At 65.4% G+C, this 44,970-nt stretch carries 39 protein-coding genes and 1 tRNA gene; 23 read left to right on the forward strand and 17 right to left on the reverse strand.

What is annotated here, in order from left to right:
- Window positions 1-141: 141 nt before the first annotated feature.
- The 3 genes from mscL to ACVOLJ_RS15955 all read right to left on the reverse strand — a co-directional run bounded on the left by mscL (window position 142) and on the right by ACVOLJ_RS15955 (window position 1,666).
- Window positions 142-546 carry a large-conductance mechanosensitive channel protein MscL gene (gene mscL, locus ACVOLJ_RS15945; RefSeq protein WP_481564573.1) on the reverse strand — a complete coding sequence of 135 codons (405 nt, stop codon included), beginning with the start codon at window positions 544-546 and terminating at the stop codon, window positions 142-144.
- A gap of 54 nt (window positions 547-600) precedes the next feature.
- Window positions 601-1,317, reverse strand: coding sequence for a fumarylacetoacetate hydrolase family protein (locus tag ACVOLJ_RS15950; protein WP_475280146.1), 717 nt, complete (start codon window positions 1,315-1,317; stop codon window positions 601-603).
- A gap of 70 nt (window positions 1,318-1,387) precedes the next feature.
- On the reverse strand, window positions 1,388-1,666 hold the full coding sequence (locus tag ACVOLJ_RS15955; protein ID WP_475280144.1) for a hypothetical protein: 279 nt from the start codon (window positions 1,664-1,666) through the stop codon (window positions 1,388-1,390).
- A 178-nt stretch (window positions 1,667-1,844) separates the two neighbouring features.
- Between ACVOLJ_RS15955 and ACVOLJ_RS15960 the strand changes: the two genes are divergently transcribed.
- A complete protein-coding gene (locus ACVOLJ_RS15960) occupies window positions 1,845-2,180 on the forward strand; it encodes a Rieske (2Fe-2S) protein (RefSeq protein WP_475280143.1) in 336 nt (111 codons plus the stop codon).
- A gap of 307 nt (window positions 2,181-2,487) precedes the next feature.
- On the opposite strand, the gene ACVOLJ_RS15965 is transcribed toward ACVOLJ_RS15960, so the two are convergent.
- The 4 genes from ACVOLJ_RS15965 to thiS form a co-directional block, all read right to left on the reverse strand.
- Window positions 2,488-4,335 carry an SLC13 family permease gene (locus ACVOLJ_RS15965; protein WP_475280142.1) on the reverse strand — a complete coding sequence of 616 codons (1,848 nt, stop codon included), beginning with the start codon at window positions 4,333-4,335 and terminating at the stop codon, window positions 2,488-2,490.
- Between the two features lie 27 nt (window positions 4,336-4,362).
- Window positions 4,363-5,097, reverse strand: a complete 735-nt coding sequence (gene trmB / locus ACVOLJ_RS15970; RefSeq protein ID WP_475280141.1) for a tRNA (guanosine(46)-N7)-methyltransferase TrmB — start codon at window positions 5,095-5,097, stop codon at window positions 4,363-4,365.
- The gene (locus ACVOLJ_RS15975) at window positions 5,097-5,891 is read right to left on the reverse strand and encodes a thiazole synthase (protein WP_439449865.1); all 795 of its coding nucleotides are present in this window, start codon (window positions 5,889-5,891) and stop codon (window positions 5,097-5,099) included. Before ACVOLJ_RS15975 ends, trmB begins: the two co-directional genes overlap by 1 nt.
- Window positions 5,892-5,994: 103 nt before the next feature.
- Entirely contained in the window at window positions 5,995-6,195 is a 201-nt protein-coding gene (gene thiS / locus ACVOLJ_RS15980; RefSeq protein ID WP_164073625.1) for a sulfur carrier protein ThiS, read from the reverse strand.
- Window positions 6,196-6,402: 207 nt separating this feature from the next.
- On the opposite strand from thiS, the gene ACVOLJ_RS15985 reads away from it, so the two are divergent.
- The 9 genes from ACVOLJ_RS15985 to ACVOLJ_RS16025 all read left to right on the forward strand — a co-directional run bounded on the left by ACVOLJ_RS15985 (window position 6,403) and on the right by ACVOLJ_RS16025 (window position 14,207).
- Window positions 6,403-8,247, forward strand: coding sequence for an autotransporter outer membrane beta-barrel domain-containing protein (locus tag ACVOLJ_RS15985; protein WP_475280140.1), 1,845 nt, complete (start codon window positions 6,403-6,405; stop codon window positions 8,245-8,247).
- A gap of 132 nt (window positions 8,248-8,379) precedes the next feature.
- Window positions 8,380-8,453 (forward strand) — tRNA-Gly (locus ACVOLJ_RS15990).
- 137 nt (window positions 8,454-8,590) lie between these two features.
- Window positions 8,591-8,821, forward strand: a complete 231-nt coding sequence (locus ACVOLJ_RS15995) for a hypothetical protein (protein WP_475280139.1) — start codon at window positions 8,591-8,593, stop codon at window positions 8,819-8,821.
- Window positions 8,822-8,917: 96 nt separating this feature from the next.
- A complete protein-coding gene (gene rimK / locus ACVOLJ_RS16000) occupies window positions 8,918-9,796 on the forward strand; it encodes a 30S ribosomal protein S6--L-glutamate ligase (RefSeq protein WP_475280137.1) in 879 nt (292 codons plus the stop codon).
- A 255-nt stretch (window positions 9,797-10,051) separates the two neighbouring features.
- Window positions 10,052-10,528, forward strand: a complete 477-nt coding sequence (locus tag ACVOLJ_RS16005; protein WP_481564574.1) for a hypothetical protein — start codon at window positions 10,052-10,054, stop codon at window positions 10,526-10,528.
- Between the two features lie 87 nt (window positions 10,529-10,615).
- Window positions 10,616-11,089 (forward strand): hypothetical protein, encoded by a 474-nt coding sequence (locus tag ACVOLJ_RS16010; protein WP_481564575.1) that lies wholly within the window; start codon window positions 10,616-10,618, stop codon window positions 11,087-11,089.
- Between the two features lie 8 nt (window positions 11,090-11,097).
- Window positions 11,098-11,775, forward strand: a complete 678-nt coding sequence (locus ACVOLJ_RS16015; protein WP_025874286.1) for a response regulator transcription factor — start codon at window positions 11,098-11,100, stop codon at window positions 11,773-11,775.
- Entirely contained in the window at window positions 11,738-13,108 is a 1,371-nt protein-coding gene (locus ACVOLJ_RS16020) for a sensor histidine kinase (RefSeq protein ID WP_475280132.1), read from the forward strand. Before ACVOLJ_RS16015 ends, ACVOLJ_RS16020 begins: the two co-directional genes overlap by 38 nt.
- A 712-nt stretch (window positions 13,109-13,820) precedes the next feature.
- Window positions 13,821-14,207, forward strand: a complete 387-nt coding sequence (locus ACVOLJ_RS16025; protein WP_481564576.1) for a hypothetical protein — start codon at window positions 13,821-13,823, stop codon at window positions 14,205-14,207.
- Window positions 14,208-14,284: 77 nt separating this feature from the next.
- Here the strand turns inward: ACVOLJ_RS16025 and coaE are convergent, their stop codons facing one another.
- From coaE to ACVOLJ_RS16040, 3 genes are read right to left on the reverse strand one after another with little or no spacing between them, the layout of a single operon-like run.
- Window positions 14,285-14,896 carry a dephospho-CoA kinase gene (gene coaE / locus ACVOLJ_RS16030; protein ID WP_475280128.1) on the reverse strand — a complete coding sequence of 204 codons (612 nt, stop codon included), beginning with the start codon at window positions 14,894-14,896 and terminating at the stop codon, window positions 14,285-14,287.
- Between the two features lie 11 nt (window positions 14,897-14,907).
- Window positions 14,908-15,771: a prepilin peptidase gene (locus ACVOLJ_RS16035; protein WP_475280126.1), complete on the reverse strand. Its 864-nt coding sequence runs from the start codon at window positions 15,769-15,771 to the stop codon at window positions 14,908-14,910.
- A gap of 8 nt (window positions 15,772-15,779) precedes the next feature.
- Window positions 15,780-17,039, reverse strand: a complete 1,260-nt coding sequence (locus ACVOLJ_RS16040) for a type II secretion system F family protein (protein WP_475280125.1) — start codon at window positions 17,037-17,039, stop codon at window positions 15,780-15,782.
- A gap of 346 nt (window positions 17,040-17,385) precedes the next feature.
- Here ACVOLJ_RS16040 and ACVOLJ_RS16045 point away from each other — a divergent pair, with 346 nt between their 5' ends.
- The 3 genes from ACVOLJ_RS16045 (at window position 17,386) to pilB (ending at window position 21,807) form a co-directional block, all read left to right on the forward strand.
- The gene (locus tag ACVOLJ_RS16045) at window positions 17,386-17,802 is read left to right on the forward strand and encodes a pilin (RefSeq protein ID WP_475280124.1); all 417 of its coding nucleotides are present in this window, start codon (window positions 17,386-17,388) and stop codon (window positions 17,800-17,802) included.
- A 96-nt stretch (window positions 17,803-17,898) separates the two neighbouring features.
- Window positions 17,899-19,986, forward strand: a complete 2,088-nt coding sequence (locus ACVOLJ_RS16050; RefSeq protein ID WP_481564578.1) for a sulfatase-like hydrolase/transferase — start codon at window positions 17,899-17,901, stop codon at window positions 19,984-19,986.
- 93 nt (window positions 19,987-20,079) lie between these two features.
- Entirely contained in the window at window positions 20,080-21,807 is a 1,728-nt protein-coding gene (pilB, locus tag ACVOLJ_RS16055; protein WP_475280121.1) for a type IV-A pilus assembly ATPase PilB, read from the forward strand.
- A gap of 65 nt (window positions 21,808-21,872) precedes the next feature.
- Here the strand turns inward: pilB and ACVOLJ_RS16060 are convergent, their stop codons facing one another.
- The gene (locus ACVOLJ_RS16060; RefSeq protein WP_475280120.1) at window positions 21,873-23,246 is read right to left on the reverse strand and encodes a sigma-54-dependent transcriptional regulator; all 1,374 of its coding nucleotides are present in this window, start codon (window positions 23,244-23,246) and stop codon (window positions 21,873-21,875) included.
- A 54-nt stretch (window positions 23,247-23,300) separates the two neighbouring features.
- Entirely contained in the window at window positions 23,301-24,914 is a 1,614-nt protein-coding gene (locus tag ACVOLJ_RS16065) for a sensor histidine kinase (protein WP_475280119.1), read from the reverse strand.
- A 396-nt stretch (window positions 24,915-25,310) separates the two neighbouring features.
- Between ACVOLJ_RS16065 and sucC the strand changes: the two genes are divergently transcribed.
- From sucC to ACVOLJ_RS16080, 3 genes are all read left to right on the forward strand, one after another.
- A complete protein-coding gene (gene sucC, locus ACVOLJ_RS16070; RefSeq protein ID WP_093818751.1) occupies window positions 25,311-26,480 on the forward strand; it encodes an ADP-forming succinate--CoA ligase subunit beta in 1,170 nt (389 codons plus the stop codon).
- Between the two features lie 21 nt (window positions 26,481-26,501).
- Window positions 26,502-27,377: a succinate--CoA ligase subunit alpha gene (gene sucD, locus ACVOLJ_RS16075; RefSeq protein ID WP_017356169.1), complete on the forward strand. Its 876-nt coding sequence runs from the start codon at window positions 26,502-26,504 to the stop codon at window positions 27,375-27,377.
- Between the two features lie 232 nt (window positions 27,378-27,609).
- Window positions 27,610-29,244: an NAD+ synthase gene (locus tag ACVOLJ_RS16080; protein ID WP_475280118.1), complete on the forward strand. Its 1,635-nt coding sequence runs from the start codon at window positions 27,610-27,612 to the stop codon at window positions 29,242-29,244.
- A gap of 102 nt (window positions 29,245-29,346) precedes the next feature.
- Here ACVOLJ_RS16080 and ACVOLJ_RS16085 read toward each other — a convergent pair whose 3' ends face one another.
- Window positions 29,347-30,231, reverse strand: a complete 885-nt coding sequence (locus ACVOLJ_RS16085) for an outer membrane protein assembly factor BamD (RefSeq protein ID WP_475280117.1) — start codon at window positions 30,229-30,231, stop codon at window positions 29,347-29,349.
- Window positions 30,232-30,344: 113 nt separating this feature from the next.
- On the opposite strand from ACVOLJ_RS16085, the gene rluD reads away from it, so the two are divergent.
- The 3 genes from rluD to ACVOLJ_RS16100 are packed head-to-tail and all read left to right on the forward strand — an operon-like array spanning window position 30,345 to window position 32,526.
- Complete coding sequence (rluD, locus tag ACVOLJ_RS16090) at window positions 30,345-31,334, forward strand: 23S rRNA pseudouridine(1911/1915/1917) synthase RluD (protein ID WP_475280116.1); 990 nt, start codon at window positions 30,345-30,347, stop codon at window positions 31,332-31,334.
- Window positions 31,334-32,101: a peptidoglycan editing factor PgeF gene (gene pgeF / locus ACVOLJ_RS16095; RefSeq protein ID WP_481564579.1), complete on the forward strand. Its 768-nt coding sequence runs from the start codon at window positions 31,334-31,336 to the stop codon at window positions 32,099-32,101. Before rluD ends, pgeF begins: the two co-directional genes overlap by 1 nt.
- Window positions 32,101-32,526, forward strand: coding sequence for a thiol-disulfide oxidoreductase DCC family protein (locus ACVOLJ_RS16100; protein WP_481564580.1), 426 nt, complete (start codon window positions 32,101-32,103; stop codon window positions 32,524-32,526). Before pgeF ends, ACVOLJ_RS16100 begins: the two co-directional genes overlap by 1 nt.
- A 102-nt stretch (window positions 32,527-32,628) precedes the next feature.
- Here ACVOLJ_RS16100 and otsA read toward each other — a convergent pair whose 3' ends face one another.
- The 4 genes from otsA to ACVOLJ_RS16120 form a co-directional block, all read right to left on the reverse strand.
- Complete coding sequence (otsA, locus tag ACVOLJ_RS16105) at window positions 32,629-33,993, reverse strand: alpha,alpha-trehalose-phosphate synthase (UDP-forming) (RefSeq protein WP_475280113.1); 1,365 nt, start codon at window positions 33,991-33,993, stop codon at window positions 32,629-32,631.
- Window positions 33,990-35,771 (reverse strand): glycoside hydrolase family 15 protein, encoded by a 1,782-nt coding sequence (locus tag ACVOLJ_RS16110; protein ID WP_481564585.1) that lies wholly within the window; start codon window positions 35,769-35,771, stop codon window positions 33,990-33,992. The genes otsA and ACVOLJ_RS16110 overlap by 4 nt, the downstream gene beginning before the upstream one ends.
- Before the next feature lie 41 nt (window positions 35,772-35,812).
- On the reverse strand, window positions 35,813-36,571 hold the full coding sequence (gene otsB, locus ACVOLJ_RS16115) for a trehalose-phosphatase (RefSeq protein WP_475280112.1): 759 nt from the start codon (window positions 36,569-36,571) through the stop codon (window positions 35,813-35,815).
- Window positions 36,572-36,741: 170 nt separating this feature from the next.
- Window positions 36,742-39,174, reverse strand: a complete 2,433-nt coding sequence (locus ACVOLJ_RS16120; RefSeq protein ID WP_481564581.1) for a TonB-dependent receptor plug domain-containing protein — start codon at window positions 39,172-39,174, stop codon at window positions 36,742-36,744.
- Window positions 39,175-39,414: 240 nt separating this feature from the next.
- On the opposite strand from ACVOLJ_RS16120, the gene ACVOLJ_RS16125 reads away from it, so the two are divergent.
- The 4 genes from ACVOLJ_RS16125 (at window position 39,415) to ACVOLJ_RS16140 (ending at window position 44,859) form a co-directional block, all read left to right on the forward strand.
- A complete protein-coding gene (locus ACVOLJ_RS16125; protein ID WP_475280110.1) occupies window positions 39,415-39,891 on the forward strand; it encodes a DUF3574 domain-containing protein in 477 nt (158 codons plus the stop codon).
- Window positions 39,892-39,927: 36 nt separating this feature from the next.
- Window positions 39,928-40,785 (forward strand): XAC2610-related protein, encoded by an 858-nt coding sequence (locus ACVOLJ_RS16130; protein ID WP_481564582.1) that lies wholly within the window; start codon window positions 39,928-39,930, stop codon window positions 40,783-40,785.
- 109 nt (window positions 40,786-40,894) lie between these two features.
- Window positions 40,895-42,613, forward strand: a complete 1,719-nt coding sequence (locus ACVOLJ_RS16135; protein ID WP_481564583.1) for a thiamine pyrophosphate-dependent enzyme — start codon at window positions 40,895-40,897, stop codon at window positions 42,611-42,613.
- A 638-nt stretch (window positions 42,614-43,251) separates the two neighbouring features.
- Entirely contained in the window at window positions 43,252-44,859 is a 1,608-nt protein-coding gene (locus ACVOLJ_RS16140) for a SulP family inorganic anion transporter (RefSeq protein ID WP_481564584.1), read from the forward strand.
- The last annotated feature ends 111 nt before the right edge of the window (window positions 44,860-44,970 follow it).

Here is a 44,970-nt window from a genome sequence, read left to right on the forward strand (position 1 = left end):
CGGGGTGACGGGTTTTTCTGGCCTCTGCCGCCATACGGTGGGCCGCGGCGCGGCCGGGGGGGGCCCCCCCCTCGGCGCCCCCCCCCGCGGTCCCGCCCGGGCGCTACCAGGCAGGGGGGGCGCCCGCAGGCGCCCAACCCCTTACTTCTTCAGGCTGTCGCGGATCTCACGCAGCAGTACCACTTCCTCGGCCGGAGCGGCCGGTGCGGCTTCCTTCTTGCGCGACAGGCGGTTGATCATCTTGATGACCAGGAAGATGGCGAAGGCCACGATCACGAACTGGATCAGCGTATTGATGAAATCGCCGTAGCCGATCACCACGGCCGGAATCTCCTTGCCATCCGGGCCGAGGCTGGCAGGCGACAGCGTCCACGCCAGTTGCGAGAAATCCACCTTGCCGATCAGCATGCCCAGCGGAGGCATGATGATCTTCTCCACCAGGGCGGTGACGATCTTGCCGAAGGCCGCGCCAATCACCACGCCGACGGCGAGGTCGATGACGTTGCCGCGCATCGCGAATTCCTTGAACTCGGTGAGCATTCCCATTGTTGTTTTTCTCCTGAGGGCGAGGGGACAGCGCGCAGCGTAGCGCAGGTGATGTCAGCCGGCGATCACGCCGTGGCGCTCGGCCACGTTTTCCAGGCGGGCACTGAAGCGATCACCCGGCTTCAGCGCGGCCACGCCGGACGGGGTACCCATGAACACCAGATCGCCAGCACGCAGCTGCCACAGCCTGGACAGCTCATGCAGGATTTCCGGCACGTTCCAGATCATCTGGTCAAGCAGGGATTGCTGGCGTACCTCGCCATTGATTTCCAATGACAGGTTCAGCGCGGCCAGATCTCCCACCTCGCCGGCATGCACGATCTCGCTGATCGGCGCCGAGGCATCAAAGCCCTTGGCCGAATCCCACGGGTGGCCCTTTTCCTTGGCAGCGGCCTGCAGGTCACGACGGGTCAGGTCCAGGCCCACGGCATAGCCGTAGACCAGTGCCTCGGCATCAGCCACCGCCAGTTCGCCGGCCGGTGCATCACGGCCGATGGCCACCACCAGCTCCACCTCGTGGTGCAGGTTGGATGTCGCAGACGGATAGGGGACCACATCGTCGTGGCCGACCACGATGGCATCAGCCGGCTTGGTGAAGAACATCGGGCGACCCCGGTCGTCGGCCGCAGGCACGGCAGCGCCCATCTCGCGCGCATGGTCGGCGAAGTTGCGGCCAACGCAGTAAATGCGGTGCACAGGAAAACTGCCGCCGCCAACGACCGGCACACGCGGCGTAGCTGCAGCAGGGATCACATCGGAGACATCGGACATGCGGGCATCCAGGAAGGGAGTGCCCGCAGTCTAGAACGCAGCAAGGCCCGCCGTCAGCGGGCAGCGTGCATCAGCGCGCCGGCAGCACCGGCTTGCGCACCACGTGGTACTCGCCCTCGACCACGTTCGGGTCTGCAGGACGGCTCTGGCCCGGCTTGCGCGAAGCCAGCAGCTTCCACGCCAGGCCGACCAGGATCATGGCCGCACCCACGAACACGCCAATGAAGATCATCGCGGCCAGGATCGCCAGGCCGAGCAGGCCCACGGCAACGCGCACCAGCGGGTGGCGTGGCTTGCGCGGTGCAAACAGGGTGCGGAACTGGTTGAAGGCGAAATCGCGATTGAACATGGCGGCTCGATAGGCTGGAAATCAGCGAACCCAGAGTATCGGCAGGCGCCACTGTCATTGAGTGAAAAACTCGTTAAATATAGCCTTGGCTTATTACGGATCAATGACTTGTGTTCATCTCGCAGCTAGCCACCTGACCAGGCGTGCGACAATGCGCGATTCCGTCCGAGCCTTCGCCATGACTGCCGCTGTTGCCCTGATCGCCGTTGATGCCATTGCCGATGGCGCATTTGCCGAGGTGGAGGCGCAGGTCGATGGCGATGCCGAGTCGTTGGTGCTGTATCGCGACGGCGCGCAGGTGCGCGCATTCCTGAACATCTGTCCGCACGCCGGCCGTCGCCTGGACTGGGCCCCGGGGCAGTTCCTGAAAAGCCGGGAAGGGCATCTGGTCTGCGCCGCGCACGGTGCCTCGTTCGCGCTGGACAGCGGCGACTGCATCGCCGGCCCCTGCAAGGGCGACCGCCTGCGCGCGGTGCCGGTGGACGTGCGCGACGGGCAGGTCTACCTGGCCTGATGCATCGGTGTGCGGACCAACGGTCCGCACCTACCAGATCAAAAGGTACCCAGGCATCCATCCACGCGTGGCATGGATGTGCCGTTCCGATAGCTCGCAGAAATCTGTCGAAGGCGGGGTGGGTCCGGTTGCGGGGGCGTGAGCGCCATGGATGGCGCGACCGAGCCTACAGGGACGTATTCACGGCGTCCCCCGCAACCGGACCCACCCCGGCATCCCTCAGGAAGCCCGCTTTTGATGTTGCTTCTGCTTCGGCTTCGGCTTCGGCCTCTGCAGGTGCAGGGCGCAGCCCTGCAAAGAAAACCCCTCAGAACATCAGGTTGATCATCACCACCACCACGCAGGTGTAGATCAGCGACAGGGGTCCGCCGACCCGCCACATTTCGCGCGGGGTGTAGTTGGCCGGGCCGGTGATCATCGAAATCACCGGGTTGGACGCCGTCATCAGATTGTTGGACGCCGACAGTGCCACGATCAGCGCGAATGCCGTCGGGTTGCCGCCTGCCGCCAGCGCCAGGTTCACCGCGATCGGCACCATCACGATGGTTGCCCCCACGTGGCTGATCACCAGCGAGAACACCGTGGTCAGCAGCGCCAGCGCCAGTTCCAGCACCCAGATCGGGATGCCGGTGGGAAGCTTGTCGATGGTGTGTCCGGCAACCCAGGCCGCCGCACCGCTGGAGTCCATCGCCCAGCCGAGCGGGATCAGCCCGGCCATCATGAACACCGTTTTCCAGTTGATCGAGGCGTAGGCCTCGTCCATGCGCAGCACGCCGGTCAGCAGCATGCCGGCCACGCCGGTCATCAGGGTCAGCGCCACCGGCAGCTTGCTGGTCAGCGCGATCAGGATGGTCAGGGCGAAGATCGCCATCGCGATCTTGAACTTGTGCGGTCGCTGTTCGCCGGTCGGGTAGTCGGTCACCACCACGAAGTCGCGGCTCTTGGCGGCCTGTGCCAGATCGGTCCAGATGCTGTGGAAGACCAGCATGTCACCGGCGCGCAGCTGCACATCGCGCACGTCCTCGCGGATCACCTGCTTGTCGCGGTTGATCGCCAGCAGGCTCATGCCGCGCTCCTTGCGCAGGCGCAGGTCACCGGCGGTCTTGCCGATCACCCCGGAGGTCGGCGGCACCACCGCTTCGGAAATGCCGGCGCGGCTGGGGTTGAACAGGTCACCCAGGTGCTTCAGCCGCGAGGACATGCGCAGGAACTGGTTCTGCGCGAAATCGTTGACCTGCTCGCGCGGGCCCATCGCGCCCAGCACGCTGCCCACCCAGATGCGCATTTCCGCCGGTGGCGCCAGGCGGGTGTCGTTGCCGGTCTTCAATGCCAGCAGCAGCGGGGCATCGTGCAGGTTCTCGGCCTCGCCCAGGGTCATGCCGACCAGCGGACTCTCGGCGGTAACCACCAGTTCGAACACATCGCCTTCGATGCCATAGGTCTTGGCGAAGTAGCTTTCGGTGCGCGCAGGGGTGGCCCCGTCGTTCACCAGGTTCTCTTCCTCCACCAGCTTGCGGTCGCCGTAGTAGCGGAAGTACAGCAGCGAGGCGACCAGCAGGGCCACGCCGATCGGCAGCGGCGCGAACATGCGCAGCGGTTCGATGGTGGCCAGGCCCGAGGGCAGGTTGTTGTTGGCCGAGGCCAGCAGATCGTTCAGCAGGATCAGCGGCGAGTTGCCGACCATGGTCAGCGCGCCACCCATCACGATCGCCGCCGAGATCGGCAGCAGCAGGCGCTGCATGGTCAGCCCGGTGCGTGCGGCCAGTCGCGAGGCCACCGGCAGGTACAGCGCCATCACCGAGGGGTTCTGCATGAAGGACGAATTCAGGCCGGCGATGGCCGTGGTCATCATCAGCAGCCGCTGCTCCACGCCGTGGCCGCGCCGCAGCAGCCAGGCGGCCAGCCGGTTCAACGCACCGGTGCGGTCCAGGCCGGCGCCGAGGATGGTGGTGGCGATGATGCTCATCACCGCGTTACCGGAAAAACCGCCGAAGATCTCCTCCGGCGCGATCAGTCCGGTAACGCCCAGCACCACCAGCACTACCAGCGCCACCACATCGGCGCGGATGCGCTCGAACAGGAACATCGCCATGGTGAAGCCGACCAGCCCGAGCACGAGCTTCATGTCAGTGGTCAGCGTCAGCGCGGTATCCATGTGGGGCGCAGTTTCCTCAGGCGGTCATCAGGTGCGGTCGTACAACAGGTCCCAGACGCCATGGCCAAGCTTCTGGCCGCGGGTCTCAAAGTGTGTCTGCGGTCGCCAGTCCGGGCGTGGCACGCTGCCACGCGGGCCGGCGCGGTTGACCAGCCCTGCAGTGGCATCGAGCACGTCCCACATCTGCTCGGCGTAGTCTGCCCAGTCGGTGGCGCAGTGCAGGCGGCCACCCGGGCGCAGCTTGCGCACGATCAGTTCGGCGAACGCCGGCTGCAGCAGGCGCCGCTTGTTGTGGCGCTTCTTGTGCCACGGGTCGGGGAAGTAGATGCGCACTTCATCGAGCGCGCCATCGGCGATCTCGTTCTGCAGCACTTCCACCGCATCGTGGTGGTACAGGCGCACGTGGTCGGCTTCGTCCTCGGCCAGTGCATTCAGCAGGCGGCCCACGCCGGGGGCGTGCACCTCGATGCCGATGTAGTCGCGCGACGGGTCGTGCTGGGCGGCAAAGCGCAGCGCGGCCCCGTTGCCGAAGCCGATCTCCAGCACCTTGTGCGCGGGGCGACCGAAGGTGGCATCCAGGTCACGCGGCTGGCCGCTGTAGTCCAGGCCGAAACGCGGCCAGCGCTCGTCGAACGCGCGCTGCTGGGCGGGGGTGAAGCGGCCCTGGCGCAGCACGAAGCTGCGTACCTCACGGCGGCCTTCGTTGACGGTGAACGGCTTGGGCGGGGCCTTGGACCCGGCGCTGTCGAATGGATTGGTCATCAGCCGATCAACCCATCGATCGGGGACGAAGCACTGGCGTAGCGCTTGCGCGGAATGCGCCCGGCCAGGAACGCCTCGCGCCCGGCCTCGACCGCCTTGCGCATGGCGCTGGCCATCAGCACCGGGTGGCGCGCACCGGCAATGGCGGTGTTCATCAGCACGCCATCACAGCCCAGCTCCATCGCGATCGCTGCATCCGAAGCGGTGCCGACGCCGGCATCGACGATGATCGGCACCTTGGCGTCTTCGATGATCTGCAGCAGGTTGTACTTGTTCTGGATGCCCAGGCCCGAACCGATCGGTGCAGCCAGCGGCATCACCGCAGCGCAGCCGATCTCTTCCAGGCGCTTGGCCAGGATCGGGTCGTCGGAGGTATAGACCATCACCTCGAAACCGTCCTTGACCAGCTGTTCGGCGGCCTTGAGGGTCTGCACCACGTCCGGGTACAGCGACTTCTGGTCGCCCAGCACTTCCAGCTTGGTCAGGTTGTGGCCATCCAGCAGCTCACGGGCCAGGCGGCAGGTGCGCACCGCGTCCTCGGCGGTGTAGCAGCCGGCAGTGTTGGGCAGGATGGTGTAGCGATCCGGCGGCAGCACGTCCAGCAGGTTCGGCTCGCCCGGGTTCTGCCCGATGTTGGTACGGCGGATGGCCACGGTGACGATCCGGGCGCCTGCAGCCTCGGTGGCCAGGCGGGTTTCTTCCAGATCCTTGAACTTGCCGGTGCCGGTAAGCAGCCGCGAGCCGTAGGTCTTGCCGGCAATCACCAGCGAATCGGGGGAGACTTGAACGTTCATGGCGGGATTATCGCTTATCCGCCTGAAGATGGGGTCGTCGTGTCGACCCCGTCGAGGACGTGAGCGCGGGTAGCGGCGGTGAGCGCAGGGCGCGGGCTTTGCTTCAACCACCGCCAAGCGCGTGCACGATCTCCACCACATCGCCTTCGGCCAGCACGTGCTCGCCGTGGCGGCTGCGGCTGACGATCTCACCGTTCACCTCCACCGCCACCCGGCGCTGCAGCAACTGCTCGGCTGCCAGCAGGTCATGGAGGGTCGCCGAGGCGGGCAGGGTGCGGGGTTCGCCGTTGAGCTGGATGTTCATCACAGCATTGTCGCTGATAGCCGGTTCGTATCGGAACCGTTGCAAATGCACTGGCTCGCCATCTCCAGCACAGCCCGCTGGCCCCGCAACCGGCGACAATCCATGCGGCGGCGCAGCGTGAGCAATCGGCAGCGTGGTGAAACCATTCACCGTGCGCCGGCGTACGTGTGCCGGGTCCTCAACGATATCCCCACAGGAGTTTTTTTCATGCTGCTCAGCAAACGCCCGATCCGCTCCCTCATGGCGGCCGCGATCGCGCTCGCCGCGCTGCCGGCCATGGCAGGCGAATCCCCCTACAACAGTGCCGTGTTCTTTGGCGACAGCCTGACCGACGCGGGGTACTTCCGTCCGCTGCTGCCGGCCGAGGTGCGTCCGGTCACTGGTCAGTTCACCACCAACCCGGGTTGGGTCTGGGCCCAGCAGGTCGCCAACTATTACGGCGTCAACGGCGCAGCCAATGGCAATGGCCAGACCGGCGACAACTACGCCGTCGGCGGCGCGCGGGTCGGCGTCGATGTGCCGGGCGCGCTGGGTGTCATCCCGTCGCTGAAGAACCAGGCGGCGCGCTACCTCGCCGCCAACGGTGGCAAGGCTGACGCCAACGCCCTGTATACGGTCTGGGGTGGTGCCAACGATCTGTTCGCCGCCGCGCGTGCACCGGCCCAGGCGCAGGCCATCATCGGCGCGGCCGTCACCGACCAGGTTGCTCTGGTGGGCGCCCTCAAGCAGGCTGGTGCCGAGTACGTGCTCGTCCCCAACCTGCCGGACGTGGGCCTGTCCCCGCAGTTCCGTTCGCTGGGTCCGGCCGGTGCCGCGCAGGCCACCGCACTGGCGGCCGGTTACAACAAGGCCCTGTATGGCGGCCTGAAGCAGGCCGGCATCGAGTTCATCCCGCTCGATACCTTCACCGTGCTGCGTGAAGTGGCCGCCAACCCGGGCATGTACGGCTTCCGCAACGTCACCGACACCGGCTGCCGGATCAATCCCGCCGACACTACCACCAGCATCCTGACCTGCAATCCGACCAGCTATGTCAGCCCGGATGCGGCGACGGCCTACCTGTTCGCCGACGGCGTTCACCCGACCACCGCTGGCCACGCCCTGCTGGGCCAGTACGCGGTGTCGATCCTGGAAGGTCCGCGCCTGCAGCAGGTGCTGAGCCATTCGGCACAGACCATCGGCCGCTCGCGTGCCGATCAGGTCAGCCTGCACCAGAGCGGTCGTCCGGCCGATGGCCTGTCGTGGTGGGGTGGCGTGCGCGGCGACATGCAGCGCTATGACCACGCCGACATGTACGACGGCCTGGCCCCGGCCGGTCTGTTCGGCATCGACTGGGCCCGCGACGGCATGGTCGTCGGCGGCTTTGCCGGCTTCGGCCGCATGAATGCCGACTTCGGCAACAGCCGTGGCGACTTCACCCAGAAGGACACCACCGCCGGTCTGTTCGCCGGTTGGTACGGCGATCGCATCTGGGTCAACGGCCAGGTCAGCTACACCTGGCTGTCCTACGATGTGAACCGCAAGGTCCAGCTGGGCCCGGCCACCCGCGAGCACAGTGGCTCGCCGGACGGCAGCAACCTGACCGCCGCCCTGAATGCCGGTTACGAATTCGGCACCGAAGGCAGCTTCCGCCACGGTCCGATCGCTTCGGTGATCTGGCAGCAGGTCAAGATCGACGGCTACACCGAAAGCGCCGACGCCGGCACCATGGCAACCGCGCTGGGTTACGCCAACCAGAAGGCCGATTCCACCGTCGGTCGCCTGGGCTGGCAGGCCCGCTTCGACGGCGGCAGCGTCAAGCCGTACGTGCAGGTCACCTACGACCATGAGTTCGAAGATGGCAAGCAGGCCAGCGCCTGGGTGCAGAGCCTGCCGGACGTCGGCACGTACCGTGTGCCGGGCATGACCTTCGACAAGAACTACGCCACCGCCATCATGGGTGCGCGCATGGAACTGTTCGGTCTGCAGAGCAACATCGGCCTGAGCGCCACCACGCTGCAGAAGCGTGCACAGGACGCGACGCTGTTCGCCAGCTTCAGCGGCACGTTCTAAGCGATACCGTCCCGGGCACCGCAAGGTGCCCGGGACACCCCTCGCTGACGCCGGGCCGTACCCGGCGCGCCGTTGATACCCGGCCGGCATTGCACAACACCGGCCGCTCCGCATAGACTTTCACCCTGCAACGCGGGCGTAGCTCAATGGTAGAGCTGTAGCTTCCCAAGCTACTGACGAGGGTTCGATTCCCTTCGCCCGCTCCAGAATCCAGACCCCGGAAGTGGCAATGCCATTTCCGGGGTTTTTATTTGCGCGAACAGTGCAGATTCAAACAATCCGCATGTCCGCCTGTCCCACCCTTCGCTAGCGTGTTGTTCTCAATCTCAGGGAGCACCTACGCATGGATCGCAGGACGGACGTCATCACCCAGCTCCACCGCATCTTCCTTTCCGCCGGCATCGGTTCGGCCAAACAGGTTGAAGCTGTCCGTGCCCTTGGCAGGGCCGGCGGTCCGGAAGCCGCGCAGCTGATCGCGCAGATCTACACGGATGCCTTCAGTGGGTCGACCATCCAGATGGCGTGTATCGCCGCCCTGGGTGAGGCCGCGCGCGGCTATCCAGCGGCGGAATGACGGCGGAGCCGGGCGTGCGGCAGCGCTGTAAAGCAGCATCATCCGGTCGCAACGCTGCCACGCTATGCTGCGCGCCTGCCGACCGATCCCACTGCGATGAAGCTCGCCATCCTGTCCCGTAATACCCGGCTGTACTCCACCCGTCGGCTGGTCGAGGCCGCGCGTGCGCGTGGTCATACCGTTCGTATCCTCGACCCCCTGCGCTGCTACATGCGCATCGCCGCCGACGGCTTTTCCATGCATTACAAAGGTCGGCCGATGACCGGTGTGGACATGGTCATTCCGCGCATCGGCGCCTCGGTCACCCGCTACGGCACCGCCGTGCTGCGCCAGTTCGAACTGATGGGCGCGCGTACGCCCAATCCGTCCGATGCGATCCTGCGCTCGCGCGACAAGCTGCGGGCGCACCAGCTGCTGGCGGCCAAGGGCATCGACATGCCGGTCACCGTGTTCGGCGACAACCCCGATGACACCGTCGATCTGCTGTCCATGCTTGGCCCGCCGCCGCATGTGGTGAAGCTCAATGAAGGCACGCAGGGGCGAGGGGTGATCCTCACCGAGAAGGCCAGCGCATCGCGGGGCATCGTCGAGGCGCTGCGCGGGCTGTACGCCAACTTCCTGATGCAGGAGTTCATCGGCGAGGCCAAGGGCGCCGACCTGCGCTGTTTCGTGGTCGGCGACCAGGTGGTGGCCTCGATGCAGCGGCAGGCCCCGGAGGGCGATTTCCGCTCCAACCTGCATGCCGGTGGCAGCGCGGTGGCAGCCAAGGCCAGCCGCGCCGAGCAGCAGATGGCCGTGCGTTCAGCCAAAGCGCTGGGGCTTTCGGTGTGCGGGGTGGACCTGATCCGCTCCGAACGCGGGCCGCTGGTGCTGGAGGTCAATTCCACCCCCGGCCTGGAGGGGATCGAAGCGGCCTGCGGGGTCGATGTGGCCGCGCGCATCATCGAGCATGTCGAGAAGATCAAAAAGTCCTGATATTTCAATGGTTTGAAATTTAATTCAGGCAGGGTTGGCGGGTTTAACGCCGCTTTAATCGCCCCGGGCGTAGCCTTCAACGAACCGCAGCTCTGCCTCTCAGCAGGATCGGTATCGGGATACAACTTCAGACCCAGGCGGGTGCACCGCCTGGGTCTTTTTTATGCCTTCGCCCCCCCTGCCGCCGGTCCCTTGTGGGCGCGCCGGGACACTCGTAGAGTTGGGCCTTCGTTCCGAAGGATCGGGAGGTTGGCGATGTACCGCACCACGATGCTCGTGCTGTTGCTGTGCCTGCCTGGGCTTGCACTGGCCAAGCCGGAAAAGACCGCTGTGCAGATGGACCGCCAGGCCCCGGTGGCCGAGCAGATCCGCCAGGTCGAAAAGGCCCTTCAGCAAGGCGACTACAGCGAAATTTCCGACGATGACCGCAGCCAGGTGCAGCAGGCGCTGGCCCGGATCACCCAGCGCATGGGCGACCATCAGACCGTGCAGGAACTGCCACCGCAGGTGCAGAACGACGTCTTCAACGACCAGGAGCGGATCAACACATTGCTGACCCGGGCCCACGAGGACAGCCGCCAGGTCTGCACGCACCAGCGCACCACTGGCAGCAACATGCCTAAAAGCCGGTGCCTGACCGTGGCACAACGCCGTCGTATCGAAGAGAAGGGCAAGGCCCTGCTCAACGACCAGCGCACCTACAGCAACGTGAACCCCGGTTCCAAGTTCTAACGCGGTCGCCCCTGCCAGCCAGCACTTGCTGGCAGCGCGTTTCTGCGCATACAGTCGGCGTTCACCTCAGACAGGGATTCGTTTGTCATGAAGCATCCAGTGATGTTGGCGGTTCTGGTTTCCGCATTGAGCCTGGCCTGCGCGACGGCAACTGCCAAGAGCGCCGAAGAGGTGTTCCTGCCGGGCAAGCCGCTGCTGCAGCAGGTCGAGCGCATCGAGATCGAACTCAACGACGGTGAGACCTACTCCGAGCTGCGCATGGAAGACCGCGGCAAGGTGCGCGAGACGCTGGTACGCATCCGCAGCGCCGCCGAGCAGTACCCGACCAAGGACGCCATGCCTGAATCGGTGCGAACTGAGGTCTTCAACGATCAGCAGGTCGTGAACACCGTTTTGACACAGGCGCGTGAAGATAGTCGTCTAATATGCCGACGTGAGAAGGCCATTGGTTCCAACATGGCGTCCACGCAATGCATGACCGTCGCCGAGCGTGCTCGGCAGAAGGACAAGGCACAGCGCGATATGGGCCAGGCCCAGCGCGTCGGTAAATTCGTCAATTAGAGGTGACAGTGAGAATCCTGGTAATCGAAGACAACAGCGACATTGCGGCCAACCTGGGCGACTACCTGGAGGACCGGGGCCACACTGTGGACTTCGCCGCCGACGGGGTGACCGGGTTGCACCTGGCTGTCGTGCATGAGTTCGACGCGATTGTCCTGGACCTCAACCTGCCCGGCATGGACGGTATCGAGGTCTGCCGCAAGCTTCGCAATGAAGCCCGCAAGCAGACCCCGGTGCTGATGCTGACCGCGCGCGACTCGCTGGACAACAAGCTGGCCGGTTTCGACTCCGGTGCCGACGACTACCTGATCAAGCCGTTCGCGCTGCAGGAAGTGGAAGTGCGTCTGAACGCCCTGTCGCGTCGCGGCAAGGGCGTACAGACCCGCGTGCTGGAAACCGGCGATCTGGAATACAACCTGGATACGCTGGAAGTGCGCCGCCAGGGCAAGCTGCTGCAGCTCAACCCGACCGCACTGAAGATCCTGCAGGCGCTGATGGAAGCGGCCCCGGCCGTGGTCACCCGGCAGGAGCTGGAAACCCGCGTGTGGGGCGAAGAGTTGCCTGATTCCGACTCCTTGCGCGTGCATATCCATGGCCTGCGCGCCGTGGTGGACAAGCCCTTTGAAGTACCGATGATCCAGACCCGCCATGGCATCGGATACCGCATCGCCACGCCGGAAGCCTGATTCGGTGGCAGGCAAGGGGGAGCGTCGGCGCACGCCTTATCGGCGGCGCCTGCGCAGCCGCATCATCGTCTCGTTCGTGTTGTTGGGCTTCTGCCTGACGACACTGTTCGCCTTCGCCACCAACTGGGCCCGCCTGCGCGTGGAAAACCAGCTGGTGGAAGACGTGATGAACCGCAACATCAGCGAGTACGTGCGGCGTTACTACGAAAGCCCGGACCGCAATCCCGACCTGCCCGTGCAGCAGATGCGCGCACGCCTGATCAAGCCGGACAAGTTCGAGGCCCTGCGCGAGGAAGAGCCGGACTGGTACGAGTTCAAGGACGGCCTGTACAACATGGGCGGGGTGGATGAGCGCGGCGAGCGCTATTCCTACAAGCTGGCCGTGCGCAAGACCCCCGATGCCTGGGCGTTCCTAGCCTACGACATGACCGACAGCGTGCGCGGCGGGCAGCAGCTCAACCGCGCGCTGTTCCTGTCGGTACTGGTGTTCAGCCTGTTGTCGCTGGTGCTTGGCTGGTGGTCGGCGTCGAAAGTGATGAAGCCGGTATCGGACCTGGCTGCGCGCCTGCGCGCCTACCGTGGCGGCACCAGCGATCCCGAACCGCTGGCACCGCGCTTCCCCGACGATGAAGTGGGGCAGTTGGCGCAGGCGCTGGACGATTATTCGATGCGGCTGACCGAAGTGGTGCAGCGCGACCGCGAGTTCAATGCGGACGTCAGCCACGAGCTGCGCACCCCGTTGGCGGTGATCCGTGGCGCCACCGAACTGCTGCTGACCCGGCCGGGCCTGGATGAAAAGGTGCTGCAGCGCCTGCAGCGCATCCAGCGCGCCGAACAGCAATGCAGCGATCTGATCGGTGCCTTGCTGCTGCTGTCGCGCAACGAGCGCGGGCAGGGCACCAGCAATGTCGCCCGCGTGGCCGAACAACTGCTGGACGCGCATCGCGCCCAGTTGGGTGGCAAGCCGCTGGAGCTGCATCTGGATGGCGAACGCGATCTGGTCATCGATGCGCCGGAAGCAGCGTTGTCGGTGGCACTGGGCAACCTGATCGGCAACGCGGTGAAGTATTCGCAGGATGGCGAGGTGCGCGTGCACGTGGGCGCCAACGCCGTGTCGGTGACCGACAGCGGGCCGGGCCTGAGCGAGGAAGATGCGGCCAAGCTGTTCCAGCGGGGCTATCGCGGTACCCATGCCGGTCACTCGCAGGGCGGTGGTATCGGCCTGTCCATCGTCAGCCGCCTGTGCGATCTGTACGGCTGGCAGGTAAGCGTTCGCCCGGGCGGCGCGCGCGGTGTCATCGCCACGCTGACCTTCTCGCCGAAGCCGCTGTAACGCTCCTGCTCGGGTAGGTGCCGACCTTGGTCGGCACGAATCCATCCGTCGCCGATGTTGCTTTGGTAGGTGCCGACCTTGGTCGGCACGAATCCATCCGTCGCCGATGCTGCTTTGGTAGGTGCCGACCTTGGTCGGTACGAATCCATCCGTCGCCGATGTTGCTTTGGTAGGTGCCGACCTTGGTCGGCACGAATCCATCCGTCGTCGATGCTGCTTTGGTAGGTGCCGACCTTGGTCGGCACGAATCCATCTGTCGCCAAGATCTCCCACTCAGCGCGAAATGTCGCATGCGGCGCCAAGGCTGATTCTGCACGGGTGCGGTACGCCCGGCCCGTTACGACACCCCTGTGATGTATACCGCGCGCTGTGCGTGCCGCACTGCACGGTTTCGCAGAGCCGCGCCACGCATGGCGTTTTCGCCTCATGACCGCATTGCAGGCAGCTGGCGAGATGGCACGGCCGGGGTCAACGCCCTGGCCGGGATTGGCGTCCTGAATAAACCCGACAACTTGAAAGCTCCAGATGCGCTTTGGCCATCATGGAAAATGCACCGCATGCTCTTGCTTCGGCGGGCGGTGCGTGGGGACTCGCCAGAGTCCGCCGGAGTCTTTTTCCTTGCTTTCGAGTTGTTGGGTCTCCGGTACGCCAACCCGCACCGCCTGCCACCTCGCATCTGCGGGTGGCCCTGCCGTCTGCGAGGAGCATCGCCATGTCTACACCCACTCCCTACCCGAACCTGCGCCGCCTGGTCGGCGAATCCGTCGATGAACTACCGGCCGACATCGCCGCACGCATCGAGGATGTGCTGGCCGAACCCAGCGACCTGCTACCGGCGTTGATGGCCCGCATGGATGGCCGCGACAACGCCGATGGCCAGCCCCGGCTGGGCGCCGGCATGACCCCGGCGCAGGCAGTCACGCTGGCCAGCCTCAGCCGCACGCTGGCCGGCATCAACGCACTCATGCAGATGCTGCATGCTGCCGAAGCCGCACGGGCGCAGGGCAGTGCCGGCCAGCAGCTGCCGCCAGACGTAGTGGAAGGCCTGATGCTGGCCGCCCGCGAACTGGCCCGCTACGCGCGCCAACAACTGGAGTAGGTCCACGCCATGCGTGGATCGCGCGGCAGATCACAGGTATCCGGTAGCGCCGGGCCATGCCCGGCGGAACAGCCCGCTTACCCCGCGGCCAACCCTAGATACCGCGCGTGCAAGCGCTCCACCTGCACCTGCAGGTCATCCGGATGGCCATCATTGACCACCACGTCATCAGCCAGCGCCAAGCGCTGCGCGCGGCTGGCCTGGGCGGCGATCATCTGGTCGGCCAGCGCGGCGTCGATGCCATCACGTTGCATCAGCCGGGCGTGCTGCACCGTCTCGGGCGTATCCACCACCAGCACCCGGTCCAGCCATGGGTACGCTTGGCGGCCGCCGACTTCGGTCAACAGCGGGATCGCCGCCAGCGCATAGGGGCTGGCGGCCTGCTCGCACTGCTGCTGCATCAGCCGGCGGATCGCCGGGTGGGTGATCGCTTCCAGCGCCACCCGCTCGGCGGGGTCGGCAAAGATGTGGGCACGCAGGCGGGCACGGTCCAGGCTGCCATCGGCCAGCAGCATGCCTGCGCCGAAGCGCTCGGCAATCAGGGAAAGGGCAGGGCTGCCCACCGCCACCACCGCGCGCGCGGCCAGGTCGGCGTCGGCCACGACAATCCCCAGCGCCTCGAAGCGCCGGGTCACCTCACTCTTGCCGGAGGCGATGCCGCCGGTCAGGCCGATTACATACCCGCTCATGGGGATTCCCCTCAGCGCAGCCCGCTCATCACCAGATACTGGTTCAGCAGGGGCTCGCCCCACATGAAGAACAGCCAGCCGGCCAGTGCCAGGTAGGGCCCGAACGGAATCGGCGTGGCCTTGTCGCGGCCCCGGCTGTACAGCCAGATCGAGCCGATGATGGCGCCCAGTACCGAGGACATCAGGATGATCGGCAGGATGCCCTTCATGCCGCACCAGGCACCCAGCGCGGCCAGCAGCTTGAAGTCGCCGTGGCCCATGCCTTCCTTGCCAGTCAGCTGCTTGAACAGCCACCACACCGACCACAGCGACAGGTAGCCCAGCAGGGCGCCCAGCAGGGCGGGCTTGGCCGGCATGTAGAGGTTGTCGATGCTGCCTATCAACCCCAGCCACATCAGGGGCAGGGTCAATTGATCCGGTAGCAGCTGGGTGCGCAGGTCGATGCCGGACAGGGCGATCAGGAAGCAGGTCAGCACGATTGCGCCGAAGCCCTGCCAGCCGAAGCCGAACTGCCAGACGCAGGCCAGCACCATCACCGAGGTCAGCGCTTCCACCAGCGGGTACTGGATGGAGATGGGCGCCTTGCAGTGACGGCACTTGCCGCCCTGGATGATCCAGCTGAACAGCGGGATGTTCTCGTACCAGGACAGCTTGTGCTTGCAGTGCGGGCAGTGCGACGGCTCCACCACGATGCCCGGTGGGGGCGGCTCGTAGAAGTCCGGCTCCTCCAGCACGTCGCGGGCGTCACGCTTCCACTGCCACTCCAGCCGCTTGGGCAGGCGCAGGATGACGACGTTCAGGAAACTGCCCAGCAGCAGGCCAAAGGCGGCCGCGGCGGGATAGCCGAGGCCGGGATGCTGGTCGAGAAATGCCATATGTTCTTTTATCCGACGACGGCGCCCAGTTTGAAGATGGGCAGGTACATGCCGATGACCATACCGCCTACGACGACGCCGATGAAGACCATGATCATCGGTTCGAGCAGGCTGCTGAGGGCATCCACGGCATTGTTGACTTCCTGCTCATAATACTCGGCTACCTTGAACAGCATGGTGTCCAGCGCGCCGGCCTCTTCGCCGATGCCGGTCATCTGGATGACCATGTGCGGGAACAGGTTCTGCTGCTTCATGGCCACATTCACCGGGTAGCCAACGGACACGTCGTCCCGCATGCGGAGCACGGCTTCTTCATACACCTTGTTGCCGGTCGCGCCAGCAACAATGCCCAAGGCCTCAACCAATGGCACACCGGCCTTGAATGTTACCGCCGTCGTCCGCGAGAAGCGGGCGATGGCGCTGTTGTTCATGATCTGGCCGATGACCGGTACTTTGAGAATCAGGCGATCCAGCGTGTGTTGCATTTTCAGAGAGCGCTTGTAGCTCATGACGAGCGCCACGGCCGCGCCGCCGAGGATGATCGCTATCAACCACCACCATGAAACCATGAACCGGGAGAGGTTGACGATCATCTGGGTGAAGGCAGGAAGTTCCGCACCAAAGCCATGGAACACTTCCTCGAACTGCGGAACCACGAAGATCAGCATGATGGCGCTGACCAGCAAGGCCACGACGACGACCATGATGGGATAAAACAGTGCCTTCTTGATCTTGCCTTTCAGGCCTTCTATGTTCTCTTTGTAGGTGGCGACCGTGTCGAGCACTGTTTCAAGCACGCCGGCGCCTTCGCCCGCGCGAACCAGGTTGCGGTATAGTTCGTCGAATTGCACCGGATGTTTGCTGACAGCCTCGTACAACGAGGAGCCGCCCTCGATATCGGTGCGAATGCCGTCGACCATCTTCTTCATGCGCGGGTTCTTGTGCCCGCTACCGATGATTTCCAAGGCCGATACGATCGGCACGCCGGACTTCATCATGGTAGCCATCTGCCGGCTGAAGAAGGCGATATCCTTCGCTCCGACAGCCTTGCCGGCTGCACCGAACAAAGGTTTGGGCTTGACCTTGACCTGGCCAGGGTTGATGCCCTGCCGGCGTAGTTCGGCCCGCAGCAGATTGGCATTCTTCGCCAACTGCTCGCCCTTCATCTTGACTCCGCGCTTGTCGACCCCCTCCCAGACAAACGGCTGCAACTCCATCGTGGCACGGGCCACGGGCTCTTTCTTGATCGCACTGCGACTGACAGACATGTTGGCTCCCCGGCCCGCCATCCCCAGACGGGCATCTGCCGATGGTAGCGGGTTCATGGCCGTCTTGGCAGATGTGGAGCAGTCAGAACTGTGAATTCGTGTCGGGTGTCGGCCAAAGGTGACGCGCTGCGTCACATTGCCGGGTTCGTCGCAAATCCTGTTAAGGGGGCTTCCCATCCAGGAATTTGCTGCCATCATTGGCCCCGGGGAAATCCAGGGGGAGGCGTGCCGGGGTTGGCACGCAACCTGCGTTGATCCACCCGCAGGTGCAGGACCCGCTCAGCCGGCCAATGGCCGGATCGATCCTGCGCACTGACTTAACCACCACTATCTTGGGGATGTAATCATGAAGAATCAGAAGGGCTTCACCCTTATCGAACTGATGATCGTTGTCGCGATCATTGCCATCTTGGCCGCCATCGCACTGCCGGCATACCAGGACTACACTGTCCGCTCGCGTGTTTCGGAAGGTGCTGTGCTGGCTTCGGGCGCCAAGGCTACCGTCGGTGAAAACATCGCCAACGCTGGCGGCGTGATCGACGCAACTGCTTGCAATGGTGTTGCGACTTTCAGCACGGCCACCAAGAACACTTCGAAGCTGGAATGTGCCAGCGGCGTGATCACCGTAACCGGCACCAAGGCTGCCAAGGACGTTGAGCTGAAGTTCACTCCGAAGAGCGAAAGCGCCGGAATCACCTGGGCGTGCACCTCTACTGCCGACAACAAGTACCTGCCGGCCGAGTGCCGCAAGGCTGCTCCGTAATCGGGCTATTGGGCTGATTGCCGGGTATTGACTGTCCGGTGGACCAGTTGAAGAAGGGCCCTGCATTGCGGGGCCCTTTTTTGTTGAGGACAGGCAATGAAGACGGTGGCTTTCCGCCAATATCTGGCTGCAGCTGTGGCCGGGCTGGTGCTGCTAGGCGTGCAGCTCCATCAGATTGTCCTTCGTTTCGGCACCGAGGGAATGCATCCGCGCGCGGATTTGATGCAGCGCCAAATTGCAATGGAACTGATGGACCGCCCTGGCTTTGTGGCGGCGATCTCGGCGTTCGCGCTGTTCGCGTTGGTCACCCATCTTCTGCTGACATTAGGGGCAATGTGGGTCTATCGCCGGGCCTGTGGAGTGGTGCTGCCTGCCCGACGTGATTCGTTCTGGCGCAGCCTGATATTCATGGCAGCAACTGTACTGCTGGCGACGATCGCCAACCATTGGCTGTTTCCACTGTCTGCATCGATGAGAGATGTTGAGCTGTTGATGGTTCAACGCTTATCGCCCGTTTTGATTGGTATCTGCATTGCGGTGGTTGCCAGCGCAGTGCTGGTTTCGGTCTATTCCGTGATGCGCCACCGGCGTGTGCTGTTGCTCGGCGTTTCCGTCATGGCGCTAGCACTAGGCCTGGGTGCTTGGAGTCGAAACGACGGCATGCGCGACCATGATGGAGGTGGACACCCGGACGTGATCATTCTCGGCGTAGACTCGCTGCGGCCGGACCATCTCTCGTCCTACGGGGAGTTTCCAGGTGGTCTGGCACCGGCCATCGAGAAAACCCTGGCTAATACTGTGGTGATGGAGGATGTGCGCACCCCCCTTGCCCGCACATTCGTTTCCTACAACAGCACGTTGACGGGGATGAATCCCCTCAAGCATGGGGCACGCTTCAACTTGTATCCGCGCTCGGAGTTTGCGCGCGACCAGAGCTTGGTCTGGGATCTGAAGCAGCAGGGTTATTCCACCATGCTTGCAATGGATGAGTCGCGATTCGCCAACTTCGACTGGACATTCGGCTTCGACACTACCGTCGCGCCAAAGATGGGGGCCATCGATTTCGTGGTGGGCGGTAGCTTCGATTTCTTTGCCACCAACTTGATGCTGGCGGCGCTGCCGGCAACCGATCTGCTCAATACCATTCAGGGGAATCGAGCAGCTTATCGGAGCTATCGATCGGTCGACCATACCCAAAGGGTGATCGCGGATCTTCAGCGCGTGCCGTCATCGGCACCGTTGTTCCTTGTCAGCCACCTGTGCTTGCCACATTGGCCGTATCTGCCCGGCGGGCTTAAGGAGGATAACTCGCTGGGTTGGGTCAGCAAGATCGCAGGCTACAAAGATTCTTCCTCGCAGTACCTAAGTGCAGTGCGTGAGGCCGACGGGCAGTTCGATGTTTTGATCCGGGAGCTCCGGCGCTTGAAGCGGCTGGACAATGCCATCCTCATTGTGATGTCCGATCATGGTGAAGACTTCTCCATGGACCGCGATCTACTTCAATCGACGGAAACCGGCGAGCAGGTGGGCTCTTACGGGCATGGCAGCTTCGCGCTGTCCGAAGTGCAGACCCATGTAGTGATGGGCATCCAGCGTTTCCGCGATGGCAAGCCGGTGTGGGAGCACCGTCGCGTGCGTGGTGCTGGTTCCCTGATTGACGTCGCGCCGACGGTAGCTGAAATGATAGGTCTGGATACTGTCCGCTTCGAAGGGATTTCTTGGCTGCCTGCATTGCAGGGCCGTGAAGATCTTAGCGCGGACCGAATCCGCTTCGTGGAAAACGGCCTTCGCTCAGCCGGTGTGGAGCGTCCTCACATCAACGAGCGTGAAGTGGCGCAGGAAATGTCCTATCTGTATCGCATAACGGACGATGAGCGCTTCGAAATCCGGCCGGAACTGCTGCCACAAAAGCTCCGCGAGAAGCAGCGTGGAGCTGTTCTCGGGCATATCGGAGTGATGACTGATCCCGCGTCTAGTAATGCACCTGGGGCGACAGGCTGTTGGCGAGTGGTCAACTATGAAAAGCGCACGATCGGTTGCACCGGTTTCCCGTCGGAGCAACCGGCCGTCGCTCGTCTGCAGTTGGCTGTCTGCAACTACTATCGACAGGAGCCGGGCTTTGAGCAGTATTGGTGCCATGGAGGGGTATCGTCGAGCCGGCGCGCTCCACTCGCTTCACGCTAGGGTGGACAGTGCTAAAAGGGTAGGATGTGGCGAATCTGGCACATTCTTCATGTTTATTGCTGCAGTGTGTGTTGACTGAATTAAGAGGGTTTCATGAACGCTGTGACCACCGCCAACCTCGTCGGCATCACCGGCCTGGCCCGCCGCCTGGTCCAAGACGGTGCCCTGGATGAAGCCGGCGCCCGCGACGCCATGGCCAAGGCCACCGCCGCCCGCCAGCCGTTGCCAACATGGTTTGCCCAGAACAAGGTGGTCGGCGCGGCCCAGCTGGCTGCGGCCAACTCTCTTGAGTTCGGTATGCCGCTGTTCGATGTGTCGGTATTCGATGCCAGCCAGAATGCGATGAGCCTGGTCAGTGAGGAGCTGCTGCGCAAGCACAACGTGCTGCCGCTGTTCAAGCGCGGCGGCAAGCTGTTTGTTGGCACCAGCAACCCCACCCATTCGCTGGATGAGATCAAGTTCCATACCAATCTGGTGGTGGAGCCGATCCTGGTCGACGAGGACCAGATCCGCCGCACGCTGGAGCAGTGGCATGCCAGCCACGACACCATTGGCGATGCGTTGGGTAGCGACGATGACGGCACGGGCAATTTGGACATCGCTGGTGGCGACGACGAGATCGCCAGCACTGATTCGGGCATCGACGCCAAGGGTGACGACACCCCGGTGGTGAAGTTCGTCAACAAGGTGCTGATCGATGCCATTCGCAAGGGTGCATCGGACATCCACTTTGAGCCCTACGAAGACGACTACCGCGTGCGCCTGCGCATCGACGGCCTGCTGAAGATGGTCGCGCGCGCACCGAACAAGCTCAACCAGCGCATCGCTGCGCGCCTGAAGGTGATGGCGCAGCTGGATATCGCGGAAAAGCGCGTGCCGCAGGATGGGCGCATCAAGCTCAACCTTTCCAAGACGCGGCAGATCGACTTCCGCGTCAGCACGCTGCCCACCCTGTTCGGCGAGAAGGTGGTGCTACGTATCCTCGATGGCAGCGCGGCCAAGCTGGGTATCGACAAGCTGGGCTACGAGCCGGAGCAGCAGAAGCTGTTCCTGGAGGCCATCCACAAGCCGTACGGCATGGTGCTGGTGACCGGTCCGACGGGCTCGGGCAAGACGGTGTCGCTGTATACCGCGCTGGGCATCCTCAACGATGAAACCCGCAATATTTCCACCGCCGAAGACCCGGTGGAAATCCGCCTGCCAGGCGTCAACCAGGTGCAGCAGAACAACAAGCGCGGCATGACCTTCGCAGCGGCGCTGCGGTCATTCCTGCGCCAGGACCCGGACATCATCATGGTGGGCGAAATCCGCGATCTGGAAACGGCGGAAATCGCCATCAAGGCGGCGCAGACCGGTCACATGGTGCTGTCCACGCTGCATACCAACGATGCGCCGCAGACCATCGCGCGCCTGATGAACATGGGCATCGCGCCGTACAACATCACCAGCTCGGTGACGCTGGTGATTGCCCAGCGCCTGGCGCGTCGCCTGTGTTCGAACTGCAAGCGGCCGGTGGATCTGCCGGCGCATGCGCTGCTGGCCGAGGGCTTCACCCAGGCGCAGCTGGATGCGGGTATCCAGCTGCATGAGGCCGTGGGCTGCGACGAATGCACCGAGGGCTACAAGGGCCGTACCGGTCTGTACCAGGTGATGCCGATGACCGATGAGATCTCCACGATCGTGCTGGCCGGTGGCAATGCGTTGCAGATTGCCGAGGCCGCGCAGGCGATCGGCGTGAATGATCTGCGCCAGTCGGCACTGAAGAAGGCGGCCGCGGGCGTGACCAGCCTGGCCGAGATCAACCGCGTTACCAAGGATTGATAGTAGATCCACGCCGTGCGTGGATGGCGCGGTGCAAGTGGTTGCCGGCCAGCGGCCGGCACTACCTATTCCATTCCCAGCTTTTTCAGCTTGTAGCGCAGCGCGCGGAAGGTGATGCCCAGCTGCGCGGCGGTACGGGTCTTGTTCCAGCGGTTTTCTTCCAGCGCGCGCTGGATGGCGCTGCGCTCGAGCTGCTCGATGTACGAGGGCAGGGCAGCACTGCCGGGGTGCAGGTCGACCACCGCTTCAGGCATCGCGCCGCTGCCGGGCGTGCGCGGCGCGTGCTGCGGCAGGCGCAGGTCGTCAGCACCGATACGGTCTTCTTCGGCCAGTGCCAGCGCGCGCTCAAGGATGTTCTCCAGCTCGCGCACGTTGCCCGGGAAGCCATACTGCGCCAGCGCGTCCAGCGCCGAGGGGGCCAGCAGCGGCGTGGCGCGGCCGTGGCTGCGGGCCAGCCGCGCCAGGATCGAAGCGGCCAGTGCGGGCAGGTCCTGGCGGCGCTCGCGCAACGGCGGCACCCGCAGTTCGATGACGTTGATGCGGTAGTACAGGTCGTGGCGGAAGCGCCCGTCCTCGACCAGCTCGGCCAGATCCTTGTGGGTGGCCGAGAGGATGCGCACGTCTACCGGCTCCTCGCTGGGCGCACCGACGGCGCGCACCGATTTTTCCTGGATCGCGCGCAGCAGCTTTACCTGCATCTGCAGCGGCAGCTCGGCTACTTCATCCAGGAACAGGGTGCCGCCATGCGCGGCCTGGAACAGGCCGGGCTTGTCGGCATGGGCGCCGGTGAAGCTGCCCTTGCGGTGGCCGAAGAATTCGCTCTCCATCAACTCGGTGGGAATCGCCCCGCAGTTGACCGGCACGAACGGACCGGCGGCGCGCGCGCCCTGTGCGTGGATGGTGCGTGCGACCAGTTCCTTGCCCACCCCGGATTCGCCAAGGATGTAGACCGGTGCCTGGCTGCGCGCGACCTTGCCGATGGTGGCGCGCAGCACATCCATCGCCGGTGAGTCGCCCAGCAGGCGCGCGGCCTGTTCGGCGGCAGGGCCGGGGGCGGCGCGTTCGCCGTTGTTGAGTTCCAGTGCGTGCTTGACCAGGCCACGCAGCACGCTGATGTCCACCGGCTTGCTGACGAAGTCGAAGGCGCCGGCCTTCAGTGCTTCCACGGCCAGATCCATGCTGCCGAAGGCGGTGATCATCGCCACCGGCGTGTGCGGGTAATGCTGGGCGATCTCGCTGACCAGTTCGATGCCGTTGCCGTCCGGCAGGCGCATGTCGGTGATGCACAGGTCGTAGGGATTGCTGGCCAGCAGTTCGCGGGCTTCGGCGAGGTTGGCGGCGGTGCTGATGCGCAGGCCCATGCGGCCGAGGGTCAACACCAGCAGTTCGCGGATATCGCGTTCATCGTCGACGACGAGGGCGCTGCGGGTTTCGTTCATGGGAGCAGAAGATAGCGGAGGGGGTGGGATGCGACAAATGTTTGACGCGGTGGATCAGTCCGGAAGCAGGGTGTGCGGGCCGGGCAGGACCAGGCGGAAGCACGAGCCACCGGCGGGCACGGGGATGTAATCCAGCCGTGCCTGGTTGGCGCGGCACAGTTCGCGGGCGATATACAGCCCCAGCCCGGTGCCGTGCTCGGAGGTGGTGAAGAACGGGCGGAACAATTGTGCGGCGACCGTTTCGGGAATGCCGGGGCCGCGGTCCATCACATCGATCACCGCGCTGCGTTCGTGCTGGGCCACGCGCAGCCGCACGCGCGCAGGCTGTTCGCCGATACGACCGTACTTCAGCGCGTTGTGCACCAGCACGGTCAGCACCTGGTACAGGTGCCGCGGGTCGACCTGCGCCGGCACCGAGGTGTCGTTGATGATCGGCTCGATGCTGTCCGTTTCCAGTGTCTGCCCTTGCTTGTACTCCAGTACGAAGCGACGCACGAAGGCGGCCAGGTCGACGTTTTCCGGGTTGGCGCGCTCGCGCCGCGCCAGGCCCAGCACGCTTTCGACGATGCCGTTGGTGCGCTGGCATTGCTGGTGGATGATCTGCAGCAGGCGGCGGTCGCTGTCGTTGAAGCCGGTACCTTCTTCCAGCAGCTGCACGGCGTAGTTGATGGCCGCCAGCGGGTTGCGGATCTCGTGGGCAAGGCTGGCCGAGAAGCGGCCCATCGCCGACAGGGTGAGCGATTCGGCGCGGCGCGAGACCACGCTGGAATCATCCAGGAACACCAGCACCAGGTCGCTGCCGGCCAGCAGGCGGGCGAAGCGGGGCTGTACTTCGGGCTGGTCCGGGTTGAGCTGCAGCGGCATTTCATCCTGCGCCCAGCCATTGCGCCAGCGCTGCAGGCGGCGCGCCAGTTCGGGCGATGTACTGGCCAGGTCCAGGCGGCCGCTCTCGCCGTTGCCATCGTTGTCGCCCAGCAGGATCGAGGCGGCTTCGTTGGCCAGGGTGATGCGGTTGTCGGCGTCCACCACGATGACGCCGGTGCGCATGCGGCGGATGATCAGTTCGTTGATCTGGAACAGGTTGGCCACTTCGTCGCCGCGCTGGTTGGCCAGCTGCTGGTTGCGGCGCGCGCGGTTGCCCACCTGGTAGCTGATGAAGGCCAGGGCGAGGTAGCTGGTGGCGAACATCGCCAGCTCGGCCAGGGTGCGGGTAGGGTCGCCGCCTTCCAGCACCTTCCACAGGTACTCGGCGGCGGTGGCCATGCTGGCGGCAAGCGCCAGCAGCAGGCCCCAGCTGAGTGGCAGCAGGGTGGCGGCGGCGGCGATGTTGAACAGCAGCGACATCGAGATGCCGGCGCTGGCGCCGGGCAGGGCATGTGCCAACAGGCTGGCCGCGATGATATCCAGCAGTACGCCGCCCACCACGATCTGCCGCAGCCAGCGTTCGTTGCGACCGATCACCAGCCACAGCAGGGACAGCAGCAGGTAGGCCGCGCCCACGCTGTAGGCCAGGCGCGGGTGGTGGGCCTCGCCGACCATGGCCGACAGCGGGCTGTAGAGCAGGGCGGCGATGACCGAGGCGATCAGGACGCGGTAGAGGGCGAAAAAGTACAGCTCGCGCCGCGGTATCGATTCGATGCGGTCGATCAATGAAGCACTGGGTGACACGCCGGAACTCCCCTTCTGGCTGCCTGGAACTGGATTCTGACGGCGCCGGGTGGAGCCTGCCCGACGTTCCCCCGATCGTCGGATCTGCTCGTTTCCCCGGTGCCGGCACCTTGGCTGGTCAGCCCCGGGCACGCCCGACGCTACGGTGCCAGTATAGGGCGCCAGCCCGGGGCTGGGCTGCGCAATCGGCCCGGGGGTGGCGGCTGCGGCGGGCTCGGGCCATGTCGCAACTGCCTGAATGGCCATGGAAATCTGATGGCTTCGGGCGTTTCATGCTTACGTCTTTGCGCCCCGGCGCTCGCTCGGCCACAATAGTGGGCCCGCCGCGGTCCATGCCGGCGCCCCGCCGGGGCCCTGAGGAATTGCGTGCGGTCGTTCCTATTCCCACGGTGACGCATGAATTTCCACGAATACCAGTCAAAACAACTGCTTGCCGAGTACGGCATCCCGGTCCCGGCCGGCAAGGTCGCTGCGACCCCGGACGAAGCTGTTGCCGCTGCCAACTCCCTGGGCCAGGGCCCGTGGATGGTCAAGGCACAGATCCACGCAGGCGGCCGCGGCAAGGCTGGCGGCGTCAAGTTCTGCAAGACCACCGACGACGTGAAGGCCGCTGCGGCCAAGATGCTCGGCACCAAGATGGCCACCTACCAGACCGCTGGCGTTGAACTGCCGGTCAACCTGGTGCTGGTGACCACCGCCGGCGAGATCGTCAAGGAACTGTACCTGTCGGTGCTGGTTGACCGTGGCACCAAGACCATCACCTACATCGCTTCTTCGGAAGGCGGCGTGGAGATCGAGCAGGTTGCTGCTGAAACCCCGGAGCTGATCCATTCGCTGAACGTCGACTTCGTCGAAGGCGTGCAGGGTTACCACGGCCGTGATTTCGGCTTCAAGCTGGGCCTGACCGCCAAGCAGGCCGGCCAGTTCGCCAGCATCATGGTGAACCTGTACCGCCTGTTCAACGAAAAGGACCTGGCGCTGGTTGAAATCAACCCGCTGGCCATCCTGGACGACGGCAACCTGTACGCGCTGGACGGCAAGTTCGACAGCGACGACAACGCCGCGTTCCGCCAGAAGGCCCTGGTCGCCATGCGCGACAAGACCCAGGAAGATCCGACCGAAGTGATCGCTTCGGAGCTGGACATCAACTACGTCACCATGGACGGCAACATCGGCTGCATGGTCAACGGCGCAGGCCTGGCCATGGCCACCATGGACGTCATCAAGCTCAACGGCGGCGAGCCGGCGAACTTCCTGGACGTGGGCGGCGGTGCCAACAAGCAGCGCGTCATCGAAGCCTTCAAGCTGATCCTGTCCTCGGACAAGGTCGAAGGCATCTTCGTCAACATCTTCGGCGGCATCGTCCGCTGCGACATGATTGCCGAAGGCATCATCGCCGCCGTGAAGGAAGTGGGCGTCAAGGTTCCGGTCGTGGTGCGCCTGGAAGGCACCAACGTGGAAGAAGGCAAGCAGCTGCTGCGTGACAGCGGCATGGCCATCATCCCGGCCGACAACATCAACGACGGCGCCAAGAAGGTCGTTGAAGCTGTCAAGAACGCCGCCTGATCCCGTCACCAAGGAATTCCCATGTCTGTTTTGATTAACAAGAACACCAAGGTGATCGTGCAGGGCTTCACCGGCCAGCAGGGCACCTTCCACGCCACTCAGATGATCGAGTACGGCACCCAGGTTGTTGGCGGCGTGACCCCCGGCAAGGGCGGCACCACCCACATCGACCTGCCGGTCTTCAACACCGTTGCCGACGCCGTGCAGAGCACCGGCGCCAATGCTTCGGTCATCTACGTGCCGCCGCCGTACGCGGCCGACGCGATCCTGGAAGCCGCTGCTGCCGGCATCAAGGTCATCGTCTGCATCACCGAAGGCATTCCGGTGCTGGACATGCTGCGCGTGAAGAACGTGCTGACCCGTTCGCATCCGGACACCGTGCTGATCGGGCCGAACTGCCCGGGCGTCATCACCCCGGGTGAGTGCAAGATCGGCATCATGCCGGGCCACATCCACAAGCCGGGCAAGATCGGCATCGTGTCGCGCTCGGGCACCCTGACCTATGAAGCGGTCAAGCAGACCACCGAAGTCGGTCTGGGCCAGTCCACCTGCATCGGCATCGGTGGTGACCCGATCAACGGCCTGAACTTCGTCGACTGCCTGAAGTTGTTCAACGAAGATCCGCAGACCGAAGGCATCATCATGGTCGGCGAAATCGGCGGTGACGCTGAAGAAGCCGGCGCCGAGTACATCAAGAACCACGTGAAGAAGCCGGTTGTCGGTTTCATCGCCGGTGCGTCGGCTCCGGCCGGCAAGCGCATGGGCCATGCCGGTGCGATCGCCTCGGGTGGCAAGGGTACGGCTGAAGGCAAGTTTGCTGCGATGGAAGCGGCAGGCGTGGTCACCGTGCGTTCGCCGGGCGACCTGGGCGCAGCCATCGCCAAGCTGGTGAAATAAGATCGACTGCCTCTGGCAGACGATGCTGTAGAGCCGGCCGCTGGCCGGCTGCTTGAAACAGAAAGGCCGCCTCCGGGCGGCCTTTCTGCGTCTGGCGCCCTGGCCATCCCGGCAGCCCCATCCACGCATGGCGTGGATCTACTGAGCCGGGGCTGTCCACGCAGTGAGCGCGCCCGGCGCGCGCATGGCGCGGCGCTACAATGAGCGCATTGCAACCACAGGCTGGACCCTCATGGCTTCGATCCGCATCGCGATGGCGCAGTTTGATTTTCCGGTCGGCGATGTCGCCGGCAATACCGCGCGCATCATCGAGATGATCGGCCACGCTCGCGACGAGTACGGCGCGGAGCTGGTGATGTTCCCGGAGCTGGCCGTCAGCGGTTATCCGCCGGAAGACCTGCTGCTGCGTCCGGGCTTCCTGTACGAGTGCGAGCAGGCCATGACCCGCATTGCTGCCGCCTGCCGTGGCATCACTGCCGTGGTCGGTTGGCCGCAGGCGGCAGGCGCGGTGGTCTACAACGCGGCCAGCGTGCTGCGCGACGGCCTGGTCGAGCAGACCTACCGCAAGCGCGAACTGCCCAATTACGCGGTGTTCGACGAGCGCCGCTACTTCGATGTCGACCCGGACGGTGGCAGCTGCGTGTTCGAGGTCAACGGCATTCCGGTTGGCCTGCTGATCTGCGAGGACCTGTGGTTTGCCGAGCCGCTGGCCGACACCGTGGCGGCCGGCGCGCAGCTGGTGGTGGTGCCCAACGCCTCGCCGTACGAGCGCGGCAAGCATGCCCAGCGCGATGCGGTTCTGGCCGCGCGCACCCGTGAGAGCGGGGCCGCGATCGCCTACCTCAACGTGGTGGGTGGCCAGGACGCGCTGGTATTCGACGGCGCCTCGGTGGTGGCCGACGGCGATGGCACGGTGCATCCGGCCGCGGCGGCGTTTGTCGACCAGTGGCTGGTGGTGGAGTACGACGGCCAGCACCGCCGCTTCATGCCGCACGTGTGGATGGACGATGGCGACGAGAGCATGGACGCGCTGGCCTGGCGTGCAGTGACCCGCGGCATCCAGGACTACTGCGGCAAGAACGGCTTCAAGAAGGTCTGGCTGGGCCTGTCCGGCGGCATCGATTCGGCGCTGGTGCTGGCAATGGCGGTGGACGCGCTGGGCGCGGAAAACGTCACGGCGGTACGGCTGCCGTCGCGCTACACCGCTGGCATGTCCAATGATCTGGCCGCTGAGCAGTGCCAGGCATTGGGTGTGAAGCTGGAGGCGGTGTCGATCGAGCCGGCATTCAAGGGCTTGATGGAGGCGCTGGCGCCGATGTTCGAGGGCACCGCAGCCGATGTGACCGAGGAGAACCTGCAGTCGCGCAGCCGTGGCGTGATCCTGATGGCATTGGCCAACAAGTTCGGCGGCCTGCTGCTGACCACCGGCAACAAGAGCGAGTACGCGGTGGGGTACGCCACGATCTACGGCGACATGTGCGGTGGCTATGCGCCCTTGAAGGATCTGTACAAGACCGAGGTGTTCGGCCTTTCCAAGTGGCGCAATACCGTGGGTGGTGCACCGGTCATTCCGCCGGCGGTGATCAGCCGCCCACCCTCGGCCGAACTGCGCGACAACCAGACCGACCAGGACTCGCTGCCGGCCTATGACGTGCTGGACGGCATCCTGTACCGCTACATCGACCAGGAGCAGTCGCGCACGGAGATCGTCGCAGCCGGTTACGACGCAGCCGTGGTCGACCGTGTGCTGCGCCTGGTGCGTATCAGCGAATGGAAGCGGCACCAGGCCGCGCCGGGGCCGAAGGTCTCGCGCCGCGCCTTCGGACGTGAGCGTCGTTATCCGATCAGCAATGGCTACAAGGGCTGAGGGCAGGGCCCATCCACGCATGGCGTGGATCTGCGGGGGGAGCCGGCCAGCGGCCGGCACTACCGCCACAAAGAAGAAGGGCCCCTTGCGGGGCCCTTTTTCTTACTTCTTTTCCATCCGTGCGTTGCGCTGGCCGGTGGCGGCGGACTTCTCGCCGGCAAACGGGTTCAGCTTGCGGATCATCCACGGGTACTTGGGCCACTTGCCTTCCAGCCACGGGTGATCCGGCTGGTTCAGCTGCAGGACGCGGCGGGCGTCATCGGCCAGGGTCTTGTTGCCCAGGTGGGTGTAGGAGTCGGCCAGAACCGCCACGGCGTCGTACTGGAAGGCGCTCTGCGGGTAGTTTTCCAGCAGATAGTTGGCGCGGCCAGCGGCCGAGAGCCAGGCGCCACGGCGCATGTAGTACAGGGCGTTGTCGAGCTCGTGCTGGGCGAATACGTCACGCAGCTCCAGCATGCGCTTGCGCGCATCGGCGGCATAACGGCTGTTCGGGTAGCGATCCACCACGATGTTGAAGTCTGCATACGCCTGGTGCGGCGTGGACAGATCGCGACGGCTCGGGTCCAGGGACCATACGCGGCGTAGGAAAACCGTATTGCGGTTGGAGTTGGCCAGGCCGCGCAGGTAGTACAGATAGGAGACGTTGCGGTGGGTCGGGTAGGTACGGATGAAGCGGTCGATGCTGGACACCGCGTCATCGTGCTTGCCGGCCTTGTACTGGGCGTAGGCGGTTTCGATCATCGCCTGCTCGGTGTACGGACCGTACGGGTACTGGGCCACCAGGCGGCGGAAGCTGGCTTCGGCGCCGCTCCAGTTGCCACCTTGCATCAGCTTGTGGCTCTTTTCGTAGAGCTGTTCGACCGGGGTGCCTTCATCAGGGCGATCGCCCTTGGTGCCGCGGTTGCAGCCGGTGGCGACGATGACCAGCACCAGCAGCAGGGCGGTGAGGCGGACGGGCGCGGAGAGCAGGACGGAGCGTCGGATCATGGGGTCAATGCGGGACGCGGCTGGAATACGAAGGGTCGATGATAGCCTAGTGTCCTGTCCAGCGACTGAAACCGGCTCGCCGGGACCCCAAAATTTCAAAGATGCCCCCTGCCATGTCTGAACAACCCTCCGAATCGGCCCGCCAGGCCATTGTCCCCGACACCTCCGCCGGCCGTCGTTTCGACGCGGTCGTGGCCGAGCTGTTCCCCGAATATTCCCGTTCCCGCCTAACCGAGTGGATCAAGGCCGGCGACGTCCTGCTGGACGGCGCACAGGCCCGCCCGCGCGATGCACTGCGCGGTGGCGAGGTGGTCACCCTGCAGGTGGTGCTGGAAACCCAGACCACGGCCGAGCCGGAGGACATCCCGCTGGACGTGCTGTTCGAGGATGAGCACCTGCTGGTGATCAACAAGCCGGTGGGCCTGGTCGTGCACCCCGGTGCCGGCAACCACAGCGGTACCCTGGTCAATGCGCTGCTGTACCGCGACCCGTCGGTGGCGGTGCTGCCGCGCGCGGGCATCGTGCACCGCCTGGACAAGGACACCAGCGGCGTGATGGTGGTGGCCCGTACGCTTGAGGCGCAGACCGCGCTGGTCGAGCAGCTGTCCGCCCGTGATGTGCACCGCCAGTACCTGGCCGTGGTGATGGGCGCGCTGGTAGCCGGTGGCACCGCTGATGCACCGATCGACCGCCACCCGCGCGACCGCCTGAAGATGGGGGTGCGCGAGGACGGCAAGGAAGCGGTGACCCATTACCGCCTGCGCGAGCGCTTCCGTGCGCATACCGCGCTGGAATGCCGCCTGGAAACCGGGCGCACGCACCAGATCCGCGTGCACATGGCGCACCTGCGCCACCCGATCGTGGGCGACCAGCTGTACGGCGGTGCGCTGAAGCTGCCCAAGGGTGCCAGTGACGAACTGGTGGCCGCGCTGCGCGGCTTCAAGCGCCAGGCCCTGCATGCAGAGACCCTGGAATTCGTGCACCCGGTAACCGGTGAGCCGGTACGCAATACCGCGCCTGCGCCGGCCGACATGCTGCACCTGATGAAGGTGCTGCGTGAAGACAGCGCCGCCTTCGCCGAACGCGAGCGGGGCCGCTGGTGATGGACGCCCCGCTGCCACTGCTGCAGGCCGACTGGCCGGCGCCGCCCGGCGTTCGCGCGCTGACCACGCGGCGGCATGGCGCGGGGGTCTCGCCGGAGCCATTCGCCCAGTTCAACCTGGGCAACCGGCATGCGGCCGATGGCGATGCGCCGGCCAATGTCGAGCGCAACCGGCAACTGCTGCAACAGGGGCTGGCGTTGCCGTCGGCCCCGCACTGGCTGCGGCAGGTGCACAGCGCCACGGTGCTGCGTTTCGATGCAGCGCCGGTGGAAGGCGCCAGTGAGCCGGTGGCCGATGCGGCGGTGACCTCGGTGCCCGGTGTGGTGCTGGCGATCCTGACGGCCGACTGCCTGCCGGTGGTATTCGCCGCTGCAGATGGCAGCGAAGTCGGTGCCGCGCACGCTGGCTGGCGCGGTCTGGCCGACGGCATGCTGGAGGCCACGGTGGCTGCGATGCAGACGCCGCCGGCGCAGCTGCGCGCTTGGCTGGGGCCGGCAGCGGGCCCGGCCGACTATGAGATCGGCGAAGAGGTGTACCACGCCTTTGTAGGCCACGATCCGGCTGCCGAGGCGGCCTTCGCGGCCACCCGTACCGGGCACTGGAAGGTGGACCTGTTCGCGCTGGCGCGGATGCGCCTGCAGGCGGCAGGGATCAACGCCGCCGACATCCACGGTGGCACGGTATCGACGATGGCCGATCCGGATCTGTACTCGCATCGCCGCGATCGCCGCACCGGTCGGATGGCAACGCTGGTGTGGATGGGCTGATGCCTGGCGATCCTGCTGCGGGGGCGGAACCTGGCGGCGTGATCGTCTTCGACGGCGTCTGTGCGCTGTGCAGCCGCTGGGTGCGTTTCCTGCTGCGGTTCGACCGTCAGGGGCGCTATCGCTTCGCGGCGATGCAGGGCGCGCAGGGCAGTGCGCTGCTGCGTGCACACGGGCTGGACCCGCATGATCCGAGCTCGTTCCTGCTGCTGGATGCGCAAGGGGCGTGGACCGATACCGAGGCGATCCTGCGCGTGCTCACCGGCCTGGGCGGCGGTTGGCGGCTGGCTGCGGCAGTGCGGGTGGTGCCACGTGCGTGGCGTGATCGTGCCTATCTGGTGCTGGCGCGCAACCGCTACCGCTGGTTCGGGCGGCACGATGCCTGTCTGCTGCCCAGCCCGGGCCAAGCCGCGCGGTTCCTCGATTGACCCTCGCCGGGCATGGCCCGGCGCTACCTTTCTTCCGCGCCCTGCGTGCCCAGGGCAGTGCCTGCGGTAGCGCCGGGCCATGCCCGGCGGGCGCGATGCCGATCAGCCTTCCAATGCGTCCAGGTAGCTGCGGCGCCAATGGTTGATGTCGTACGTGCGCAGGTGTTCCATCATCGCGTGCCAGCGCTCCTGGCGCCGGCGCAGTGACATGGTGGCTGCCGTGGCGATGGCATCGGCCACGCCATCCAGGTCGTGTGGATTGACCAGCAGCGCCTGCTTCAGTTCATCGGCAGCACCGGCCAGCAGCGACAGCACCAGCACGCCGGGGTCGTCCGGATCCTGCGAGGCGACATATTCCTTCGCCACCAGGTTCATGCCGTCGCGCAACGGAGTGACCAGGCCGACCGCGGCGGCGCGATAGAAGCCGGTCAGCGTGGCGTGGGTGAAGTTCTGGTTGACGTAGCGCAGCGGCGTCCAATCCGGCTCGGCATGGCCGCCGTTGATGTGGCCGGCGATCTGTTCCAGCTGGCTGCGCAGTTGCCGGTATTCGGTTACATCGCCGCGCGAGACCGGTGCGATCTGCAGGTAGGTCAGCGAGCCACGCTGGTCCGGGTGGCGCTGCAGGTAGCGCTCGAAGCCGAGAAAGCGCTCGGGCAGGCCCTTGGAGTAATCCAACCGGTCCACCCCGATGGCGAGCTGGCGGTCACGCAGGCTGCCGCGCAGGTTCTTGACCGCCGCCTTGCTGGCGGCAGTGCTGGCCTGGCGGGCGATCAGTTCGGTATCGATGCCGATCGGGAACGCCGCGGCGCGGAATCGACGGCCGCCGGGCGCTTCCAGCTGACCGTCGTCGAGCACGCGCCCGCCACCGAACAAGCGCAGGTAGGTCTGGAAACGATCGGTGTCACGCTGGGTCTGGAAGCCGACCAGATCGTAGGCATACAGGGCCGAGAACAGCCGCAGATGGTCCGGCATGGCTTGCAGCAGGTCGGCCGAGGGCATCGGGATGTGCAGGAAGAAACCGATGCGGCAGCCGATGCCGCGCTCGCGCAGCATCGCACCGAGTGGAATCAGGTGGTAATCGTGGATCCAGACGATGTCGTCTTCGCGCAGCAGCGGTGCCAGCTTGTCGGCGAACAACGCATTGACCCGGTGATAGGTCTCGCGGGTGCCACGGTCGTAGTCGACCAGGTCCAGGCGGAAGTGCAGCAGCGGCCACAGCGTGCGGTTGGCGAAGCCGTTGTAATAGCCGTCGACATCGCGCTTGGCCAGATCCATGGTGACGTACTGGATATCGCCATCGCGTTGTTCGTGCAGCGCACCGCTGGCCTCGCGCACGCTCTTGCCACTCCAGCCGAACCACAGCCCGCCGCGTTCCTTCAGTGCCGCCAGCAGCCCGACGGCGAGACCTCCTGCGCGGTTTTCGCCGGGCACAGCCACGCGGTTGGATACAACGACAAGACGGCTCATGAGGCCTCCTGCCAGGAACGCGACAGGCGCATGGCCGCAGTGATCAGGCCGACATGCGAGTAGGTCTGCGGGAAGTTGCCCCAGGCTTCGCCGCCGTCGAACGCCAGGTCTTCCGACAGCAGGCCAAGATGATTGCGTTGCTGCAGCAGTGATTCGAACATGTCGCGCGCCTCATCCATGCGGCCGATCGCAGCGAGCGCATCGATGTACCAGAACGTGCAGATGGTGAAGCTGGTTTCCGGTTCGCCGAAATCATCCGGTGCGATATAGCGGTACAGCGCATTGCCGTGCTTGAGGTCGCGGCCGATGGCGTCGACGGTGGCGACGAAGCGTGCGTCGTTGGCTTCGATGAAGCCGATGTCGGCCAGCAGCAGCAGCGAGGCATCCAGGCGATGGCCATCGAAGGTGTCGGTGAAGTGGCCGAGCTCCTCGCTCCAGGCTTTTTCCATGATGCGTGCGTGGATGGTGTCGGCACGCTCGCGCCAGTACTGCGCGCGGTCGTCACGCTTCAGGCGCACGGCGATCTTGCACAAGCGGTCGCACGCCGCCCAGCACATCGCGCTGGTGTAGGTGTGTACTTCGGTGCGGCCGCGGAACTCCCACAGGCCTGCATCGGGCACGTCGTGCAGGGCGTAGGCCTGTTCGCCCAGCGGTTCCAGCCGGGCAAAGGTATGGCTGTCACCGGGGTCCTGCAGGCGGCGGTCGAAGAACAGCTGGGTGGAGGCCAGCACCACGCTGCCGTACACATCATGCTGGCGCTGTACCCAAGCCAGGTTGCCGCGCCGCACCGGGCCCATGCCGCGGTAGCCGGACAGGCTGGGCACTTCGTCCTCGTCCAGCTTGGCCTCGAAGCCGATGCCGTACAGCGGCTGCAGGGTGCCGTCGGTGGTGGCCAGGTTGAAGATGTAGCCCAGGAACTGCTCCATCGTGCGGGTGGCGCCCAGACGGTTCAACGCGCGCACCACGAAGGCGGCATCGCGCAGCCAGCAGTAGCGGTAGTCCCAGTTGCGCACGCTGCCGGGCGCTTCCGGAATAGAGGTGGTCATTGCCGCGATGATCGCGCCGCTGTCTTCGTACTGGCAGAGCTTGAGGGTGATCGCGCTGCGGATGACCGCGTCCTGCCACTCCAGCGGAATGGACAGGTAGCGCACCCACTCGCGCCAATAGTCGCGGGTGCGCTGGAAGGCCTCCTGCACGTATCCGCTGATGGAGCGGTTGAGCGACTCGTCCACGCCCAAGATCAGGTGGATCGGGTGGTTGAGCACGAACGGCAGGCCATCGCGCACGAAGCGCACGGGTACGTCGGTGGTCAGGCGCAGCACGTGCTCGGGCAGGATCCAGCGCACGTGGTTGCTGCCCCAGGTGGACTCGGGCACGCGCGCGCCCCAGTCGGCCAGCGGCCGGGCGCGGATCACGATGCGCGGACTGCCGGACAAGGGGCGCACCTGGCGGATCAGGCTGACCGGTCGGTAGAAGCGATCATTCTGGCGCCAGCGTGGCGCGAAATCGAGGATTTCCAGGGCGCCACCGTGGGCGTCGCGAAGCACGGTGCGCAGGATCGCGGTATTGGTCAGGTATTCCTGCTCACTGCCGGCGAAGTCCTCCAGCTCGATGGCGAAATCGCCACCGGTCTGCTGGTTGGGGCCGAGCAGGGCGCAGAAGGTCGGGTCGCCGTCGAAGGTCGGCAGGCAGCTCCAGACAACACGGGCATGTTTGTCGACCAGGGCGCCAAAGCTGCCGTTGCCGACCACGCCCAGATCAAGATCGGGTTGGGTCATCACGCGGTACATCTCGGTTGCGGCCGTGGGGGTGGCCAGGGTCAATACGCATTCTCGCGCAGCCATGCGTGCACGCTGCGTATGTCAGGCAGCGCGAACACGGCTGCACTGGGTTCACGTTCACCGATCAGTACGCTCCAGCCGTGCAGGCCATTGGCTGCATCGAAGCCGAACTCATCGGTGAGGTCATCGCCGAGGAACACCGGCAGGCGCCCGCGGAAGGGCAGGTACTGCATCAACCTGCGTACCGCGCGGCCCTTGTCGGTGCCTACCGGCACGAATTCGACGACGTGGTCGCCGGGCTGCAGGCGATAACTGGTGCGGCCCCGCACATGACGGTCGGCGAAGGCGCGCACTTCGGCGGCGGCATGCGGTGCGCCACGCCAGTGCAGGGCCAGGCCGACACCTTTGTCTTCCACCAGTACGCCGGGATGCCCATGGGCGAAACGCATCGCCTGCTGATGCAGCGCGTGCAGCCAGTCGGCGGTGTCATCGTTGTGTTCGTCGCGTATCACACGCCCGTCCTGGCTGCGCAGCTCGTGGCCGTGCAGGCCAGCGGCGGGCAGCTGCAGTGGCGCGAACAACTGGTCCAGCTGTTCAAGCGGGCGGCCACTGACCAGTGCCACGGCACCTTCCAGTCGGTCACTGATGCGGCCGATGGCTTCACGCACATCGGGCAGGAGCTGCACGGCGTCAGGGCGCGCAGCGAATTCAATCAGGGTGCCATCCACATCAAGGAACAGCGCGCAGGCGTCGTCCAGCAATGGAGGTGGCGGACGCAGGGGGAGCGGTTCAGCCATGTCGCCCAGCTTGCCAGCGTGAGCGTGTAGATGGGGTCGAGGCGAAGCTACGGATTGGAGGCGTGCGGACCAACGGTCCGCACCCACCCAAGGCAAATCCGGACCCACCCGTAGCGATCAATATCGTCCTGGTGGGTGCCGACCGTTGGTCGGCACGCTGTCCGCAGCAATCAGAACGTATAGCGCACGCGACCGTAGTAGTACGCGCCATTGCTGCCGATCGGCGACAGCACGTCGTAGGGCAGGTTGCCGAAGTAGTGGATGTCGTCGTTGGATCGATCCGGATAGTTGTCTGTCAGGTTCTGCCCGCCGATGGCCACGCTCCACTGCGATGTGATGCGGTACTCCACTTCCGCATCCAACTGCCATTCAGCCTGGTAGGTCTGACGCGGGATGTAGCCATCGCCGAAGTTGAATACGCGGGTGGCACTGCCGTAGCGATTCACCCGGCTGCTGAGCGACCAGTGATCGTTGCTCCATGCCGCCGAGAAGCTTCCGCGCGTGCGCGGGGTGGCGTCGGTCAGGGTGTTGGTCTCTTCAATGCCGAACAGCACGTAGTCCGGGTTCAGTGCACGGAGCTGTGCCGGCGTGGCCAGCACGTTCTTCAACGTGGTCTTGGTATAGGCGTAGGTGCCTGTCAGCAGCAGTTGGCCGTTGCCCAGCGATTGCCGCCAGTTGCTCACCAGCTCGGCACCGCGGGTGCGGGTATCGGCGGCGTTGACGAAGAAACTGGCGCTCTGCAGCCCGCTCACGCCGTAGTTGGCCGCCACGTAGTCGGTCAGCGCATCGCCGGTGATGCTCTCCGACAGCGCGATGCGGTCGTCGATGTCGATCTGGAAGAAGTCCAGCGACAGGTCGAAATGCTCGCCGATGCGGCTGGTGAAGCCCAGCGAGGTGTTCAGCGATTTTTCCGGCTTCAGGTCCTGCGCGCCGAGGCCACGGGCAATGGGATTGTTGACCGACAGCAGGCGGCCCTGCACCAGCTGGCCGCCGGCGTTGTAGCCGGTGGAGGTGGATTCGTAGCCGATCTGTGCCAGCGACGGCGCGCGGAAGTTGTTGGAGATCGCGCCGCGCAGTGCGAAGGCCGGGGTGAATTCATAGCGCAGGCCGAGCTTGCCGGTCAGTTCGCCGCCGAAGTCGTCGCTGTGCTCGTAGCGTGCGGCCAGATCGGTGGAGAAGTGTTCGCCGAACTGGCTGGCGAGACTGGCATAGGCGCTGGCCACATCACGCGACAGGGTGGCAGCATCCTGCGGGGTCAGGCCGCCACCGGCCTGCGAGCCGGTGGGGCGATCGGTGTACGGGCCGGCGGCATAGCTGGCCGGATCGCCGGGGCGGGTCTGGTAGCGCTCGTGGCGTGCCTCTGCGCCCAGGCCCAGGGTGTGGCTGATGCTGTCGCTCTGCGCGAACACGCGGCTGAGGTCGAGATTGCCGACGGTCTGCGCGTACTCGTAGTCGGCGGTCTTGAAGCGGGTCGGGCTGGTCGGGCCCAGCGAGGCGTTCAGCGAATCGCGCAGACGGTAGATGAAATCGTTCTGGCCGTAATCCAGGCTGCCGTCGTAGCTCCATTCGCCCCATTGGCCACGAACCCCTGCCACCGCCTGCACGTCGCGGTTCTCGCCTTCGGAGATCGGCCGGTAGCCGTTGGGATAGACCTGCTTCCAGTTGGCATCGCCGTCGGGGTAGCGGAAGTAGTTCGCACCTTCGGTGTTACGCTGGTTGAAGGTGCCGAAGGCATAGAAGGTGGCGGTCTTTCCCACCGGGATCTCGGTGTTCAACCACAGGTTGATGTCCTTGCTGGCGCCATCGCCAAGCACATAGTTGCGCTTGCCCTGCAGCGCCAGATTGGCCTCGGTCTGGTCCCACGGCGGAATCTGGTCGAAGCCGGCGCGATTGGTGCCGTTGCGCTTCTTGTATTCCAGGCCCACGCGCAGGAAGCCGCCGTCCTCGCCCAGCGAGGTGCCGACCTTGGCACTGATGTTGCCGGTCTGGCCATCGGTGATCGTGCGCCCGATCGGCTTCAGATCGGTGTGGTTGGCGCCGTAGCTGGCCTCGATCTCGCCACCGTCGCCGCCGTTGTCCAGGATCACGTTGATCACCCCGGCCACCGCATCGGAGCCGTACAGCGCACCGGCGCCGTCGCGCAGCACTTCGATGCGCTTGATGGCGCTGACCGGGATCGAATTGAAATCGACCGGTGTGGTGCCCTTGCCGATCTTGCTGTCGGTGTTGACCAGCGCGGTGTGGTGGCGGCGCTTGCCGTTGACCAGCACCAGCACCTGGTCCGGCGACAGGCCGCGCAACTGTGCGGCGCGCACGTGGTCGGCGCCCCCGGAGTTGGACTGGCGCGGGAAGTTGAAGGACGGCAGCAGTGCCTGCAGCGCGCTGCCCAGCTCACCGTTGACCACGCCGGCCTTGCGGATGTCCTCGGCGGTGAGCACGTCCACCGGCGAGGTGGATTCGAGCACGGTGCGGTCGGCGGCGCGGGTACCGGTGACGATCACCGTGTCCAGGTTGGTGGCCGCATCCTGGGCAGAGGCCAGGGTGGGGGACAGGGCAAGCGCGATGGCGAGGCCGAGCGGCGACGCAGACAGGCGGGGGGACATGCAGGCTCCAGCAACAACGACATGGGGAAGGGGGGGGGGAGATAGTTTCACTTACATCCATCCGGATGAAGCGATATATTATCTTGGCGTGAGGAGGTGGTGGGATGCAAGTCCCTCCTCCCGATGCATGAGCTGATGCCCGTGCGGCATCAGTGCGTTGGTTGCACCCGCAACTGAAGTGCAGGTGTACCCTCCGTGCCCCTTCGACGTGCTTTTCCCTTCCCCGGAGTGCTGTTCCCGATGAAACACCTTGGCCTGATCTTCGCCGTGCTGCTGGCCACCAGCGGCTGTGCCAGCCTGTCTTCCAAGGCGCCGAGCGCCTATGCCACCACCGCAGAGATGCAGGGTGATGCAGCGCGTCCGTCCAGCGGCCACGGCTGGCTGCGCAGCGAGCTGTACTTCGGCGTGGGCGAAGAGCAGGGTGCCGGCAACCGGCCGCAGGCGGACACCATCAGTGACGCGCAGTGGCGCGCCTTCCTGGACAAGGAAGTGACTCCGCGTTTCCCGGATGGCCTGACCGTGTTCGATGCCTATGGCCAGTGGCTGTTCCGCGGCGATGCCTCGCCCAACCGCCTGCGCACCAAGGTGCTGGTGGTGCTGCACGAGGACACCCCGCAGCGCCGTGCCGACATCGAGGCGATCCGGCTGGCCTGGAAGCAGCAGACCAAGCATCAATCGGTGCTGTGGTCGCGGCAGCCGGTTGACGTATCGTTCTGATCTGAAGGGGCCATCGTGGCGCCACAGGGATAGACGATGAAACACAGGGACTACGTGCTGGGCCTGCTGCTGGCAGGCCTGTGGCTGCCGACGGCGCAGGCGAATGAGGACGACGGCGGAACGCTACGGTTCCAGGTCGCCGCTCACGTGCAGGCACACGCCGATCCCCAGCAGGATGGCAGCATCGCGGTGCAGCTGTCGCCGTCGGGCAAGCGCCAGAGGCTGGAGGGTGCGGCGGATGCCGACGGCAATTCGCGATGGGGTCTGGAGGACGTCGATTTCGATGGCTACCCGGAATTGATTGCACGTGCATCGGTGGGCATGGTCAACGAGGCGGTGGCGGTGTACCGGTTCGATCCGGCCAGTGCCGGGTTCCGCGCGCTGCAGGCGGACACCCACGGCAAGGACAGTTGCGGTGACCTGATGGGGCTGACTGTCGATCGTTCGAGCCGCACCCTGACCAGCAGCTGCCGCAGCGGCCCGATGTGGTACACCGACCAGTACCGGTTTGCAGGTGCGAAGCTCTATCTGTACCGCTCGGAGAGCGTGTTGATGCTGGGCGATACGCTGAACGCCGCGCTGCATTGGGTGCAGACCGACGATCAGGGCCCGCTGGCGGTCTGGCGCACCTATGATGCCGCCGGAAGTGTGCTTGAGACGGCCATTGCCGATGGCCTGGGCGCACCTGCCGACGGACCGCTGCGTGGCCAGCAGGCCTCCGTGTTGGCGCCGCGCCTGTTCCTGTTCGATCGACCTGGCGCATCCAGCACCAAGCGTTACCTGGTGCAGGGCGACCGTGTGGAAATGCTGGATGAACAGGATGGCTGGATGAAGCTGCGCTACCGCAACCCGAAGCAGGGCGCGGTGGTGGGCTGGATCAATGTCAACGATTGACGAGACATCGGTCTGAAGTTTGCGCATCGAGGCGATGCGCGCCTTGCCCACGGGGGCATCACTTCACCGGGTCTAGCCTCGGACGTTCCCCCGTTCGAGGATGTATCCGATGAGCAAGCGCGTGGCCGAAATCGTGGTGGACGCCCTGCAGCAGGCCGGTGTCCGCCGTTGCTACGGCATCGTGGGCGACACGCTCAACCATGTGACCGATGCGATGCATGGCAGCGAGATCGCTTGGGTGCACGTGCGCCATGAAGAAGTGGCAGCGTTCGCTGCCGGCGCCGATTCGCTGGTCAGCGGCCAGTTGACGGCGTGTGCTGGCTCCTGCGGGCCCGGTGGCCTGCATTTCATCAATGGCATCTTCGAGAGCAACCGCAACCGCGCGCCGATGGTGCTGATCGCCAGCCAGATCGTCACCAGCGAGCTGGGCATGGAGTTCCCGCAGGAAGTGGACTTCAAGGCGGTGTATGGCAGCTGCACGGTGTTCTGCGAACAGGTGCACAGCGCTGAACAGGCACGCCGCGTGGTGGCGCTGGCCTGCCAGGCCGCGATCAGCCGTCGCGGCGTAGCCGTGGTGATCCTGCCGGCTGACATCAGCGAGGCGGAAGTGAAGCACGATGTGCCGTTCTCGGTGCACTACACCCAGCCGGTGCTGCGTCCGTCCGACAGCGAACTGCAGCAGATCGCAGAACTGCTGGGGCAGGGCAAGCGCATCGGCATTTATGCCGGCGCCGGCTGCCAGGGTGCGCACGCGCAGTTGCTGGAGCTTGCGCGCAGGCTGCAGGCACCGGTGGCGCACACCTCGCGCGCCAAGGATTTCGTCGAGCCGGACAACCCGTACAACATGGGCATGACCGGCATCTTCGGCATCGAATCGGGCTTCCATACGCTGATGGAGTGCGACACGCTGCTGCTGCTCGGCGCTGATTTCGCCTGGGGCCAGTTCTACCCGGACAAGGCCACCATCATCCAGGTCGACCGCGATGGCAGCCACCTCGGCCGCCGCCATCCGGTGAACCTCGGCGTGGTGGGTGATATCGCACCGACGCTGGACGCCTTGCTGCCGATGCTGCCGCCGCGCGAGGACAGCAGTTTCCTGGATGAGTGCATCGAGCGCCGTGACAAGGCACTGAAGAAGCGCGAGAAGGAAGAGCAGCCCGGTGAGGGCGAGCTGATCCATCCGCAGCACCTGACCGCGCTGCTGTCGAAATATGCCTCCGATGATGCACTGTTCACCGCCGACGGTGGCTCGCCGATGGTGTGGGTGTTGCGCCATATCCGCGTCAACGGCCGCCGCCGCACGCTGACCAGCCTGCTGCATGGCACGATGGCCAATGCGATGCCACAGGCACTGGGCCTGCAGAAGGCGTTCCCCGGCCGGCAGGTGATCTCGCTGTCCGGCGATGGTGGCCTAGCGATGCTGCTGGGCGATCTGTTGACGGCCGTGCAGGAAAACCTGCCGATCAAGGTGGTGGTGTTCAACAACGGCTCGTTGAATTTCGTCGAGCTGGAGCAGAAGGTGGAAGGCCTGCTGGACAACTACACGGATCTGAAGAATCCGGATTTCGGGCGCCTGGCCGAGGTGATCGGCTTCCACGGACGCACGGTCACCCGCAGCGAGGATCTGGAGGAAGCGGTGCAGGATTTCCTGGCCCAGCGTGGGCCGGCGTTGCTGGATGTGCACACCAGCCGCGCCGAGCTGGTGATGCCGCCGCAGATCGAAGCCAAGCAGGTGGCAGGCACGGCGCTGTATGCGGCCAGGGCGGTGTTGAATGGCCGCTTCGACGACGTGAAGCATCTGCTGGTGGACAACTTCCTGAAGAAATAATGGGGGCGATGCAGGGCTGCGCCCTGCACCCGCTACGAGCCAGAGCCAGAGCAGAAGCTGGTTTGCTGAGGGATGGCGGGGTGGGTCCGGTTGCGGGGGACGCCGTAAATACGTCCCTGTAGGCTCGGTCGCGCCATCCATGGCGCTCACGCCCCCGCAACCGGGCCCACCCCGCCTTCGACAGTTCTCCGCGATCTGCCAGTAGATCCACGCCATGCGTGGATAACGTGGAAATGATCGGAAAAGGCACTTGTAGAGCCGAGCCATGCTCGGCTCTGAGGCTTCGCGTACAGCAGCCAAGCATGGGCCCGGCGCTACAAAGAGCGCCTGCTTTTGCTTTTGATCTTTTGATTCTCTTCCGTGGCTGGCACGCGCAGGAAACTTTCAGGGGCCGTGCGGGGTGGGCTGCGCAGGACCGTTGGCGCCATGGATGGCGCCATCGAGCCCCAGGGACGGGTTCACGGCGTGTCCTGCGCAGCCTGCCCCGCACGGCCCATTCCGATAAACCCGCTGTCCGCGACCAGCCTCCAGCCACGAGGGGCCCCGCCGTTGGCTGGAACCCATCATTCCACGCGGGAATTGGCGCGCAGGCCCTGCTGGGCCTACCATCGGCGGTCCCCACCCCCACCGCCCCTTCCATGTCCGCTCCCGCTTCCGCCGCACCACGTCGCTGGTTCGTCGCCGGTGACTTCAATGGCTTCTTCGGCCTGGTCGTCGACAACCTCTCCATCCTCGGCTTCATCGCCATGGCCCTGGTCGGTATGTTCCAGTTCCCCGCCGAGGTGGTGTTCGGCCGCATGTTCCCCGGCACCGCGCTGGGCGTGCTGGTCGGCAATCTGCTGTACACCTTGATGGCGCGTCGCCTGGCAGCGCGTACCGGGCGCGACGATGTCACTGCGATGCCGCTCGGCCTGGATGCCCCGACCAGCATCGGCATGGCGCTGCTGGTGCTGGGCCCGGCCTTCCTGGCCTTCAAGCAGCAGGGGCTGGACCCGCATGCAGCGGCGATCGCCACCTGGCAGCTGGGCATGGCCTCGCTGGTCATCATGGGCGTGCTCAAGTTCATCCTTTCCTTCTTCGGTGAAGCGGTCACCCGCGCGCTGCCGCGTGCCGCGCTGCTGGGTTCCATTGCCGGCATCGCGCTGGTGCTGATGGGCCTGCTGCCGCTGCTGGAAACCCTGCGCTCGCCGCTGGTGGGCTTCACCACGCTCGGGCTGCTGCTGTATGTGCTGATCGCCAAGGGCAAGTTGCCGGTGCGCGGTCCGGGCGTGCTGCTGGCCTTCGTGTTCGGTACCGTGCTGTATTACGGGCTGGGCCTGGCCGGGCTGGGTGTGCCGGGCTTCCAGATTCCGGCGTGGGTGCCGCCGCAGGTGGTGCTGCCGCTGCCGACGCTGGGCTTCATCGAGGGCCTGCCCACGGCCATGACCTACCTGCCGCTGCTGCTGCCGTTCGGCCTGTTGATGGTGGTCGGCGGCATCAATGTGTCCGAGAGCGCGCGTGCGGCGGGCGATGACTACCGCACCCGTGACATCCTGCTGGTGGAGGCGGTGGCCACGCTGGTGGCTGGTGTCTGCGGCGGCGTCGCCCAGACCACCCCGTACATCGGCCAGCCGGCATACAAGCACATGGGTGCGCGCAGCGGCTACACGCTGCTGACCGGGCTGTTCGTCGGTATCGGCGGCATGCTGGGCATCATTTCCGGATTGGTGCAGTGGCTGCCGCTGGCGGTGCTGGCGCCGATCATCGTGTACGTCTCGATCGACATCACCACCCAGGCCTTCCAGGCCACCCCGCGCCAGCATGCCGGTGCGATGGTGCTCGGTTTCCTGCCGTCGGCGGCGTACCTGCTGGCGATCAAGGCGCCGGGCTGGATTCCGGCCGAGCAGATGGGCGCACTGCTGACCCATGTGGACGGCCATGGCCTGCCGGAACTGGCGGTGATCTTCGCCCTCGGCAATGGTTTCATCATCACCTCGATGCTGTGGATCGCCACGGTTGCGGCGATGGTGGACGGTCGCCTGCGCCGCGCCTGCGGCTTCCTGCTGGTGGCCGCGGCACTGACCCTGTTCGGCCTGATCCACTCGGTGGACCCCCGCGGTGGCATCTATCTGCCGTGGGACCTGCAGGGGTTGGCGCGTGTCATCAGCTGGCAGTTCGCCGGGGCCTACGTGGCGCTGGCGATCCTGCTGGGCCTGTTGTCGCTGCAGAAGCAGCCGGTGAAGCCGCTGGGTGACACGGCCCAGTGATCGGTAGCGGGGGGGGGGGGGCCGGGGGGGGGGGCGGGGGGGGGCCCGCGGGGGGGCGCCGGGCCGGGGGCCAGCGCAGCCCGGCGGGGGGGGGGGGGGGGGGGGCTGGTG

The sequence above is a fragment of the Stenotrophomonas sp. STEN046 genome (assembly GCF_056759755.1).

Coding starts and splice junctions, on each gene's coding strand:
- ACVOLJ_RS16040 (WP_475280125.1), bottom strand. CDS start 17,039: ATGTCTGTCAGTCGCAGTGCGATCAAGAAAGAGCCCGTGGCCCGTGCC.
- mscL (WP_481564573.1), bottom strand. CDS start 546: ATGGGAATGCTCACCGAGTTCAAGGAATTCGCGATGCGCGGCAACGTC.
- ACVOLJ_RS15985 (WP_475280140.1), top strand. CDS start 6,403: ATGCTGCTCAGCAAACGCCCGATCCGCTCCCTCATGGCGGCCGCGATC.
- ACVOLJ_RS15965 (WP_475280142.1), bottom strand. CDS start 4,335: ATGGATACCGCGCTGACGCTGACCACTGACATGAAGCTCGTGCTCGGG.
- coaE (WP_475280128.1), bottom strand. CDS start 14,896: ATGAGCGGGTATGTAATCGGCCTGACCGGCGGCATCGCCTCCGGCAAG.
- trmB (WP_475280141.1), bottom strand. CDS start 5,097: ATGACCAATCCATTCGACAGCGCCGGGTCCAAGGCCCCGCCCAAGCCG.
- ACVOLJ_RS16020 (WP_475280132.1), top strand. CDS start 11,738: ATGGCATCGGATACCGCATCGCCACGCCGGAAGCCTGATTCGGTGGCA.
- ACVOLJ_RS15950 (WP_475280146.1), bottom strand. CDS start 1,317: ATGTCCGATGTCTCCGATGTGATCCCTGCTGCAGCTACGCCGCGTGTG.
- ACVOLJ_RS16130 (WP_481564582.1), top strand. CDS start 39,928: ATGAAACACAGGGACTACGTGCTGGGCCTGCTGCTGGCAGGCCTGTGG.
- ACVOLJ_RS16050 (WP_481564578.1), top strand. CDS start 17,899: ATGAAGACGGTGGCTTTCCGCCAATATCTGGCTGCAGCTGTGGCCGGG.
- ACVOLJ_RS16140 (WP_481564584.1), top strand. CDS start 43,252: ATGTCCGCTCCCGCTTCCGCCGCACCACGTCGCTGGTTCGTCGCCGGT.
- ACVOLJ_RS15960 (WP_475280143.1), top strand. CDS start 1,845: ATGACTGCCGCTGTTGCCCTGATCGCCGTTGATGCCATTGCCGATGGC.
- ACVOLJ_RS16060 (WP_475280120.1), bottom strand. CDS start 23,246: ATGAACGAAACCCGCAGCGCCCTCGTCGTCGACGATGAACGCGATATC.
- ACVOLJ_RS16120 (WP_481564581.1), bottom strand. CDS start 39,174: ATGTCCCCCCGCCTGTCTGCGTCGCCGCTCGGCCTCGCCATCGCGCTT.
- ACVOLJ_RS16010 (WP_481564575.1), top strand. CDS start 10,616: ATGAAGCATCCAGTGATGTTGGCGGTTCTGGTTTCCGCATTGAGCCTG.
- ACVOLJ_RS15995 (WP_475280139.1), top strand. CDS start 8,591: ATGGATCGCAGGACGGACGTCATCACCCAGCTCCACCGCATCTTCCTT.
- ACVOLJ_RS16085 (WP_475280117.1), bottom strand. CDS start 30,231: ATGATCCGACGCTCCGTCCTGCTCTCCGCGCCCGTCCGCCTCACCGCC.
- ACVOLJ_RS15955 (WP_475280144.1), bottom strand. CDS start 1,666: ATGTTCAATCGCGATTTCGCCTTCAACCAGTTCCGCACCCTGTTTGCA.
- ACVOLJ_RS16100 (WP_481564580.1), top strand. CDS start 32,101: ATGCCTGGCGATCCTGCTGCGGGGGCGGAACCTGGCGGCGTGATCGTC.
- thiS (WP_164073625.1), bottom strand. CDS start 6,195: ATGAACATCCAGCTCAACGGCGAACCCCGCACCCTGCCCGCCTCGGCG.
- otsB (WP_475280112.1), bottom strand. CDS start 36,571: ATGGCTGAACCGCTCCCCCTGCGTCCGCCACCTCCATTGCTGGACGAC.
- ACVOLJ_RS16135 (WP_481564583.1), top strand. CDS start 40,895: ATGAGCAAGCGCGTGGCCGAAATCGTGGTGGACGCCCTGCAGCAGGCC.
- ACVOLJ_RS16035 (WP_475280126.1), bottom strand. CDS start 15,771: ATGGCATTTCTCGACCAGCATCCCGGCCTCGGCTATCCCGCCGCGGCC.
- ACVOLJ_RS16025 (WP_481564576.1), top strand. CDS start 13,821: ATGTCTACACCCACTCCCTACCCGAACCTGCGCCGCCTGGTCGGCGAA.
- pilB (WP_475280121.1), top strand. CDS start 20,080: ATGAACGCTGTGACCACCGCCAACCTCGTCGGCATCACCGGCCTGGCC.
- otsA (WP_475280113.1), bottom strand. CDS start 33,993: ATGAGCCGTCTTGTCGTTGTATCCAACCGCGTGGCTGTGCCCGGCGAA.
- rluD (WP_475280116.1), top strand. CDS start 30,345: ATGTCTGAACAACCCTCCGAATCGGCCCGCCAGGCCATTGTCCCCGAC.
- ACVOLJ_RS15975 (WP_439449865.1), bottom strand. CDS start 5,891: ATGAACGTTCAAGTCTCCCCCGATTCGCTGGTGATTGCCGGCAAGACC.
- pgeF (WP_481564579.1), top strand. CDS start 31,334: ATGGACGCCCCGCTGCCACTGCTGCAGGCCGACTGGCCGGCGCCGCCC.
- ACVOLJ_RS16110 (WP_481564585.1), bottom strand. CDS start 35,771: ATGACCCAACCCGATCTTGATCTGGGCGTGGTCGGCAACGGCAGCTTT.
- sucD (WP_017356169.1), top strand. CDS start 26,502: ATGTCTGTTTTGATTAACAAGAACACCAAGGTGATCGTGCAGGGCTTC.
- ACVOLJ_RS16005 (WP_481564574.1), top strand. CDS start 10,052: ATGTACCGCACCACGATGCTCGTGCTGTTGCTGTGCCTGCCTGGGCTT.
- ACVOLJ_RS16045 (WP_475280124.1), top strand. CDS start 17,386: ATGAAGAATCAGAAGGGCTTCACCCTTATCGAACTGATGATCGTTGTC.
- ACVOLJ_RS16080 (WP_475280118.1), top strand. CDS start 27,610: ATGGCTTCGATCCGCATCGCGATGGCGCAGTTTGATTTTCCGGTCGGC.
- rimK (WP_475280137.1), top strand. CDS start 8,918: ATGAAGCTCGCCATCCTGTCCCGTAATACCCGGCTGTACTCCACCCGT.
- ACVOLJ_RS16125 (WP_475280110.1), top strand. CDS start 39,415: ATGAAACACCTTGGCCTGATCTTCGCCGTGCTGCTGGCCACCAGCGGC.
- sucC (WP_093818751.1), top strand. CDS start 25,311: ATGAATTTCCACGAATACCAGTCAAAACAACTGCTTGCCGAGTACGGC.